At 66.5% G+C, this 57671-nt stretch carries 53 protein-coding genes (1 of these 53 running past the window's edge); 36 read left to right on the top strand and 17 right to left on the bottom strand.

Annotated features, from left to right (window positions below):
- Both corA and AC50YM_RS03860 read right to left on the bottom strand, forming a co-directional pair.
- A protein-coding gene (corA, locus tag AC50YM_RS03865; RefSeq protein WP_494955682.1) for a magnesium/cobalt transporter CorA crosses the window boundary here: on the bottom strand, positions 1-471 show its beginning. The gene continues 525 nt to the left of window position 1, outside the view; only the first 471 of its 996 coding nucleotides appear in the window; the start codon lies at positions 469-471; its stop codon lies off the left edge, out of view.
- A gap of 67 nt (positions 472-538) precedes the next feature.
- Positions 539-1036 carry an Lrp/AsnC family transcriptional regulator gene (locus AC50YM_RS03860; protein WP_494955681.1) on the bottom strand — a complete coding sequence of 166 codons (498 nt, stop codon included), beginning with the start codon at positions 1034-1036 and terminating at the stop codon, positions 539-541.
- Positions 1037-1210: 174 nt separating this feature from the next.
- Between AC50YM_RS03860 and AC50YM_RS03855 the strand changes: the two genes are divergently transcribed.
- Positions 1211-2449, top strand: coding sequence for an MFS transporter (locus AC50YM_RS03855; RefSeq protein ID WP_494955680.1), 1239 nt, complete (start codon positions 1211-1213; stop codon positions 2447-2449).
- 102 nt (positions 2450-2551) lie between these two features.
- Here AC50YM_RS03855 and AC50YM_RS03850 read toward each other — a convergent pair whose 3' ends face one another.
- A complete protein-coding gene (locus AC50YM_RS03850) occupies positions 2552-3058 on the bottom strand; it encodes an Lrp/AsnC family transcriptional regulator (protein WP_494955679.1) in 507 nt (168 codons plus the stop codon).
- A 132-nt stretch (positions 3059-3190) separates the two neighbouring features.
- Here AC50YM_RS03850 and AC50YM_RS03845 point away from each other — a divergent pair, with 132 nt between their 5' ends.
- A complete protein-coding gene (locus AC50YM_RS03845) occupies positions 3191-4354 on the top strand; it encodes a trans-sulfuration enzyme family protein (RefSeq protein WP_494955678.1) in 1164 nt (387 codons plus the stop codon).
- Here the strand turns inward: AC50YM_RS03845 and AC50YM_RS03840 are convergent.
- Entirely contained in the window at positions 4351-5631 is a 1281-nt protein-coding gene (locus tag AC50YM_RS03840) for an MFS transporter (protein WP_494955677.1), read from the bottom strand. The genes AC50YM_RS03845 and AC50YM_RS03840 overlap by 4 nt on opposite strands.
- 110 nt (positions 5632-5741) lie before the next feature.
- Between AC50YM_RS03840 and AC50YM_RS03835 the strand changes: the two genes are divergently transcribed.
- Complete coding sequence (locus AC50YM_RS03835; RefSeq protein WP_494955792.1) at positions 5742-6704, top strand: LysR family transcriptional regulator; 963 nt, start codon at positions 5742-5744, stop codon at positions 6702-6704.
- Positions 6705-6950: 246 nt separating this feature from the next.
- Here the strand turns inward: AC50YM_RS03835 and AC50YM_RS03830 are convergent, their stop codons facing one another.
- Positions 6951-8084 (bottom strand): nitronate monooxygenase, encoded by a 1134-nt coding sequence (locus tag AC50YM_RS03830; RefSeq protein WP_494955676.1) that lies wholly within the window; start codon positions 8082-8084, stop codon positions 6951-6953.
- Between the two features lie 84 nt (positions 8085-8168).
- Between AC50YM_RS03830 and AC50YM_RS03825 the strand changes: the two genes are divergently transcribed.
- The 9 genes from AC50YM_RS03825 (at position 8169) to AC50YM_RS03785 (ending at position 17427) form a co-directional block, all read left to right on the top strand.
- Positions 8169-9059 (top strand): N-acetylglucosamine kinase, encoded by an 891-nt coding sequence (locus AC50YM_RS03825; protein WP_494955791.1) that lies wholly within the window; start codon positions 8169-8171, stop codon positions 9057-9059.
- Between the two features lie 46 nt (positions 9060-9105).
- On the top strand, positions 9106-9558 hold the full coding sequence (locus tag AC50YM_RS03820) for an NUDIX hydrolase (protein WP_494955675.1): 453 nt from the start codon (positions 9106-9108) through the stop codon (positions 9556-9558).
- 466 nt (positions 9559-10024) lie between these two features.
- Positions 10025-11107 carry a ribosome small subunit-dependent GTPase A gene (rsgA, locus tag AC50YM_RS03815; RefSeq protein WP_494955790.1) on the top strand — a complete coding sequence of 361 codons (1083 nt, stop codon included), beginning with the start codon at positions 10025-10027 and terminating at the stop codon, positions 11105-11107.
- 405 nt (positions 11108-11512) lie between these two features.
- A complete protein-coding gene (locus AC50YM_RS03810) occupies positions 11513-12607 on the top strand; it encodes an ABC transporter ATP-binding protein (protein ID WP_494955674.1) in 1095 nt (364 codons plus the stop codon).
- On the top strand, positions 12607-13383 hold the full coding sequence (locus AC50YM_RS03805) for an ABC transporter permease (RefSeq protein WP_494955673.1): 777 nt from the start codon (positions 12607-12609) through the stop codon (positions 13381-13383). Before AC50YM_RS03810 ends, AC50YM_RS03805 begins: the two co-directional genes overlap by 1 nt.
- Positions 13380-14126: an ABC transporter permease gene (locus AC50YM_RS03800; protein ID WP_494955672.1), complete on the top strand. Its 747-nt coding sequence runs from the start codon at positions 13380-13382 to the stop codon at positions 14124-14126. Before AC50YM_RS03805 ends, AC50YM_RS03800 begins: the two co-directional genes overlap by 4 nt.
- Positions 14123-15085 (top strand): ABC transporter substrate-binding protein, encoded by a 963-nt coding sequence (locus AC50YM_RS03795; RefSeq protein ID WP_494955671.1) that lies wholly within the window; start codon positions 14123-14125, stop codon positions 15083-15085. The genes AC50YM_RS03800 and AC50YM_RS03795 overlap by 4 nt, the downstream gene beginning before the upstream one ends.
- 188 nt (positions 15086-15273) lie before the next feature.
- Positions 15274-16494, top strand: a complete 1221-nt coding sequence (locus tag AC50YM_RS03790) for a pyridoxal phosphate-dependent aminotransferase (protein WP_494892463.1) — start codon at positions 15274-15276, stop codon at positions 16492-16494.
- A gap of 78 nt (positions 16495-16572) precedes the next feature.
- Positions 16573-17427, top strand: a complete 855-nt coding sequence (locus tag AC50YM_RS03785) for a polyphosphate kinase 2 family protein (protein WP_494955670.1) — start codon at positions 16573-16575, stop codon at positions 17425-17427.
- A gap of 49 nt (positions 17428-17476) precedes the next feature.
- On the opposite strand, the gene AC50YM_RS03780 is transcribed toward AC50YM_RS03785, so the two are convergent.
- Positions 17477-17716, bottom strand: coding sequence for an exodeoxyribonuclease VII small subunit (locus tag AC50YM_RS03780; RefSeq protein ID WP_494955669.1), 240 nt, complete (start codon positions 17714-17716; stop codon positions 17477-17479).
- Between the two features lie 73 nt (positions 17717-17789).
- Positions 17790-19076 (bottom strand): exodeoxyribonuclease VII large subunit, encoded by a 1287-nt coding sequence (xseA, locus tag AC50YM_RS03775; protein WP_494955668.1) that lies wholly within the window; start codon positions 19074-19076, stop codon positions 17790-17792.
- 234 nt (positions 19077-19310) lie between these two features.
- Between xseA and AC50YM_RS03770 the strand changes: the two genes are divergently transcribed.
- Positions 19311-20171, top strand: a complete 861-nt coding sequence (locus AC50YM_RS03770; RefSeq protein ID WP_494955667.1) for a hypothetical protein — start codon at positions 19311-19313, stop codon at positions 20169-20171.
- A gap of 29 nt (positions 20172-20200) precedes the next feature.
- Positions 20201-21292, top strand: coding sequence for a 4-hydroxy-3-methylbut-2-enyl diphosphate reductase (locus AC50YM_RS03765; protein WP_494955666.1), 1092 nt, complete (start codon positions 20201-20203; stop codon positions 21290-21292).
- A 56-nt stretch (positions 21293-21348) separates the two neighbouring features.
- Here the strand turns inward: AC50YM_RS03765 and AC50YM_RS03760 are convergent, their stop codons facing one another.
- Positions 21349-22611: a DNA recombination protein RmuC gene (locus AC50YM_RS03760; protein ID WP_494955665.1), complete on the bottom strand. Its 1263-nt coding sequence runs from the start codon at positions 22609-22611 to the stop codon at positions 21349-21351.
- 127 nt (positions 22612-22738) lie between these two features.
- On the opposite strand from AC50YM_RS03760, the gene ychF reads away from it, so the two are divergent.
- Complete coding sequence (ychF, locus tag AC50YM_RS03755; protein ID WP_494955664.1) at positions 22739-23824, top strand: redox-regulated ATPase YchF; 1086 nt, start codon at positions 22739-22741, stop codon at positions 23822-23824.
- 86 nt (positions 23825-23910) lie between these two features.
- Here ychF and AC50YM_RS03750 read toward each other — a convergent pair whose 3' ends face one another.
- Entirely contained in the window at positions 23911-24990 is a 1080-nt protein-coding gene (locus AC50YM_RS03750; protein ID WP_494955663.1) for an LLM class flavin-dependent oxidoreductase, read from the bottom strand.
- Positions 24991-25537: 547 nt separating this feature from the next.
- On the opposite strand from AC50YM_RS03750, the gene AC50YM_RS03745 reads away from it, so the two are divergent.
- From AC50YM_RS03745 to AC50YM_RS03735, 3 genes are all read left to right on the top strand, one after another.
- Positions 25538-27319, top strand: a complete 1782-nt coding sequence (locus AC50YM_RS03745) for an ABC transporter family substrate-binding protein (RefSeq protein ID WP_494955662.1) — start codon at positions 25538-25540, stop codon at positions 27317-27319.
- Positions 27320-27500: 181 nt separating this feature from the next.
- Positions 27501-29042 (top strand): ABC transporter permease, encoded by a 1542-nt coding sequence (locus tag AC50YM_RS03740; protein ID WP_494955661.1) that lies wholly within the window; start codon positions 27501-27503, stop codon positions 29040-29042.
- Positions 29039-30136: an ABC transporter permease gene (locus AC50YM_RS03735; RefSeq protein ID WP_494955660.1), complete on the top strand. Its 1098-nt coding sequence runs from the start codon at positions 29039-29041 to the stop codon at positions 30134-30136. The genes AC50YM_RS03740 and AC50YM_RS03735 overlap by 4 nt, the downstream gene beginning before the upstream one ends.
- Before the next feature lie 33 nt (positions 30137-30169).
- Here AC50YM_RS03735 and AC50YM_RS03730 read toward each other — a convergent pair whose 3' ends face one another.
- On the bottom strand, positions 30170-30799 hold the full coding sequence (locus tag AC50YM_RS03730) for a PH domain-containing protein (protein ID WP_494955659.1): 630 nt from the start codon (positions 30797-30799) through the stop codon (positions 30170-30172).
- A 79-nt stretch (positions 30800-30878) separates the two neighbouring features.
- Here AC50YM_RS03730 and AC50YM_RS03725 point away from each other — a divergent pair, with 79 nt between their 5' ends.
- From AC50YM_RS03725 to AC50YM_RS03690, 8 genes are all read left to right on the top strand, one after another.
- A complete protein-coding gene (locus AC50YM_RS03725) occupies positions 30879-32708 on the top strand; it encodes an ABC transporter ATP-binding protein (protein ID WP_494955658.1) in 1830 nt (609 codons plus the stop codon).
- Positions 32709-32958: 250 nt separating this feature from the next.
- Entirely contained in the window at positions 32959-34602 is a 1644-nt protein-coding gene (locus AC50YM_RS03720) for a peptide ABC transporter substrate-binding protein (protein WP_494955657.1), read from the top strand.
- Between the two features lie 217 nt (positions 34603-34819).
- Positions 34820-35749: an ABC transporter permease gene (locus tag AC50YM_RS03715; protein ID WP_494955656.1), complete on the top strand. Its 930-nt coding sequence runs from the start codon at positions 34820-34822 to the stop codon at positions 35747-35749.
- The gene (locus AC50YM_RS03710) at positions 35739-36731 is read left to right on the top strand and encodes an ABC transporter permease (protein WP_494955655.1); all 993 of its coding nucleotides are present in this window, start codon (positions 35739-35741) and stop codon (positions 36729-36731) included. The genes AC50YM_RS03715 and AC50YM_RS03710 overlap by 11 nt, the downstream gene beginning before the upstream one ends.
- The gene (locus AC50YM_RS03705; RefSeq protein WP_494955654.1) at positions 36728-38458 is read left to right on the top strand and encodes a dipeptide ABC transporter ATP-binding protein; all 1731 of its coding nucleotides are present in this window, start codon (positions 36728-36730) and stop codon (positions 38456-38458) included. The genes AC50YM_RS03710 and AC50YM_RS03705 overlap by 4 nt, the downstream gene beginning before the upstream one ends.
- 343 nt (positions 38459-38801) lie before the next feature.
- Positions 38802-40730: a translational GTPase TypA gene (gene typA, locus AC50YM_RS03700; protein ID WP_494955653.1), complete on the top strand. Its 1929-nt coding sequence runs from the start codon at positions 38802-38804 to the stop codon at positions 40728-40730.
- A gap of 35 nt (positions 40731-40765) precedes the next feature.
- Positions 40766-41143 carry a hypothetical protein gene (locus AC50YM_RS03695; protein ID WP_494955652.1) on the top strand — a complete coding sequence of 126 codons (378 nt, stop codon included), beginning with the start codon at positions 40766-40768 and terminating at the stop codon, positions 41141-41143.
- A 345-nt stretch (positions 41144-41488) separates the two neighbouring features.
- Positions 41489-42295, top strand: coding sequence for a type IV toxin-antitoxin system AbiEi family antitoxin domain-containing protein (locus AC50YM_RS03690; protein ID WP_494955651.1), 807 nt, complete (start codon positions 41489-41491; stop codon positions 42293-42295).
- Between the two features lie 254 nt (positions 42296-42549).
- On the opposite strand, the gene AC50YM_RS03685 is transcribed toward AC50YM_RS03690, so the two are convergent.
- Positions 42550-42807 carry a putative acetyltransferase gene (locus tag AC50YM_RS03685; RefSeq protein WP_494955650.1) on the bottom strand — a complete coding sequence of 86 codons (258 nt, stop codon included), beginning with the start codon at positions 42805-42807 and terminating at the stop codon, positions 42550-42552.
- 167 nt (positions 42808-42974) lie between these two features.
- On the opposite strand from AC50YM_RS03685, the gene fdxA reads away from it, so the two are divergent.
- The 5 genes from fdxA to AC50YM_RS03660 all read left to right on the top strand — a co-directional run bounded on the left by fdxA (position 42975) and on the right by AC50YM_RS03660 (position 47498).
- Complete coding sequence (fdxA, locus tag AC50YM_RS03680; protein ID WP_056425597.1) at positions 42975-43301, top strand: ferredoxin; 327 nt, start codon at positions 42975-42977, stop codon at positions 43299-43301.
- Positions 43302-43313: 12 nt separating this feature from the next.
- Positions 43314-44462: a succinyldiaminopimelate transaminase gene (gene dapC, locus AC50YM_RS03675; protein WP_494955649.1), complete on the top strand. Its 1149-nt coding sequence runs from the start codon at positions 43314-43316 to the stop codon at positions 44460-44462.
- A 225-nt stretch (positions 44463-44687) separates the two neighbouring features.
- Positions 44688-45971: a citrate synthase gene (locus AC50YM_RS03670; RefSeq protein WP_494892412.1), complete on the top strand. Its 1284-nt coding sequence runs from the start codon at positions 44688-44690 to the stop codon at positions 45969-45971.
- A gap of 192 nt (positions 45972-46163) precedes the next feature.
- Positions 46164-46829, top strand: a complete 666-nt coding sequence (locus AC50YM_RS03665; protein WP_494955648.1) for a TetR/AcrR family transcriptional regulator — start codon at positions 46164-46166, stop codon at positions 46827-46829.
- A 57-nt stretch (positions 46830-46886) separates the two neighbouring features.
- Positions 46887-47498 carry a hypothetical protein gene (locus AC50YM_RS03660; protein ID WP_494955647.1) on the top strand — a complete coding sequence of 204 codons (612 nt, stop codon included), beginning with the start codon at positions 46887-46889 and terminating at the stop codon, positions 47496-47498.
- Between the two features lie 4 nt (positions 47499-47502).
- Here the strand turns inward: AC50YM_RS03660 and AC50YM_RS03655 are convergent, their stop codons facing one another.
- Together AC50YM_RS03655 and dapD are read right to left on the bottom strand one after the other, a co-directional pair.
- Entirely contained in the window at positions 47503-48348 is an 846-nt protein-coding gene (locus tag AC50YM_RS03655) for a hypothetical protein (RefSeq protein WP_494955646.1), read from the bottom strand.
- Positions 48349-48416: 68 nt separating this feature from the next.
- Positions 48417-49427, bottom strand: coding sequence for a 2,3,4,5-tetrahydropyridine-2,6-dicarboxylate N-succinyltransferase (dapD, locus tag AC50YM_RS03650; RefSeq protein ID WP_494955645.1), 1011 nt, complete (start codon positions 49425-49427; stop codon positions 48417-48419).
- Positions 49428-49508: 81 nt separating this feature from the next.
- Between dapD and dapE the strand changes: the two genes are divergently transcribed.
- Positions 49509-50663, top strand: coding sequence for a succinyl-diaminopimelate desuccinylase (gene dapE / locus AC50YM_RS03645; RefSeq protein WP_494955644.1), 1155 nt, complete (start codon positions 49509-49511; stop codon positions 50661-50663).
- A gap of 137 nt (positions 50664-50800) precedes the next feature.
- On the opposite strand, the gene AC50YM_RS03640 is transcribed toward dapE, so the two are convergent.
- The 4 genes from AC50YM_RS03640 to AC50YM_RS03625 all read right to left on the bottom strand — a co-directional run bounded on the left by AC50YM_RS03640 (position 50801) and on the right by AC50YM_RS03625 (position 54112).
- Entirely contained in the window at positions 50801-51634 is an 834-nt protein-coding gene (locus AC50YM_RS03640) for an amino acid ABC transporter permease (RefSeq protein ID WP_494955643.1), read from the bottom strand.
- Positions 51631-52281, bottom strand: coding sequence for an amino acid ABC transporter permease (locus tag AC50YM_RS03635; protein WP_494955642.1), 651 nt, complete (start codon positions 52279-52281; stop codon positions 51631-51633). The genes AC50YM_RS03640 and AC50YM_RS03635 overlap by 4 nt, the downstream gene beginning before the upstream one ends.
- A gap of 98 nt (positions 52282-52379) precedes the next feature.
- Positions 52380-53261: a glutamate ABC transporter substrate-binding protein gene (locus AC50YM_RS03630; protein WP_494955641.1), complete on the bottom strand. Its 882-nt coding sequence runs from the start codon at positions 53259-53261 to the stop codon at positions 52380-52382.
- Positions 53262-53356: 95 nt separating this feature from the next.
- Positions 53357-54112 carry an amino acid ABC transporter ATP-binding protein gene (locus AC50YM_RS03625; protein WP_479810708.1) on the bottom strand — a complete coding sequence of 252 codons (756 nt, stop codon included), beginning with the start codon at positions 54110-54112 and terminating at the stop codon, positions 53357-53359.
- Between the two features lie 519 nt (positions 54113-54631).
- Here AC50YM_RS03625 and AC50YM_RS03620 point away from each other — a divergent pair.
- The 4 genes from AC50YM_RS03620 to AC50YM_RS03605 all read left to right on the top strand — a co-directional run bounded on the left by AC50YM_RS03620 (position 54632) and on the right by AC50YM_RS03605 (position 57578).
- Positions 54632-55402 (top strand): LOG family protein, encoded by a 771-nt coding sequence (locus AC50YM_RS03620; RefSeq protein WP_494955789.1) that lies wholly within the window; start codon positions 54632-54634, stop codon positions 55400-55402.
- Positions 55403-55445: 43 nt separating this feature from the next.
- Entirely contained in the window at positions 55446-55808 is a 363-nt protein-coding gene (locus AC50YM_RS03615; protein WP_494955640.1) for a DivIVA domain-containing protein, read from the top strand.
- Between the two features lie 134 nt (positions 55809-55942).
- Complete coding sequence (locus tag AC50YM_RS03610; RefSeq protein WP_494955788.1) at positions 55943-57178, top strand: putative hexosyltransferase; 1236 nt, start codon at positions 55943-55945, stop codon at positions 57176-57178.
- 232 nt (positions 57179-57410) lie between these two features.
- Positions 57411-57578, top strand: a complete 168-nt coding sequence (locus AC50YM_RS03605; protein ID WP_069949162.1) for a DUF3117 domain-containing protein — start codon at positions 57411-57413, stop codon at positions 57576-57578.
- Positions 57579-57671 lie beyond the last annotated feature (93 nt).

Here is a 57671-nt window from a genome sequence, read left to right as displayed (position 1 = left end):
GACGGGGAGGTAATCGTCCACGACCTGGTCCATCAGGGCGTAGAGCACAGCCTCCGGCCCGTGGCACAGGAGATCGGGGTGATGCTCCATTTTCCGCCGCACCTGGGCCACCCCGCCGGTTTCGGCGTGCCGGACGGTGACGACGAAGTTCCGGCCGGTGAATACGTGGACTTCACCGAATTCCACGGTTTCGGTTGCGTCCAGATACCGGGCCGGCCGCAGCACCGTGAAGAGGATGTCGTCGTAGCGTTCGAGCTTGGGGCGCTGGTGGGCCGAAATGGCGTCCTCCACGGCCAGGCTGTGCAGGCCGAACTCCGCCGCGACCGCAGCCATTTCGCCCTCCGTCGGCCGGTAGAGCCCGATCCACGCCATCCCGCCGTGCTGGTTCAGGGTCTCAAAGGTCTGCTCAAGGCTCTGCGGCTCGGCGCTGCGGACGCCGTCGACGTAGACGGCGTTATCGATGATAGTCACGGGCTCATTATCCTGTCTGTCGCGGGCGGTGCTGCGCAGCCGGCCCGCCGCGGCGGCCGGCCGGGGATCACCTCGCCCGGACGGGGGCCAGCGAACTGCCCTGGGCCAGCCGGCTGATCAGCGGTTCGGTGCGGTACTGGATGTGGGTGTGCAGGGCGAGCACAGTCTCCGTCCGGATGACGCCCTTGATCCGAAGAATGGAGCGCAGGGCTGCCTGCAGGTTGTGCGTGTCGGTCGCCACCACCCGGCACCACACATCGCCGCGGCCGGAAATCTCATGGACTTCCAGGACCTGTGCGATCAGGCGCAGGGCACCCACCACGCCATCCAGTTCCCGGTGGTTGACTTCGATCGTGACGAAGGCGACGACGTCATATCCCACCGCTTCGAGATCAATTTCGCGGCCGCCGTCGTGCAGCAGCCCGGAACGCTGCATGCGCCGCACCCGGGACTGCGCGGTGTTGCGTGCGATGCCCAGTGACTCACTGAGTTCGCCAATCTGGATCCGCGGATCGCGGATGAGTTCCAGCAGGATCTTGAGGTCGGTGGCGTCCAGGCTGTTCAAATCATCACTCCGGTTCATTCGCGCGTCAGCTGATTGACTATTTTGATCAATCTTGGCATGAAATTCAGCCGGTTAGGTCAGGAATGGCGCATTCTTGATCTATCAAATCTTTCCGGGCTGGCGGTTCCCCCATCACAGGGAGCACGCGGCCCGCTTCCACGCAAGGGCTCGGCCATGACTGTCTTCAGCGAACTCCGGATGCGCCCGGCCACGGCAGACCGCTGGGGCTGGGATGCATCCACCACCGCACGGCTGGTGATGGCCGGCGTCGTGATCTTCACGCTGCTGGTCGGCGCGAATCTCGCCACGCCGCTCTATCCGCTGTTGCAGGCAAAACTGGGCATCACCGCGCTCGACGTGACCGTGGCCTTCTCCGCGTACGTCCTGGCGCTGGTGGCCACCCTGATCCTGGCCGGTCACTGGTCCGACCACATCGGCCGCCGGGCGGCCCTGGTCCTCGCCGTGCTGGTGGGCCTTGCCGGCGGCTCGGTCTTTGCCACGGCGGACAGCCTGTTCGCACTGTGTGCCGGCCGGGCACTGCAGGGGGTTGCGGTGGCTCTCGCCACGGGCGCGAGTTCGGCGGCGCTGCGGGAGTTGCTGCCCAGCCGTCCCGAATGGGCCTCCCGGTTCACCCTGCTGGCTTCCGCCGGCGGGGTGGCTGCCGGTCCGGCGATCGGGGGAGTGCTTTCCCTGCTGCCGGGGCCCACCTCCACGCCGTACTACCTGCATTCCCTGCTCCTGGCCGCGCTGCTGGTACCGCTGTACCTGCTCAAGGCCCGTCCCGCCATCACCTCGGTCTCGGGTCCGCAGCCGCTGAGCGTGCTGGCGCCGCGCCGGCCCTCGGTGTCCGCTGAGGCGCGCGGCGCCTTCTGGCTGGCGTCCGCGGTGGGGTTCCTCAGCTTCGCCGTGTTCGGTTTCTGCCTCTCCCTCGCGCCGGGCTATTTCGCCCAGATTGTCCACGCCGATTCACGCCCGCTGATCGGCCTGCTGGCGGGACTGACCCTGGGGTCCTCCGCCCTCAGCCAGCTGACCGCCGTGCGGGGACGCTTCGTGGTGCCGGTCGGACTGGGGATGCTGGCCGTCTCGGTGCTGCTGATCGCGGCGGCCGCCGCCTGGAGCAGCCCGTGGCTGCTCATCATCGCCAGCATCACCGCCGGGTTTGGCCAGGGGGTGTCCTTCCGGACCGTTTTCAATGACGTGGCCGGCAAGGTCGAGGCCGCCCGCCATGCCCAGATCATCAGCACCGTCTATGTCATCACGTACCTGGGCAGCGCCTTTCCCGTGATCGGCCTGGGGCTCGCCGCGGGGGTGGTCGGCCTGCAGGCTGCGGTCGCCGGCTTCGTTGTGCTGTGTTCGATCACGGCGGTCACCCTGGCCGCGATCACGCTGCGCGGCGCGTTGCGCCGGGCCTGACCGCGCCGGGCCGACGGCGCCGGCGGAAGCCGCCGCAGACGGCCCCGGCGCAAGCCGCCGTGCCGCCGCAGACGGTCGGCGCCCTCGCCGCGCACGCCGCGCCTAGTCCGGCAGCGGACCCTGGTTGCCCTGGATGTGGTCGAACACGAGGGTCGTTTCGGTGTGTCCCACGACCGGATCGGTGGCAAGGTTGTCCAGCACCCAGTCGCGGAGGTCCTCGGTGGTGGCGACGGCGATGTGCAGCAAGTAGTCCACCGAACCAGAGGTGTGGAAGGTCGAGAGCACGGCCGGGAGCTTCGGGACCCGGGCCGTGAAGCGGTCGATCTGCTCGCGGTCGTGGGCGCGGAGCCGGACCGCGATGAGTGCCTGCACGGAGCGGCCGATCGCGGACAGGCTCAGCTTCGCCTCGAATCCCTGGATGATCCCGCGTTCGGAAAGCGCCCGGGTGCGCATCAGGGCGGTGGACGGTGCGATGCCGACCAGCTCGGCCAGCTGTTTGTTCGAGATCCGGGCGTCGGCCACCAGCGCCGCGAGCAGCCTCTTATCGATCGCGTCCAGCGGCTCTCCGGCACCCACGCCCGGCCGAAGATTCTTCGCACTGCTACTCACGGGTCCTCCTTGAAGTGTTGTCAGTTCATCATAAACAGGGCATTCCGGCACTTCCATTCGCCGGCCCTACAAAAGCCCGAATTATTGCCAGATACTTGCGGAATTCAACGGTGAATATTCATAAGGAGCAAGGTGCTTTCTCAAGACTCGCTGGCGGTCCACGCCGGCCGCAACGGCCTCACGGAACTGGGCGTCCACGCCGTTCCGATCGATCTGTCCACCACTGCACCGCTTCCCTCCGTGCACGACGGCGGGCTCGCGTATGAGCATATGGCCACCGGCGGCACCCACCAGGAGGGCCAGAGCACCGTCTACCAGCGGCTCTGGAATCCCACCGTGGCGCGGTTCGAGGAGGGTGTTGCCGTCCTTGAGGAAACTCCGGAGGCCGTGGCGTTCGCCACCGGCATGGCAGCGCTCAGCGCGGTGCTGCTCGCCGTCGTCGCCACCGGGAAGAAGCACGTGGTCGCCGTGCGGCCGCTCTACGGCGGCAGCGACTACCTGCTCGCCTCGGGCGTGCTCGGCAACGACGTCACGTTTACGACGCCGGAGGGCGTGCACGCCGCGCTGCGGCCCGACACCGGCCTGGTGATCCTCGAGACGCCAGCCAATCCCAGCCTTGAGTTGGTCGACATCGCCCGCGTGGCCGCGGCGGCGGACGGCGTCCCGCTGCTGGTCGACAATACGTTCGCCAGCCCGATCCTCCAGCGCCCTTTCCGGCACGGTGCCGCCATGGTCCTGCACAGCGCCACCAAGTTCCTCGGCGGACACGGCGATGCCATGGGCGGCGTGGTGGCCGCGGCGCCCGAGTGGACCACGCGGCTGCGCCAGATCCGGGCCGTCACCGGCGGCATCCTCACGCCCTGGCCCGCCTACCTGCTCCACCGCGGACTGGCCACGCTGCCGGTGCGGGTGCGTGCCCAGCAGGCAAGCGCGCAGAAGGTCGCAGCAGCCCTGGCTGAACACGGTCTGGTCCGGCGGGTCTTCTATCCGGGGCTCCCGGAGTGCGACCCGCAGGGCCTGATCGGGACGCAAATGTCCGGCCCCGGCTCGCTGATCGCCTTCGAGGTGGGCAGCGCGGAGCATGCCGAACGCGTTCCCTCCGCCGTCGGCATGATCACGCATGCGGTCTCGCTGGGCGGCATTGACACCCTGATCCAGCACCCTGCCGGGCTGACCCACCGGCCGGTTGCTGCCGACGCCAAGCCGCATGCCAGCCTGCTGCGCGTGTCCGTGGGCCTGGAGGACGCGTCCGACGTCGTGGCAGACCTCGTGCAGGCGATTGAGGCTACCCGCTAGCGCCGGCCGCCGGCCAGCGCCTCAGCCGCCGGCCGGGCGGGATGCACGACGGCGGTGACCACCGCCGTCGTGCACGCCAGCCCGATCACGCTCAGGGCCAGCGCCGTCCAGCCCAGGGACTGGAAAACCAGCCCGCCGGCCCAGCCCATGACGCTGGAGCCGAGGTAATAGGCGAGGTTGTAGAGTGAGGCAGCCTGTGCCCGGCCCGTCGTTGCGATCACCCCGGTCCAACCTGCGCCGACACTGTGTGCCGCGAAAAAGCCGCCGGTGAACAGCAGCAGGCCCACCAGGATCAGGGCCAGCAGTTGCGTTAGCGTCAGGGCCAGGCCAGCCACCATCAGCACCGTTCCGGTGATCAGCACCGTACGCCGCCCGAACCGCTTCGTCAGTCCGCCGGCCCAGCGGGCGGACACGGTTCCGGAGAGGTAGGCCAGGAAGATCAGGCTGATGATGGTGGCCGGCAGGCTGAAGGGTTCCCCGGACAGCCGGAAGCCGAGGTAGTTGTAGACCGCCACGAACCCACCCATCAGCAGGAACGCCTGGACATAGAGGGCCAGCAGCCGCGGATTCCTGCCGTGGCCCGCCAGCGTCCGGAGCGCCCCGCGGAAGCCGCTGGCTGCCGCGGTGGTGAAGCCCCGTGCCTGCGGGACCAGGACCAGGAACAGGGCGGCGGCCACTGCGGCCATGATCGAAACGGACAGGGCGGCGGCCCGCCAGCCCCAGAGTTCGCCGACAAACCCGGCCAGCAGCCGGCCGGCCAGCCCGCCCAGGGTGGTGCCGGCGACGTAGGTTCCGGCCGCCAGCGCGGCGTGGGCCTTGTTGACCTCCTCATTGAGGTAGGCGATGGCAATGGCGGGAATGCCGCCCAGCGCCATACCTTCAAGCATCCGCAGTCCCAGCAGCATCGGAAAAGTGGGAGCGAGCGGAACCAGCAGACCCAGCAGCGTCGCCGCCGAGATGCCCCACATCATGGCGCGGACCCGGCCGATGCGGTCGGCCAGGAAGGACCACGGCAGCACCGTCACGGCCAGCCCCACGGTGGCCAGCGAGATCGTGAGCGCAGCCTCGGCAGCCGTGACCCGCAGCTCCGCCGCCATCATCGGCAGCACAGCCTGGGTGGAATACAGCTGGGCGAAGGTGGCGACACCGGCGAACGCCAGTCCGGCGAGAATCTTGTTGTACGCCGCGGAGCCCTTCGGATGCCCCGGCCACGCAGCGGCGGCGGCATCAGGGGCGGGCGCGGGGCCACGGCGGCGGAGCGGCGGGAATTGTGGCATCTCCCCAGAATATGCTCTGCCCAGACATGCTTCCAATGCATGATTCGCATAGAATCAATAGCAAATTTGGAACGATGTGGGAGTGGTGAACGGCCGTCGAGCACAAACAGCTGGTCCAACTGCTGCCCCTGCTGCCGCTGCTGGCCGAGCTCGGGCGCACCCAGCACGTCACGGCGACCGCCGAAGTGCTGGGACTGCCTCAGTCAACGGTGAGCCGTGGAATCGCCCGGGCCAGCAGCATCATCGGAACGGAACTGCTGATCCGCGACGGCCGCGGGGTTCGGCTGACTCCCGCAGCCAGGGCACTCCTGCCCCACATCGAGGCCGCACTGGGCCAGTTCCAGACCGGGCTGGATCTGGTCCGGCACGAATCAGAGGTAGTGCGGGGCCGCATAGCGGTTTCCTTCCAGCACACCTTCGGCGAGGCGATGCTGCCGCTGCTGATCAGCGCCTTCCGCAGCCGGCATCCCCAGCCGGCCTTCGACCTCAGCCAGGGAGCGCGGGACGGCTGCCTGGCGGAACTGGCCGCCGGCGACGCGGACCTGGCACTGACCGCCCCGGTCGCGGCGCCGAGCCGGCTGATCTCCTCGGCCGCCCTGTACCGGGAACCGCTGCGGCTCGTCGTCCACCACGGGCATCCCCTCGCGCGCCGCCGTCGGGCACGCCTGGCGGACATCCGGCGGGACCCATTCGTCGCACTGGGCTCCGGTTACGGCATGCGCTCGCTGACGGACGCGCTGTTCCGCGAGGCGGGCTTCCGGCCCCGGATCGCTTTCGAGAGCCAGGACACCCACACGGCCAGGGGGCTCGTTTCGGCGGGACTCGGGGTGAGCATCCTGCCGCCCGGCGGACTGGCCCCCGGCCGCCACACGCCGGGGCAGTCGGGAGACCTCGGCTGGGTCGAGCTCGCCCTGGATTCAGGCCTTGCCTTCCGCGAAATCGGCTTGGCCTGGCGGGAACGACGTGGCGGACCGGACGCCGAGCCGGACCCTGTGCGGCTGTTCCGGGAGCTGGTGCTCAGCGAAGGCCCGGCACTGCTGGCCGGGTTCGTCCGCGACCGCTCCGGCAGCTGAAGCCGGCTCACCGCGCCGCTCACCGCGCGAGATCGCCGGACCACTCACCGCGCGAGATCGCCGGACCACTTCGAAATCGCGGGGAAATCTACAGCGACTCCAGCAGTGCTCCCGCGATTTCGGCGGCGGAGGGCACGGGCACAGGCGGGCGCGGGGCGGGTGCGGGGCGGCGGCCGAGGGCACGGCGGGTGGGGGCTGGTGCGGGGCGGCGGGCGCGGGGCGGGCGGGGGCGGGGCTAGTGGCCTGTCAGCCCAGCAGCTCGGCCATGACCTCCGCCACGGAACCGGTCCGAGCACGCTGCCAGCCCGTCCCGGCCCAGAGGTTCAGCCGTTCGGCATCCCCGGCGGCGGCCGCCGCGGCGCGCAGTGGAGCTGTGAGGTGGTGCACGGCAGGATAGGACTCCGGTGCGTCGGGGTGGTCCCGGACAAACTCATTGACCAGCGCCCGGGCCGGTCGTCCGGTGAATGCCCTCGTCAGCGCGGTCGCCGTGAAACGCGGGCTGGCCAATGCGTCCTTGTGCAGCTGCCGGGCGCCGCTCTCATCCGTCCGGAGGAACGCGGTGCCCAGCTGGGCGGACTGTGCCCCCGCGGCCAGCAGCTCCTCCAGCCCCGACCGGTCCATTACCCCGCCGGCGCCAACCAGCGGGAGCCCGACGGCGGCCCGCACCTGGGCGACCAGTTCCGCCGTCGTGCCCGGCCTACTGCCGCCGGACCCGTCAACGATCCCGCCGCGCCCGTCACTGGCCCAGTCAGAGCGCCCGTCGCCGCGCCCGCCGCCGGCATCCGGCGCGGCGTCCGGGGAGGCCCCGGGCCCTCCGGTCCGCGGCTGGAAGCCCGCGCTGTGGCCCCCGGCGCTCGCATGCTGCACCACCAGCGCATCCACGCCCTGCCCGGCGGCCTCAAGCGCCTCTTCCACCGTGGTGACAGTGGCCAGCACCGCGGAACCTGCCCGCCGGAGCGCGCGAACGACATCGGCACCGGGGAGCCCGAATGTGAAGCTGACCAGTTCCACCGGGTCTGCCAGCAGCGCCTCGATCTTGCCCTGCCAGTGGTCGTCGTCGTCGAGCCGCAGCGGAGGGACCTCCACGCCGTACCGCAGGGCATCCGGTGCCAGCCGGCCGCGGTACTCCTCAAGCCGGGCCCGGACGTCCGCGGACGGTGGCAGCTGGGCCGGGTCGGGGACGAAGAGATTCATGCCGAACCGTGCCCCCGATTCCCGGGCTGCGCCGATCTCTGCCTGCATGGCCTCGACCGTCTTATAGCCCGCGGCAAGAAAGCCCAGGCCCCCGGCCTGATGCACGGCCGTCACGAAGGCAGGTGTGGTGGTCCCGCCGGCCATCGGTGCCGCAAGGATGGGGGAGCCGAAGAGGGCGTGCGGCATGGGTCACTCCTGGGGACGATTCAGTAGTCTGTTCTGGTGACCCATTCTGACATCCCGCCGGCGGCGGACCCCGACCCATCGTCCATGACCCCGGCCGGTGCCGTGATCGGCCTCGACATCGGCGGGACCAAGACCCGCGGAGTCCGCTTCGAAAACGGCCGGGCCGTGGCCGATGAATCGGTGGGCAGCTCGAATGTGCAGAACGTCAGCCGCGAGGCCGCGGCCCGACATCTCGCGGAGCTCTTTGCCCTGATCGGCGGCGGAACGGTCGCCCAGGTCTACGCGGGCGCCGGCGGCATCGACACCGACGACGACGCCGCGGCACTCACCGCGCTGATCGCCCCGCACGTGCCGGGATCCCGGATCACCGTGGTCCACGATTCCAGGCTCCTCCTGGCGGCCGGCGGCGCGGGCACCGGAGTCGCCGTCATCGGTGGGACCGGCTCGGCCGCTTGGGGCAGGAACAGCCACGGCGAGGAAGCCCGCGCCGGCGGCTGGGGATACCTGCTGGGCGACGAAGGCAGCGGCTACTGGCTGGGCCGCGAGGCAGTCCGCCACAGCCTGCGCCGGATGAACCAGGGGCTGGAGGCGGACGAACTGACCACCGCACTGCTGGCCTCCTGCAGCGAGGATGACCCGAACAAGCTGATCGCACTCTTTCATTCACCCGACACCGGGCGCCGCTACTGGGCCGAGCGGGCCCGCCTCGTGGTCGGAGCCGCCGACGCCGGCCACGCCGCCAGCCGGGAACTCGTGGACCGGGCCGGACAAGATCTGGCGGCCCTGGCACTCCAGACGGTCCGGCAGCTCGGCATCGAGGGCCCGGTGATTCTGGGCGGCGGCCTGGGCATGAACGTCCCGCGTCTGCAGGAATCCTTCCGCTCGACCCTGGCTGCCGCAGGGATCACCGACGTCCGCGTCCTGGACCGGGACCCCGTCTTTGGGGTGCTCCAACTCGTCGCCGAGCAAGGCTGACCCGGCCCGGCGGGCGGCGACGCCGGCGGGCTATTACGCTGGAGGGATGAGCCTGAACTTCGACACCCGACCCGCTGCCTACGCGGTTATCATCCGCGACGGTGCCATCCTGCTGGCGTACTGGAAGCAGGGCGGCAAGGAAGGGTGGACCCTGCCGGGTGGCGGTCTGGACCTGGGCGAGCATCCCGTGGACGGCTGCCGTCGGGAGATCCATGAGGAAACCGGGTACCACGCGGAGGTCGGCGCGATGCTGGGGATCGACGTCGGGCACTGGCCCGCGGAGATCCGGATCGATGGCGGCGAACGCGATTTCCAGTCCTTACGGCTCGTCTACGAAGCGACCATCACCGGCGGGGAGCTGCGGCATGAGGTGAACGGCAGCACCACGCACGCGGCCTGGATCCCGCTGGGCGACGTCGCAGGGCTGAACAAGGTCTCTCTGGTCGACGCGGCGCTGCGGCTCTACCGCGAGCGGCCGCTGGACGGCAAACTCTCCTGAGCGGAAACTTCCTGACGGCGCACACCTTGCGGAAAACTTTTCTGACGGGTTCCTAGCCAGGGCCTGCAGGGCCGGTCTATTCTGAAGAAGCCGCCGGGACGTTCCGGCCGACCGGCACCCTGCAACGACCGGGGACAGCCGCCGGTCCAACAAGCGACAAGCAAGCGGAAACGGGGAGGTGGAGACGATGACTGCAGAACTCCTGTGCGCCCAGCGCACCATCAGCCAAGTCATTATTCCTGCCCCGGCCACCCGCACCCACTAGCTTCTCCAGCTGCCGGATTCACCGGCAGAGCGGCACGCGCCCCGGGGCCCCATCAAAGGGTTTTCGTTGACTGCTACTTCTGCACGTATTCCTGCGCACAATTCTGCACATTCGGGCGCGACCGGCGCCCCGCACCCCGGCACCAACACCAACGATCCGGCGGCTCCGGAGGGTCCGGCGGGCTTCGGGTTCACCGCCGCCGTGGCCGAACGCTTCGCGGCCCATCCCGTACCGGTCGGCACCGGCGCGGGCCGGGTCATCCGCGTGGACCGCAACCTCGTCCTGGTTGCCACGCACGACTCGCCCCTGCATCTGCCCTACCCCGCTACCGGGGAGCTGCCCGCGACCGGGGACTGGGTCTGGCTCGGATCCAATGCCGTGGGGGAGCCTGCCATCACGGGGGTCCTGCCGCGGCACTCGGAACTTAGCCGCAAACGGGCCTTCGAAGCCTCATCGGAAGCGCAGGTGCTGGGCGCCAACATGGACGTCGTCGGCGTCGTGGTGCCCGTGGACCGGCCGCTCACCCACAACCGGCTTGAACGCACCCTCGTCGCGGCCTGGGACTCGGGGGCCACCCCGCTCGTCATCATCACCAAGGCGGACCTTGCCGACCTGGCGGACGACGTCGTCGGCAAAGTAATCCGCCAGGCGGCCGGCGTCGCGGTGGTCACCACCTCCGCCGAACACGGCGACGGCCTCGACGAACTGCTCAGCCACCTGCCGGCCGGCGGGACGCTCGTGCTGCTGGGTCCCTCCGGGGCCGGCAAATCCACCCTTATCAATGCCCTGGCCGGCATCGAGGTCCAGGAAACGGGGGCCGTCCGGGCCGGTGACGGAAAGGGAAAACACACCACCACCTCCCGGGAGCTCGTGCCGCTGGCGGGCGGTGCCGTCCTGATGGATACGCCGGGGGTGCGCGGCTTCGGGTTGTTCGACGCCGACGGCGGGATGGCGGAGATGTTCGGCGATCTCGAGGAGCTCTTTGGGCAGTGCCGGTTTTCGGACTGCGCCCACGGCACTGAACCCGGGTGCGCCGTGCAGGCCGCACTCCTGGACGGATCCCTCGATGACCGGCGCTGGGCTAGCTACCTGAAACTCCAGCGTGAACTCGCCGCCCTGGCCCGGCGGCACGACGCCGCCGCCAGCCGCGCCTACGCCCGGGAGTGGCACCAGACGATCTCGGCCGCCGGCAAGAGCCAGCGCGCGGCCGAAAGGGACAGCCACGAGAAGGCTGGCAGACAGGGTGCCAAGGGTCGCGGCAAGGGCCGCGGGCGGGCAGGGTGACCGGGCCCGGCCGGCGGAGGCGCTGACCGGGCGCGGGGTCCCAGGAAGCAACGCGGGGTCACATCGCGTCCATTCCGCCCGAGGGGATGGGCGCGATGTGACCCCGCGTTGCACGTCGCGTTGCACCCCGCGTAGCGGGCCCGCGTTGCATGCCCGTGGCGCCTGGGTGGACCCGAAATGGCTGTGGATGGGCCGCGGCGGAAAACATTTCCGGCGCGGCACCCATCCAAAATCGCCGGCGCTACGAATGGCTAAGTCAGCCCCGGCGCCCTTATTCAGGTCCCTGACTTTGCCAGCGCGCTGGCTAGGCTGTGTTCTACCGTCTTTACAGCCAAAAATCAGCGTGTCTATGATCAGTTGGCTGGACCGTCCGATGTTGCCGCCAACAGTTAGGTAAGCCCGGAAATGGCTGAAGCCATGATCGAGTTCCAGAGCGTCACCAAGCAGTACCAGGGCGGGCAGCCTGCCGTGGATGACCTGACCATGTCCATCGACAAGGGAGCCATCACGGTTTTCGTCGGACCCTCGGGCTGCGGCAAGACCACGTCGCTGCGGATGATCAACCGTATGGTCGAGCCGAGCTCCGGAACGATCACCGTTTCCGGCGAGGATGTCACCTCGGTGCCGGCCGCCAAGCTGCGCCGCTCCATGGGCTACGTGATGCAGTCCTCCGGGCTGATGCCGCACCGTTCCGTACTGGACAACATCGCCACCGTGCCGCGGCTCAACGGCGTGCCGAAGGCCGAGGCGCGCAAGCGTGCGCAGGAGCTGCTCGACGTCGTCGGTCTGGCCTCCGTGCTGGGCAAACGGTACCCCTCCCAGCTCTCCGGCGGGCAGCAGCAGCGGGTCGGCGTGGCCCGGGCGCTCGCCGCCGACCCTCCCGTGCTGCTGATGGACGAGCCCTTCAGCGCCGTGGACCCTGTGGTCCGCGACGAACTGCAACAGGAACTCCTCCGGCTCCAGCGGGACCTGGCCAAGACCATTGTCTTCGTCACCCACGACATCGACGAGGCCACCGTCCTGGGGGACAAGGTGGCGGTGTTCGGCCTCGGCGGCAGGCTGGCGCAGTACGCCACGCCTGAGGAAATCCTGCGTGCCCCCGCCAGCGACTTCGTGGCGGCCTTCGTGGGCCGGGACCGCGGCTTCCGGCACCTGGGCTTCAGCCCGTCCGACGGCGTCACCGTGCACCGGGCCCGGACAATCACCCCCGCTCAACTCGAGCAGGACGGCAATGCTTCGGCCGAATGGCAACTGGTGGTCGACGGCGACCTGCACCCCCTGGGCTGGTCGGGTCCGGGCAAAGGCTCCGCGACGATTCCCGGCGGATCCCTTTTCCGGAAGGGCGACACACTCCGCCGCGCCCTCGACGCCGCTCTCTCGTCGCCCTCCGGCCTCGGCGTCGCCGTGGACACGGACGGCCGGGTGGCCGGGGTCATCACCGCCGAGGAAGTCCTTGCCGTGATCGAGTCGGACCGCCGTACCCGGCAGGGCGCACGCTGATGGACTGGTTCCTGGCCAACAGCACACAGGTCTTCAGCCTCGCTGGCCAGCACCTGGTGCTGGCCATCCTGCCGATGATCTTCGGTGTGCTGATTGCCGTTCCGCTGGCCCAGGTCGCCCGGCAGAACCGTGGGCTCCGGTCGGTGGTGCTGACGGCGTCCTCGCTGCTGTACACGATTCCGTCGCTGGCACTGTTCATCATCCTGCCGACCGTTCTGGGCACCCGGATTCTGGATCCGCTCAACGTTGTCGTGGCCCTGACGATCTACGCCGTCGCCCTGCTGGTCCGCGCCACCCTGGATGCCTTCGACTCGGTCGACGAGGACCTCCGGCAGGCCGCCGTCGCCATGGGGTTCAAGCCGTTCGCCCGCTTCCTGCAGATCGACCTGCCGCTGTCCCTTCCGGTCCTTTTCGCCGGCCTCCGCGTGGTTTCGGTCAGCAACATCTCGCTGGTCAGCGTCGCGGCCCTGCTCGGCATCGGCAACCTCGGGATGCTCTTCACCTCGGGACTGCAGCGTGATTTTGTCACCGAAGTGGTGGTGGGCATCATCGCCATCCTCATCCTCGCCCTGCTGATGGACGCCGTCCTCGTGCTGCTGGAACGGCTGCTGACACCATGGACCCGGGCCGCGGCAGCCACGGGGGCGAGCAGCGAGTCCGGCAACCAGACTGGCAGCGGTTCCGACACCGCCTCCGTCGAGGGACACGCCACGACCGGCACCGCGGCCACGGCACTGCGGTTCGCGCGCCCCAAGACCGGCGGGGGAAACGCATGAGCAACGTCGTCACCGACACCTTCGACTGGCTCGGCAATCCGGAGCACTGGTCCGGCAGTGCCGGAATCCCGGAACGGCTGGCCGAGCACCTGATGTACACGGGCCTGGTCATGCTGATCGCCACCGCCATCGCGGTCCCGATCGGCCTGTACGTGGGGCATACCGGCCGCGGACGGGTCGCCGCGGTGGCCGCCGCCGGCGCCCTCCGGGCCCTGCCGACCCTGGGCCTGCTCACGCTTTTCGTACTCCTCGCCGGGATCGGGCTGATGCCGCCGATCTGGGCCCTCGTGATCCTGACGGTCCCCCCGCTGCTGGCCGGCACCTACGCCGGCATCGCCAGTGTGGACCGGAACGTCGTCGACGCTGCCCGGGCCATGGGCATGACGGAGTTGCAGGTGCTGTTCCGCGCGGAATTCCCCAACGCCCTGCCTGTTATGTTCGGCGGTTTCCGGACCGGCGTGCTCCAGGCCATCGCCACCGTCTCCGTCGTGGCCTACATCAATCTCGGCGGCCTCGGCAGGTACCTGTTTGACGGGCTCGTGCTCTCCGACTTTCCCCAGATGCTGGGCGGGTCCCTGCTGATCGCCGGCCTGGCGATCGCCGTCGACCTCGTCCTGGCCCTCATCCAGAGGCTGTTCCTGTCCCGGGGCGCCTCTACCCAGCCAAACCGGAGCCAGCAGGCTGCGGTTGATCTCACAGACCCCGTAACCGCGGGGACTGCTGTTCAAGGAGGTACGTCATGAAGGAAACCCGCCAACGAGCACTCGGCAGGCGCGCATTCGGCGGCCTGGCCGCCGGCGTCGGCCTGGCCATGGCACTGTCCGCCTGCGGAGGCTCGTCCGATCCGCTCTCCACCGCACCGGCGACGGGCGGAGCCACGTCCGGTGCGGGTACGGCCCTCGTGATCGGTTCCGCCGATTTCCCGGAGAGCCAGATCATCGCCGAGGTCTACGCCGGGGCCCTGAACGGCGCCGGCGTCACGGCTAGCACCAAGCCAAACATCGGCTCACGCGAGGTCTACTTCAAGGCCGTCCAGGACGGATCCGTGGACGTCATCCCCGACTACAGCGGAAACCTGCTGCTGCACGTCAGCAAGGACGCCACCGAGGTCTCGGCCGAGGACATCTACAAGGCCCTGCCCGGCAAGCTGCCGGAAGGACTGGCCGTGCTGGAGCCCTCCAAGGCCGAGGACAAGGACGCGATGGTCGTCACGAAGGCCACCGCGGAGAAGTACCAGTTGAAGTCGATCGAGGACCTCGCCAAGGTCTGCAGCGAACTCGTGGTGGGCGCCCCGGCGACCTTCGCCGAACGCGCCTACGGGCTCCCGGGCCTGGCGAAGAACTACAATTGCGCGCCCAAGAAGCTGGAACCGTTCAGCGACGGCGGCGGTGCCGTGACACTCAAGGCCCTGCTCTCCGACCAGGTCCAGGTGGCCGACATCTACACCACCACCCCCTCCATCGCGGACAATGACCTGGTAGTGCTTGAGGATCCCAAGAACAACTTCATCGCCCAGCAGGTCCTCCCGCTCTACAACAAATCCAAGATGACGGACAAGGCGAAGGAGACCCTGAACGCCGTGTCCAAAATCCTCACCACGGAGGACCTGATCAACCTTAACCGGGCGGTCAGCGGCAGCCAGAAGCAGAACCCCAAGGATGCTGCGGCTGCCTGGCTCAAGGACAAGGGACTGGTCAAGTAAGCGGCGCTTCCGCACCGTATGACGCCCGACGGCGGCTGCCCGCTCCTCTGCTTCACGGGGGAACGCGGCGGCCGCCGTCGGGTGTTTGGTGCCCGTGCCGGGTGGCCGGCGCAGGCCTGTGACGGCCGGGCACCCCCTGTGAGCCAGATCTCAGCAGAAGTACATCCTCCATATGGCATATTTGATGGATGGCAGAATTCAAGCAGTCCACCAAGCTTCATAATGTCCTTTACGACATCCGTGGACCGATTCTTCAGGCCGCCCAGCAGATGGAGGCAGAGGGTCACCGCATCCTCAAACTGAACATCGGTAACCCGGCCCCGTTCGGATTCGAAGCCCCGGACGCGATCCTGGTGGACATGATCCGCCACCTGCCGCACGCCCAGGGCTACAGCGATTCCCGCGGCATCTTCTCCGCCCGGACGGCCGTCTCGCAGTACTACCAGACCCGCGGCATCCAGAACATCCACGTAGACGACATCTACCTGGGCAACGGCGTCAGTGAGCTCATCACGATGTCCCTGATGGCCCTGCTCAACGACGGCGACGAGGTCCTGATCCCCACCCCGGACTACCCGCTCTGGACCGCCTCCGTTGCCCTGGCCAGCGGTCGGCCCGTGCACTACCTCTGCGACGAGGAGTCCGGCTGGCAGCCGGACCTGGAGGACCTGGAGGCCAAGATCACCCCGCGCACCAAGGGCATCGTGGTGATCAACCCGAACAACCCCACCGGCGCCGTCTACCCGGAGGACACCCTCAAAAAAATCGTTGCGCTGGCCGAGAAGCACGGCTTGGTCCTCTTCGCCGACGAGATCTACGAGAAAATCCTCTATGAGGACGCGGTCCACGTGAACATGGCCAGCCTCACCGGCGACGACGTCCTTTGCCTGACGTTCAGCGGCCTCTCAAAGGCCTACCGCGTGTGCGGCTACCGGGCCGGCTGGATGGCTATTTCCGGGCCGAAGAAGGACGCCGCGGACTACCTCGAGGGCATCAGCCTGCTGGCAAACATGCGGCTCTGCGCCAACGTGCCGGCCCAGCACGCCATCCAGACGGCGCTCGGCGGCTACCAAAGCATCAACGACCTGATCCTTCCCGGAGGCCGGCTGCTCGAGCAGCGCAACAAGGCCTACGACATGCTCAATGCCATCCCCGGGGTCAGCACGCAGCAGGCCCGGGGCGCTATGTACCTCTTCCCGAAACTCGATCCCGAGGTATTCCACATCCGCGACGACGAGAAGTTCGTCCTGGACCTGCTGCGCGAGCAGAAGATCCTCGTCTCGCACGGCCGGGCCTTCAACTGGGTCCGCCCGGACCACTTCCGGATGGTCACCCTGCCGCTCGTGAAGGACCTCGAAGAGGCAATCAACCGCATGGCGGACTTCCTGAGCCGGTACAAAGGGAACTAGCCTGAGCTCAGCAGCGCGGCGCGGGCGGTTGTCCCGGCGATCCGGCCGGAGGCTGCCCGAACCGGAAAGAGGCTTGTGATGGCAGACGTCGTGGGATTCAAGGAGCACCCGTCCGACACCCTTCGGGTGGGCAAGGGCTTCAAACTGAAGGACATGGACCCGGACTCCACCCCGGGCTACCCGGGGGACAAGAACGACGGCGAGGTGCTGCTCGACGCCCTGGATGACACCCTCGCCGAGCTCCAGGAGAAGCTTTTCGCCGAATCGCGCTTCGGCGGGACCCGGCGCGTCCTGCTAATCCTGCAGGCCATGGACACGGCCGGCAAAGGCGGGATCGTGACCCACGTGATGGGAGCCATGAACCCGCAAGGCGTGAGCATGACGTCGTTCAAGGCGCCCACGCCGGAAGAGAAGTCCTATGACTTTCTCTGGCGGATCGAAAAGGCAGTGCCGGCCGCCGGCATGGTGGGGGTCTTTGACCGCTCGCACTACGAGGACGTGCTGATCCACCGCGTCCACCGCTGGGCAGATCCGAAGGAACTGGAGCGCCGCTACACGGCGATCAACGAATTCGAGGCCAGGCAGACGGCCGCCGGAACCAAAATCGTCAAGGTCATGCTCCACATCAGCCAGGACGAGCAAAAGGAACGGCTGCTCGCGCGGCTGGATGAACCGGCGAAGGTCTGGAAGTACAGCAGCAACGACCTGAAGGAACGGGCGTTCTGGGGCGACTATATGGACGCGTACCAGAAGGCCTTCGAGAAGACGGCCACCGAGGTCGCCCCGTGGCACGTGGTCCCCGCCAACAAGAAGTGGTACGCCCGGATCGCGGTCCAGCAGCTGCTGCTCGACGCGCTGGAGGGCATGAAGCTGGAGTGGCCGGTCCCCGACCTTGACGTCGCGATGGAACGGGATCTGGTCGAGCGGTCCTGACCCGCCGCCGGTCAGCCGGCCCGGGAGGCCTGTTCGGTCGGCCGAGCGGTCAGCCGGCCTGGGAGGTCTGGGAAGACTGGTCGCGGGCCGCGGCGAGGCGTTTGCGGGCACCTTCGAGCCACTGCTCGCAGCGCTTGGCCAGGGCCTCGCCGCGTTCCCACAGCGCCAGTGACTCCTCCAGGCTCGCCCCGCCGGCTTCGAGCCGGCTGACGATGCCAACGAGCTGCTCGCGGGCTTCCTCGTAGTTCAGGCCCTCGATGTCGGTGTTGGGCTTCGTTTCTGCTGTCATGGTGTGCTTCTCCTTGCTGTGTCCCGCTGGACGATGGTTCGGGTGGGATGGTCTGTTCGGCTGGGATGGATTATCAGTCTTCGGTAGGTTCCTGGCCGCCGGTCGACTCCGCGGTGAACCGGCCCCCGGCCACGCGGACGGTCAGGGCCGTGCCCTCCGGTGCCTGGTCAGGGTGCCGCACAACGTCCCGGTGGCTGCCGGGACCCGCGCCGCCGTCGGCGGTTTGCACCACGGCGTACCCCCGGTCCAGGGTCTTTTGCGGCGAGAGTGCCCGCACCTGGGCCTTGAGATGCACGAGCTGATCGGCGGCCCTGGCAACGGCGGTGGTGACGGCCGCCTGCGACCGGCCCTTGAGGCGTTCGACGTCCTCGTGCCGGATGCTGACCATGACGTCCGGGGAGGCAAGCACCGGGCGGGAGCGCAGCGATGCCATCCGGTCCGTTTCACGTTCCACCAGCCGGGTGACGCCCCGCCGGAGCTGATCCCGGGCATGGCGCACCCGCGTGAGCTCTTCCACAACGTCCGGAACGATCCGCTTCGCCGCATCGGTGGGCGTGGAGGCACGCAGGTCCGCGACGTCGTCAAGGATCGGCCGATCCGCCTCGTGGCCGATCGCGCTCACCACCGGGGTGGACGCGGCGGACACGGCCCGGATAAGTTCCTCGCTGCTGAACGGCAGCAGATCCTCCAGCGCACCGCCGCCGCGGGCGATCACGATCACGTCCACCACAGGGTGCGCATCCAGCTCGCGCAGCGCCGCGATCACCTGCGCGACGGCGGTGTTGCCCTGGACGGCCACCTCCCGGATTTCGAATTCGACGGCAGGCCAGCGCAGGGCGGCGTTGCGCAGCACATCCTTTTTGGCATCCGAGTCGCGCCCGGTGATTAGGCCGATCCGGTGGGGGAGCAGGGGCAGGCGCTTCTTGCGGGCCTCGGAGAACAGGCCTTCCGCAGCCAGGGCATGGCGCAACCGCTCAATCCTGGCGAGCAGATCCCCGAGCCCCACCGGCCGGATGTCCTTTACCGACATGTTCAGCCGGCCTGTCTTGAGCCAGAATTCCGCCTTGATCAGCGCCACAACCCGGGACCCGCGTTCCAGCGGGATTTCCTGCCGGTCGAGCACCTTCGTCCAGACCGAGGCGGGGAGGGAAATCTCGGCGTCGATGTCCCGCAGCGTCAGATAGGCGTTGGTTCCGCGACGGTTCAGTTCGATCACCTGGCCCTCGACCCACGCGGACGGCGCACGGTCGATGTGCATCTTCAGTTTCTGGGACAGCAGCTGAAGCGGCCAGGGGTTATCCGGGCTGGTTTCCGCCGCCGTGCCCGGAACCGTGCTGGCAGCGGCGGTACTCTCAGACATGCCGGTGCCTCCGTGCGGAGATTGCCTTGTGCATGTGGTTGTGTCCTTTGCCGGGGCCGGGGGGCTGTCAGCAGGTACGCCCCCAGCGACTGCTCGTCTGGAGTTACGACCGGCGGACAACCCGAACTTGTCGGTTTCAACTCTATCCATAGCTCTATCACCGGGGACCGACTTTATCGTTCCGTGCGCCACCCCCATATGATGGGAACCACCCACCAACCAGCGAGGAATTTCGTGCGCACTTTTATCTCGGCTGCAGCGGTACTCATCGGGCTCGTCCTGGCGGCCGTCGCGGTTCCGGCCATGTGGGTGGACCGGAACATCGTCCAGGAGGACGGCTTCGTGGCCTTCACCGCGCCGCTGGGCACGGACCCTGTGTTTCAACAGAGGCTCTCAGCGGCCGCCGTCGGCAGCCTGGGCGCCGAGCGGATCCCCGAATCGCTGAGGGGACTGGTCACGCCGATCCTGGACAGCGCGGCCCGTTCCCTGACCAGCATGCCCGGCTACCCTGATGCCTGGACCGACACCCTGCGCAAGAGCCACCGGCTGAATTTTTCCGACGCCGGGACGCTGCCGGCCGAGGCCGGCGGCGGCACCGCGCTGACGCTGGACCTTGCGCCGCTCGTCGGCCTGGTGGCGAAACAAGTGGCTGATGCCACCACCCTGCCCCTGGAAGCCCCCGACCAGCTGCTGATCACCATCGGAGCGCCCGAGCAGCGGCAGATCCTCGACCGGGTGGCCGCCTTCGCGCCGATGGGGTACGCAGCGGCAGCCGGCGCCCTCATCGCCTTCGCGCTTGCCTTCGTTTCCGCCCGGCGGCGCTGGACGGTCGTGGCCGGCATCGGACTTGGGACCCTTGTGCTGGCCGGTGCCTGGACGCTGGCCGTCGACGCCGTCGGGGGTGCCGTGGCGCGAACCCGCAGCGGCAACGAAATGGCGGAGATCTTCAAGAGTGAGTTCGTCTCGGCCGCCAGCGCCAGTTTCGGGCAGTGGACCCTGACGGCCGTTGTGGTTGGCGGCGTCCTGCTGGCAGTCGGCCTCGTGCTGCGCCTCGTCGGCGGGCGCCGGCGAGGGCCCGCTACCGGGCCACGGTAGTGCCCGCCCAACACCGGTAGCATTGGGGCATGACCTCCACCGCTGTTTCCATCCCGATGCCCACCGTTCCGCGAAGGCGGCGTTCGCCGGAAGAAGTGCTGGCGGCGGCAACCGTCTCCGGCGCGAAGAGGGTCCTGCTCGCGGCCCCCCGTGGCTACTGCGCCGGCGTCGACCGTGCGGTCATCGCGGTGGAAAAGGCCCTGGAGCACTACGGGCCGCCGGTGTACGTCCGCAAACAGATCGTCCACAACGTGCACGTGGTCAGTTCCCTGGAGGGAAAGGGCGCGATCTTCGTGGACGAGACCGACGAGGTCCCTGAAGGGGCCCTGGTGATTTTCTCCGCGCACGGTGTCTCACCCGCCGTCGTACAGTCCGCCGAGGACCGGGGGCTGCGGACCATCGACGCCACCTGCCCGCTGGTGACCAAGGTGCACAAAGAGGCGGTCCGCTTCGCGAAGGACGACTTCGACATCCTGCTGATCGGCCACGACGGCCACGAGGAAGTCGAAGGAACGGCCGGTGAGGCCCCGGAACACATCCAGATCATCAACGGCCCCCATGAGGTCGACAAGGTCACGGTCCGGGACCCGGAGAAGGTCATCTGGCTGTCCCAGACCACGCTCAGCGTCGACGAAACAATGGAAACCGTCCGGCTGCTCAAGGAACGGTTCCCGACCCTGCAGGACCCGCCCAGCGACGACATCTGCTACGCGACCACCAACCGCCAAGTGGCCATCAAGAAGATCTCGCCGCAGGCCGACCTGGTGATTGTGGTCGGATCGGCCAACTCCTCGAACTCGGTCCGGCTGGTGGAGGTGGCGCTGGAGTACGGCGCCAAGGCCTCCTACCGGGTGGATTTCGCCAATGAGGTGGACGAAACCTGGTTCGAGGGAGTCGCCACCGTCGGCGTGACCTCGGGCGCCTCGGTCCCCGAAGTCCTGGTCAAGGATGTCCTGCGGCTGCTCGCCGATTACGGCTACGGATCGGTCGAGGAAGTCGTCACGGCCGAGGAGGACCTGCTCTTCTCGCTGCCCAAGGAGCTTCGTGCCACGCTGAAGCAGGCGGGCGACGTCACCCGTGCCCTCGGGGGCCGCGGCACACGCGCTGCCCAGACCTCCTAGTCCACCCGCGCCTGCACCTACCCGGACTTCCGGGGGCGCCTTCGCGGGCCTGTTTCCTACGCCGCGGACTCCTGGTCCGTTACGGCGGACCCGAGCCCGGGCGCGTGCCCGGGCTGGAGTTCCGGGGCGGCAACGGAACGCGGCGTTACCTCCACTGCCGCGGGCGTGGTCAGCCCGGCCGCGTCCAGTGAATTGAGTTTCCGGGCGGTCGGCAGGACGCGGGCCTCCAGCGTGCCGACCATGGAGTTGTAGCGGTCCACCGACGTTTTGAGCGAGGCGCCGAGCTTGCTGACATTCTCCCCGAGCGTTCCCATCCGCTCATAGAGCTGGTGGGCCAGCTCGAAGAGCTCCCGCGCGCTGTCCGTCAGGACGTCCTGGCGCCAGGTGAAGGCGACGGACTTCAGGACCGCGAGCAGGGTCGACGGGGACGCCAGCACCACGTTCCGTGACAGCGCGTAGTCCAGCAGCGCCGGGTCGGCCGACAGCGCGGCCGCCAGAATCGACTCGGCCGGCAGGAAGCAAACCACAAGTTCCGGGGAGTTGCCCGGAATGTCCCAGTACTTCTTGTTGCTCAGCGCGTCCACATGCGCCTTCAGGGCCTTGGCATGCGCCAGCAGATGGGTCTGCTGGCTGCCCGGTCCCTGCGCATGCAGTTGACCGACGCCGGACGCCCCGAGCTCTTGCGCCGCCAGGTAGGCGGCGAGCGGCACCTTGGCGTCCACGACCAACTGCTTCTGGCCCGGAAGCTGCACGACGAGGTCCGGCCGGAGGCTCGAGTCGGTCGCGGCGCCCTGCTGCTGGGCACTGTGCACCTGTTCGTGGAAATCGACGTGGCGCAACATGCCGGCCGCTTCGACCACGCGGCGCAACTGGACTTCGCCCCACTGGCCACGGGCACTGTTGGACCGCAGCGCGGACTCCAGCGCATGTGTTGAGCGCAGCAGCTGTTCGTCGGACAGCCGGGCCTCCTGCAACTGCTGGGCCAACTGTCCATACTGCTCCAGCCGGTCGCGCTCCAGCAGCGACACCTGCTGTTGGACTGCCGTGAGCTTCTCCGCCACCGGCGCCAGGGCACGCAGCACGCTGCCGTCCTGGTTCCGGGACTCGCCGAGTTCCCGGTTTTGGACGGCCAGCAGCCGCCTCTCGGCGTCGGCGGCGGCGAACTGCGCGCTGACCTCGGACAACCGGCCGGAGACGGCGTCGAAGTCCTGCTCAACCGCGAGCGTGCGCCGGCGGACCAGCAGGTAGACCACGGCTGCGCCGGCGACTGCGCCGACAAGCAGCATGAGGAGGGAAAGAATCAGTGCGAAAGCGTCCATGTCTTCACTCTGGCACGCCCCTGCGACAGTTTCCGGCCGACGCCCTGCGGGCATCCGTCCGACGATGGCTGGACGGGCGCGGGGAGGGCGTGGGGGAGAACTGGAAGAGCAGGTAGAATTAGGCCTCGTGGCACTTACTATTGGCATCGTCGGACTGCCCAACGTCGGCAAATCAACCCTTTTCAACGCACTGACCCGCAATCAGGTGCTCGCTGCGAACTATCCGTTCGCAACCATCGAGCCGAATGTGGGCGTCGTCAGCCTGCCGGACCCGCGGCTTGCCAAGCTGGCCGCCGTCTTCGGATCCCAGCGCCTGCTGCCCGCTCCGGTATCCTTCGTCGACATCGCCGGCATCGTGAAGGGTGCCTCGGAAGGCGAAGGCCTGGGCAACAAATTCCTCGCAAACATCCGTGAGGCCGAGGCCATCGTCCAGGTGGTGCGCGTGTTTGATGACCCCGACGTCATCCACGTCGACGGCAAAGTGGACCCCCGCTCGGACATGGAGATCATCAACACCGAGTTGATCCTGGCTGACCTGCAGACCATCGAAAACGCCATCCCGCGGATCGAAAAAGAAGTCAAGATCAAGAAGCGGGACGCCGCCGAGCTCACGGCCATCAAGGCAGCCCAGGCCGTGCTGGAACGTGGTGACACCATCTTCTCCTCGGTCAAGAAGGACAAGCTGGAGATGGAGCACCTCAGGGAGCTCAGCCTCCTGACCGCCAAGCCGGTCATCTACGTCTTCAACGCGGACGAAGGCATCCTGGGCAGCCCGGAGAAGCAGGCGGAACTGCGCGCCATGGTGGCCCCCGCGGACGCCATTTTCCTGGACGCGAAGCTTGAATCCGACCTCGTTGAGCTGGACGAGGAAGAAGCCCGCGAAATGCTCGAAATGAACGGCCAGGACGAATCCGGCCTTGACCAGCTGGCCCGCGTCGGCTTCCACACCCTCGGGCTGCAGACCTACCTGACCGCTGGCCCCAAGGAAACGAGGGCCTGGACCATCCACCAGGGCGACACGGCCCCGCAGGCGGCCGGTGTGATCCACTCCGATTTCCAGCGCGGTTTCATCAAGGCCGAAGTCGTCTCCTTCGACGATCTCATCGAAGCCGGGTCCATGGCGGAGGCGAAGTCCCGCGGCAAGGTCCGGATTGAAGGCAAGGAATATGTTATGGCCGACGGCGACGTGGTGGAGTTCCGCTTCAACGTTTAGCCCAAGCCACGAAAATCGCGTCCCGGCAAGGCCGGGGCGCGATTTTCGTGTGTGGACACTTCATATTTTGCCGATTTAAGGCCGATTTAACTAGGCCGCTGGGTGCGTTTTGATTCCTCAACCGCCGCCGGGGCCGGAGCCCATCCCAGCGCGGGACCCAGTTTGGTGGCCATGTCGGTGAGGATCTGGACGTAGTCCTCATGGGCGAAGCTGAAGGGCAGCGCGAACGCCACCTCGTCGACCTCCCGGAACCCCGCGTGAGCGTGCAGCTGTTCGGCAATCTGATCGCTGGTGCCGATCAGATCGGGGGCGAACAGCACCCCTTTTGGCCCCTGTGGTGACCGAGTCCGGGGAGTGCGTTCATCGACGTATCGTTGGTACTTTTCCCGCTGTGTCGCTGACGCCGAATCGGTTGGGATCACGACCAGGCCTTGCGAGACCCGGGCCGGCCCGTGCGGGTGGGCTGATGTTGCGGCAGCTTCCCGGTAGGCACGGATTTGTGATTGCTGGATTTGGGCAAACGCCGGTTCCTGATTCTTTTCGGCGAACATCACACTGCTGGTGAGCAGATTGAATCCGTTGGCCCCGGCCCAGATAGCCGACTTCCTGCTTGCCGCCCCATACCAAAGGCGTTCGCGTAGCCCGGAAGAGTGCGGCTCGACGCGGTTGGAGAATTCCTCGACGACACCCTGCCTGCCGGAAAAATCCCGGAGCGGTTCCCCTGCAATCAAGCGGGCAAGCCGATCCAAGCGTGCGTAGCTGAAGTCCTCCAGCTCGGCGGAATCCGGGTACAACTCGTGCTTCACCGTGTCGTAGTGCATTGGTTCACCAACACTCAGGCCCGGATTGATTCGTCCGCCGGCGAGCAGATCCACCGTGGCCAGGTCCTCCGCCAGGCGCAACGGGTTTTCCCAGCCCATCGGGGTCACGGCGGTTCCTAGCCCGATCCGGGAGGTGCGCTGGCTGGCCGCGGCCATGACCGCAATGGGCGAGGAGATTCCGAACTGCAGATGGCGGTGGCGAAGCCAGGCGCTGTCGAATCCCAGCCGCTCGCCCAGTTCGATGATCTGCAACGTCGATTCGTGCCCCGCGGCTGGATCCGCCGGATCGAACAGGCCGATGGTGAGGAATCCGAGTTTGCGTAGCGGTCGTGAGGAGTCGGGCATGGGCTTCCTTCCGTGATCGGGGTGCGGCTGATGCCCATGATAGGTGGGGGATCAGAGGTTGGTTCCGACAATGGTGGGACGTTTACCCGCCAAGACATTGACGCTGGAAGTGAGCCGTTCGTCCGCAGTGCTTCCGGGGAATCCCACGCCGAGCAGCGACGGGGCGGGCGCGGCGGGGAACCCATGGAATTGCAGGCCCCGTGGGGTTCCGCTTTAGCGTGTGATGGCGTGATGATTTCATCAAGTAATTAAGGATTAACTCGAGGAGCCCCGATTTTCTAATTGGGGCTTTTCTGTGCCCGGAGCCCATTAGCGCCGAGCATGCGGCGCGTCAAGACTGTTGGCGGAATTCGACCGGGGACTTTCCGGCGAATGTTGCAGCTCGGTAACGAACTTTACAGTGGGTCAACTTTGCGTGCCGATCGCCGGATTTGGGTTTACGCTTCATCCCATGTGAGACGGCCCACACTGCCGATGGGGGAGTGTGGACGTCTGCCCGGTGCCTCAGGCCTCGGTCTCAACCACACCACAGAAACAAGGAGGCGGAATGCGCTTCGGTCGTATTTCCAAAGCAGTGGGTGTGGCAGCAGCAGCTGCCCTCGCCCTCAGCGCCTGTGCAGGCAACAGCGGCGGGTCAACCCCGTCCACTGCTGCGGCAGCAAGCAAATCAGGCGGATCAGCAACAGTCGTGGAGGTGAACGCCTTCAACACGTTCAACCCCAACACGGCTGACGGCAACACGGACATCAACTCCAAGGTCAGCTACGCCACCCACTCGGGTTTCTTTTACATCGACAACAAGCTCAATGTCGTCCGGAACGAGAAGTTCGGCAAGATGGAGAAGACCTCCGACGATCCGCTGACGGTGAAGTACACCATCAACGACGGCGTTAAATGGTCGGACGGAACCCCCGTAACCACTGCTGATCTTCTGCTGCAGTGGGCCGCCTTCTCCGGGTACTACAACGATGCCGACGCAGAGGCAAAGACTGGAACCGCCTACTTCTCCTACGCCGGTGATCCGACCGGGATCGCGCTGTCTGACTTCCCGGAGCTCAGCGACGACGGCAAGTCCATGACGGTCAAGTACTCCAAGCCGTTCTCCGACTGGGAAATCGCGCTCGGCGGCCCCGGCATCGACATCCCGGCCCACGTGCTCGCCAAAAAGGCCGGCCTGACGGATGCCAAGGCGTTCGTTGACCTGCTGAAGGGCATGCCGCGCGGCGATGCCAAGGCGCCCGCGCCGGCCAACGCGAAGCTCCAGGCCATGGCCGAGCTGTGGAACACCGGCTTCGACTCCAAGACCCTACCGGCGGACCCCAGCCTCTACCTCTCCAACGGCCCCTACATTGTCAAGGGTGTCAACCAGGACCAGTCCCTGACCATGGTCAAGAACAAGGACTACAACTGGGGGCCGGAAGCCAAGCTGGACGAAATCACCGTCCGCTACATCGGTTCCGCGCCGGCCCAGGTACAGGCGCTCAAGAACGGCGAAGCCGACATCATCGCACCGCAGGCTTCGGCTGACACGGTGGAGCAGCTGAAGGCCCTGGAAAGCCAGGGCGTCACGGTCGAGATCGGAAACCAGCTCTCCTACGACCACATCGACCTCAACTACAGCGGCGTCTTTGCTGAGCAGAGCGTCCGCGAAGCGTTCATGAAGAGCGTCCCGCGCAAGGACATCGTCGACAAGATCGTCAAGAAGCTCGACCCGAAGGCTGCACCGCTGGACTCTCAGCTGTTCGTGCCGGACCAGGCCCTGTACACCGAGTCCGTCAAGGACAACGGATCCTCGGCCTACGCGGATGTCGACATCGAGGGCGCCAAGAAGCTCCTCAACGGTGCCACGCCTGAAGTCCGCATCATGTACAACAAGGACAACCCAAACCGTGCCGACATGTTCGCACTGATCAGCGAGTCCGCCGCCAAGTCAGGCTTCAAGATCGTCGACGGCGGACTGGGCAAGTCTGACTGGGGCAAGGCCCTGGGCGACGGCAGCTACGATGCCACCATCTTCGGCTGGATCAACTCGGGTGTTGGCGTTTCCGGTGTTCCGCAGATCTTCAAGACCGGCAACGACTCCAACTTCAACCAGTTCAGCGATCCGGAAGCCGACAAGCTCATGGATGAACTGATTGTCACCACCGACAAGGGCAAGCAGGACGCCCTGATCAAGCAGATCGACAAGAAGATCTGGGCTTCCGCCTACGGCCTTCCGCTGTTCCAGGCAGTCGGCGTGGACGCTTACAGCGACCGCATTACCGGCGTGAAGTACATGCCGAACCAGACCGGTGTCTGGTGGAACTTCTGGGAGTGGGCACAGAAGTAGCCGACGACCGCAAGTGACACTTGCTAGCTAAAGGCGTCGGGACCGGGCATTCTGGTTCCGGCGCCTTTCTAGCGATACCCCCTCATGATGGCGGGCCCTGCCACACCATCCGCGGGGAAACGGCCAAACTCTGCGACCGGTCCGGGCAACCCCTGGGCCCCAATTCCGAGGTTCTATTCCCATGGTGACCTACATAGTCCGGCGGCTTATTACCGCCGCCCTCATACTCCTTGGCGCATCCTTCCTGGTGTATCTCCTGACAGCGGCGTCAGGCGATCCCCTCGAGGAATTCCGTGCCAGCAGCGCCCCCAACAAACAGCAGCTGATGGACGCACGCACCGAGCTGCTGCAACTGGACACCCCCGCCCCGCTCCGGTACTTTCAGTGGCTCGGCGGGGCGGCCAAGTGCCTTATCCCGTTCGCCGACTCCTGCGACCTGGGCAAGAACATCGCCGGCCAGCCCATCACCGATGCCCTGGGGCACGCGCTGATCCAGACCCTGACCCTTGTCACGGGCGCCACCGTGCTGGCGATCCTGATCGGCATCACGCTCGGCATCATCACGGCCCTGCGCCAGTACAGCACGCTGGACTACGGCGTGACCTTTATGGCCTTCCTGTTCTTCTCCCTGCCGATCTTCTGGGTCGCGGTCCTGCTGAAGGAGTTCGGCGCCATCGGGTTCAACAACTTCCTCAGGGATCCTGAGGTGCCGATGCCGGTAGCCCTGCTCATCGGTGCTGTCGTCGGCGTGCTGACAGCAGTGGCACTCGGTGGCGAGCTGAAGCGCAGGGTGCTCGTCGGCGGCGTCGTTTTTCTGTTCGTCGCCGCTGTGCTCGTGTATTTTTCTGCCACGGAGTGGTTCAAGACCCCGGGGCTGGGACCGGTCGTCATTGCGATCGCCGGCGTCGGCATTGCGTTCGCCGTGACCCTGCTGTCGGCCGGACTCAAAAACCGCAAGGCGCTGCAGTCGGCGCTGATCGCAGTCGGCGTCGGTCTGGTGGTCTACTTCGTCATCCAGCCACTGCTCAATGAGGCGACCTTCCTGATGATCGTGCTCCTCGCGGGGGCCGCCGTGCTCGTCGGCCTGGGCATCGGCTACCTGATGGGCGGCTACGACCGCGGACAGTCCATGCGGGCCGCTGCGCTCACCTCGTTCCTGGTCGGCTTCCTGATCCTGCTGGACCGTTACATGCAGGCGTGGCCGACGTACTTCAACAACAGCCGGGTCCGGGGCCGTCCCATTGCCACCATCGGCGCCGGCACCCCGAACATCGAGGGCGATTTCTGGATCCTGAGCCTGGATTCCTTCACGCACCTGATCCTGCCGACCATGGCGCTGATCCTGATTTCGCTGGCCGGCTACACCCGGTTCACCCGGGCCTCAATGCTGGAAATCATGAACATGGACTACATCCGGACCGCCCGCGCCAAAGGCCTGTCGGAGCGGACCGTCGTGATGCGCCACGCCTTCCGCAACGCACTGATCCCGATCGCCACCATTGTGGCCTTCGACATCGGCGGGCTGATCGGCGGCGCCGTCATCACCGAAACGGTCTTTTCGGTCCGGGGGATGGGCTTCCTGTTCCTGGACGGCATCCAGCACATCGATCCCAACCCGGTGATGGGCGTCTTCATCTGTGTGGCCATCACAGCCATGGGCTTCAACCTCATTGCGGACCTCGCGTACTCCGCACTTGATCCACGCGTAAGGGTAAAAGCATGAGCCAGCCAAGTCAGCAGGACGAAATCATGGCCGAGGACGCCGGGCTGCCGGCGGCCGGCGTCGAGCCGATCCTCGAAGCCAAAGGCCTGAGCCAGGGCCAAATCGTCCGGAAACGGTTCCTGGGCCACTCCGGCGCCATCATCGGGCTTGTCGTCTTCGCCATCATCTTCCTCACCGCCTTCACCTCCGTCGGCTACTGGGGCATCCCCGGCTGGTGGAAATACAGCCACGACCAGGTCACGCCCCTGGTCAACGACGGGGTGCCCACCGCCTCGCTGTGGCCACTGGCCTGGGGCGAGCACCCGTTCGGCCAGGACCGGATCGGCCGGGACCTTTTCGCCATGACGATGCGCGGCGCCCAGCAATCCATTACCGTTATGGTCGTGATCGGCCTTATTGCCGGCCTGGTCGGCGTCGTGATCGGTGCACTGTCCGGCTACTTCCGCGGCTGGACGGAAGCGGTGCTGATGCGCCTCACCGACGTCATCATCATCATTCCCGGGCTGCTGCTCGCCGCGGTGATGGCACAGATGGCCGGCCGGCGGGACTCCGGCAGCTGGTTCGCCTCCTTCGCCAGCAACAACGGCATCCTGGCGCTGGGCATCTTCCTCGGCCTGATCACCTGGGTCGGACTCGCGCGGCTGATGCGCGGGGAGTTCCTCTCGTTGCGCGAACGCGAATTCGTCGATGCGGCGCGGATTTCCGGGGCCAGCAATGCCCGCATCATCTTCAAGCACATCCTGCCCAACGCCGTCGGCGTGCTGATCGTCAATGTCACGCTGACGATGTCCGCCGCGATCCTCACCGAGACGGCCCTGAGCTACCTCGGCGTCGGGGTCAAAGCCCCGGATACCTCGCTCGGGCTGCTGATTTCGCAGAACCAGGAGGCCTTTGCCACCCGGCCGTGGCTGTTCTGGTTCCCCGGCCTGTTTATTGTGCTGATCTGCCTGAGCATCAACTTCATCGGCGACGGACTGCGGGACGCCTTCGATCCGCGGCAGAAGAAATTCAACGCCAAGAAGGCCAAAGACACCGGAAAGCACCCCGTCGAAGCGACCCCGGTTACCGCGTTCGACGGAACCAAGGGCGACTAGATGGCTGCCCCCCGCAGTGCCGGCACGGCCAAGCTACTGGGCCGCGATAGCCCAGTAGCTGGCCGCCGTCAACAGTACGACGGCGGCGGACGCCGCCCAGCGGTAGCGCACCGTGACCTTCGTGGTGGCGGCATCGCCGGCCGCCAGTGCGCCGCTCTCCGCCAGCTCCTGCCAGCGCGTCCGCACCAGGCGGGCCGCCTGGCCAGAGTCCGTGGTCTTGAGATCCCCGGGACGGACAGACTGGCCGGGACCGTAGGTGGTTGCCGGCAGGCCCCGGAGGTCCTCCGGGTGGGCATTGCGCCCGCCCCAGATGCCGGGCGCCGGCGCTGCCCAGGCCCCGTAGCTTTTGTGGGCTGTGACCAGGGTGAGGGCAAAACGGGTGTCGACGTGGACCAGGGCTTCCCAGGGCACCAGGATCGACCGGAACGGATTCTCCAGGGTGATCCCGCCGTCATGCACGATGACGGCCGGCAACCAGAACAGCTGCCAGCCCAGGAACGCGACCAGCAGCAGCGGCGCCGTTCCGGCCAGGGCCGCCGGGCCGGCCACGATCATCGTAACGGCGATTCCGAGGGCAGCGACCGACCACGACAGCCATGCGAACCAGGTGTTCGTGCGGGCTTTAAAGATTTCGACGTTACCGGCGTGCGGCGCAGAGCTCATGCCCCCAATAATTCAGTATTCCGAGCCGCAGCACTAATCCCCGGTGGACCGGCGGCCCGGATGGAAGGAAGACCCCCTCATGACTGACTTCATCACCCTCGATCCGGCCATCACCCCGGCTCCGGGCAAGAGCGCACCCGTCCTGGAAGTCCGCGGCCTGAGCGTCGACTTTGGTGTGGACAAGAAATGGGTGCCGGCTGCGATCGGGCTGAACTACGAGGTGCGGGCCGGCGAAGTGCTCGCCATCGTGGGGGAGTCGGGCTCGGGCAAGAGTGCCAGCTCAATGGCCCTGCTGGGTCTGCTGCCGAGCAACAGCCGCGTGAGCGGCAGTGTCAAACTCGCCGGCAAGGAGCTGCTGGGCGCAGATGAGGCCAACATCCGGGCCGTCCGCGGCAAGGAGGTGGCGGTGATCTTCCAGGAGCCGATGACCGCCCTGAACCCGGTCTACACGGTAGGCGCCCAGATCGTTGAGACCGTCCGGCTGCACAGCGAGGTCTCACCCGCCGATGCGCGGCTGCGCGCCCTGCGGATGCTCGAGCTCGTGGAGCTGCCGGATCCGGAGAAGGCCTTCCGCTCCTACCCGCACCAGCTCTCCGGCGGCCAGCGACAGCGCGCGATGATTGCCCAGTCCCTGTCCTGCGACCCCAAACTGCTGATCGCCGACGAGCCCACGACCGCCCTCGACGTGACCGTCCAAGCGGAAATCCTGGACCTCATGCGCAACCTGCGGAACAAGCTGGACAGCGCCATCGTCCTGATCACCCATGACATGGGCGTCGTGGCCGACCTGGCTGACCGGATCGCCGTGATGCGCCGCGGGGTGATCGTGGAAACCGGCACGGCGGCGGAGATCTTCCACAACCCGCAGCACGAGTACACCAAGGCACTGCTCGCGGCCGTTCCGCACCTCGGACAGGGCGGCACGGACACCGCCGCGGAAGTGGATGTCACCGCAGCCCTCGCCGCAGCCACCCACGTCGAACTCAGCACGATCCCGGAGGAACAGCTGCTCCAGCGCGAGCGGGAAAACGCCGCGGCCCTGGCCGCCGCGGAAGCCGCCAGGCCACAGGGGACGCCGGTGCTGGAGCTCACCGACGTCGCGATCGAATACCCCAAGCAGGGCCGAGTGCCGGCGTTCCGGGCCGTTGAAGGCGCCAACCTGGTGATCTTTCCGGGCCAGGTGGTCGGTCTCGTGGGGGAATCCGGTTCCGGTAAGACCACCATCGGCCGCGCCGCCGTCGGGCTGCTGCCGGTGGCGGCCGGCACCATGAGGGTCGTCGGCCAGGACATTTCCGCTGCAAAGCGGAACGGCCGGCAGCTCCACGAAATGCGCCGGCACGTTGGCATGGTGTTCCAGGACCCGTCGTCGTCGCTGAACCCAAGGCTTCCGATCGGGGAAAGCATCGGCGAACCGATGTATCTCTCCGGGGTGGCGAAAGGTGGTGAGCTGCAGAAGCGGATCGAGGCGCTGCTGGACCAGGTGGAGCTCCCGCGGAACTACCGCAACCGCTACCCGCACGAGCTCTCCGGCGGCCAAAAGCAGCGGGTTGGCATTGCGCGGGCGCTTTCGCTGAAGCCGAAGCTGATGGTCGCCGACGAGCCCACGTCGGCCCTGGATGTTTCCGTGCAGGCCAAGGTACTCGACCTGTTCCAGAACCTGCAGAAGGAGCTCGGGTTTGCCTGCCTCTTCGTCACCCATGACCTTGCCGTGGTGGATGTGCTGGCGGACCGGATTTGCGTGATGCAGCGCGGCCGGATCGTCGAGCAGGGCACCCGTGACCAAATTCTGCGCAATCCGCAGGAGCCCTACACCCAACGGCTCCTGGCCGCGGTGCCGCTGCCGGATCCTGAAAAACAACGGGAACGCCGCGAATTGCGCGCCCGGCTGATGCAGGCCGGAAAGAGTTAACCCCGCTTAACCCTGCTGATGGGGAAACGGAATATTACCAGCCGGTAGGTGTGACCTAAAATACGTCGCGCTTGACGAACCAGTCACGCTTTTGTCGGGTCACGGTTTGGCAACAGAGTTCCACCATCTGGACACTGTGGGGCTAAGCTACTCGGGTATGTAGGCCACGTCACAGGGGATATCTCTGTGCCTGCCTGCGGGGAAGCATAAGTTTTTCCCTCACGAACTCCCACAACTCATAGGAGGCGGAATGCGTTTTTCGCGCACTTCCAAAGCACTGGGCATGGCGGCCATCGCCGCTCTCGCCCTGACCGGATGCGGCGCCGGAGGCGGCACCACTTCCGGTAGCGGCAGCACCGGTGGCGACACCAGCAAAGTAATCCTGGTTGACGGCTCTGAGCCCCAGCGTCCCCTGATGCCGGCAGACACCAACGAGGTTGGTGGCGGCAAGATCATGCAGATGATGTTCTCGGGCCTCGTCAGCTACGACCCGAGCGGCAAGCCCGTCAATGAACTCGCTGAGTCCATCGAGGGCAAGGACGGCCAGAACTTCACCATCAAGATCAAGAAGGACCAGAAGTTCACCAACGGCGAGGTCATCACGGCCAAGACGTTCGTCGACTCCTGGAACTTCGGTGCGGCGGCTAAGAACGCCCAGCTCAGCGGCAGCTTCTTCGAGAGCATCAAGGGCTACGACGAAGCCAGCGCCGAAGGCTCCACCGTCGAGACCATGTCCGGCCTGAAGGTCGTTGACGACCAGACGTTCACCGTGGAACTCAAGCAGCCCGAGTCCGACTGGCCGCTGCGCCTTGGCTACACGGCCTTTGTCCCGGTTCCTTCCGGTGCACTCGCGGACCCCAAGGGCTTTGGCGAGAAGCCCGTTGGCAATGGCCCGTACAAGATGGCCGAAGGCGGCTGGCAGCACAACGTGCAGATCCAGCTCGTACCGAACACGGAGTACAACGGCGCCCGCAAGGCCAAGAACGCCGGCGTGACCTTCAAGATCTTCCAGAACGACGACGCCGCGTACCAGGATCTGTTGGGCAACAACCTGGACGTACTCCAGACGATCCCGACCAGCGCCCTGAAAAACTTCAAGTCTGACCTTGGCGACCGCACCATCAACAAGCCGTATGCCGGCAACCAGACGATTGCCATCCCGGAATACCTGCCGGAATGGTCCGGTGAGGCTGGCAAGCTTCGCCGCCAGGCCATCTCCATGGCCATCAACCGCGAAGAAATCACCAAGGTAATCTTCAGCGGCGCACGCCAGCCGGCCAAGGATTTCACGGCCCCCGTGCTTGACGGCTACAGCGATTCGATCCCGGGCTCGGAGAACCTGAAGTTCGATGCCACCAAGGCCAAGGAAGCCTGGGCCAAGGCAGACGGCATCCAGAAGTGGGATGCCGAGAAGACCTTCACCATTGCCTACAACGCCGACAAGGGCGGACACAAGGCCTGGGTCGAGGCTGTAGTCAACCAGCTCAAGAACACCCTCGGTATCAAGGTTGAGGGCAAGCCGTACGCGACCTTCAAGGAAGCCCGCAACGACGCAACCGCCAAGACCCTCACCGGTTCCATCCGCTCCGGCTGGCAGGCGGACTACCCGTCGCTGTACAACTTCCTGGGACCGATCTACAAGACCGGTGCCGGTTCCAACGACGCCGCGTACGCCAACCCGGCGTTCGACAAGGCCATCTCCGATGGCCTGAACGCCTCGTCCGTCGCTGACGGCAACAAGGCCATGAACAAGGCCCAGGAAATCCTGCTGCAGGATCTCCCGGCCATCCCGCTGTGGTACCAGGTTGCCCAGGGCGGCTGGAGCGACAAGGTCACCAACGTTGACTACGGCTGGGACGGCGTCCCGCTGTACTACAACATCACCGGCAAGTAACACCACAACGACGGCGGGGGCTGCCCAGACTGGGGTCTCCGCCGTCGTCGTGTTTTCCGGCAATTCTTGATGGCCCGGCTCTTCGGGCGAACTTTTAGCGGACCGCCCGCCGTGAATGAAACCGGCGCCGGTCCGCACCATAGTGAAAAGGTTCTTTGATGAACAACTCCACCGCATCCCTGGATACGATGCATGCCCGCGGGGGTGTCGAGCGCTGATGGCGACATACATCCTCAAGCGTTTCCTGCAACTGATCCCCGTGTTCCTGGGCGCGACGCTGCTGGTCTACTTCCTGGTCTTCAGCCTCCCCGGCGACCCCATCGTGGCACTCTTCGGCGACAAGCCGGTCAATGAGGCCGTGGCGTCGCAGCTCCGGGCCCAGTACCACCTGGACCAGCCGTTCTGGATCCAATACCTGCTCTACCTAAAGAGCATCTTCACCTTCGACCTCGGCCTGGACTTCTCCGGCCGCCCCATTGCCGCTGTGCTCGCCGAGGTCTTCCCGGTCACGGCGCGGCTGGCCGTCATGGCCCTCATCTTTGAAGCCTTCTTCGGCATCCTCTTCGGTCTCATCGCCGGCCTGCGAAAAGGCAAGTTGTTCGACGCTACGGTTCTCGTGGCATCGCTGATTGTCATCGGCATCCCGATCTTTGTGCTCGGCTTCCTGCTGCAGTACTTCATCGGTGTCCAGCTCGCCTGGGCGAAACCCACCGTCAGCTCGGCCGCGACCGTCCAGGACCTGATCCTGCCGGCAATCGTCCTGGGCCTGGGCTCCTTTGCCTATGTGCTCCGGCTCACCCGGACCAGCGTGGTTGAGAACATGAACGCCGACTACGTGCGCACGGCCTCGGCAAAGGGCCTGTCCCGTTTCAAGGTCGTCCGCGTGCACATTCTGCGCAACTCCCTGATTCCCGTCATTACGTTCCTAGGTGCCGACCTGGGTGCCCTGATGGGCGGCGCGATCGTCACTGAAGGCATCTTCAACATCCCCGGTGTCGGAAACCGGCTCTACCGTGCCGTTTTGTCAGGGGAAGGCCCGACGGTGGTCTCGATTGTCACCGTCCTGGTGCTGATCTACTGCCTTTCCAACTTGCTCGTTGACCTGCTGTACGCCTGGCTTGACCCGAGGATCCGCTATGACTCCTGACGTGAACAACACAAAGCATGGCGCCCCCGCTACTGCGGAGCGCCACAATGAGCATTTTGTCGCAGACCTCGCCGAGACGCCCCTTGAGGCGACCGACCGGCTCAAGGAGGACAAGGCACCCCTGAGCCTCTGGGGCGAGGCCTGGAAGAACCTGCGCCGGCAGCCGCTGTTCCTGATCTCCGCGGTCCTGATCCTCGTCGTGGTGGCCGTGTCGCTGTTCCCCGGGCTGTTTTCCGGGATTGACCCGACTTCCGAGGCTTGCCAGCTGGCGAATTCGGACGCGGGCCCCGCCGACGGCCATCCGCTGGGCTTCACCCAGCAGGGCTGTGACGTCTATGCGCGCGTTATCTTCGGGACACGCTCATCGGTGACGGTGGGACTGTTCACCACCCTCGGCGTCCTCCTCATCGGCGGCGTCATGGGTGCCGTGGCCGGCTACTACGGCGGCTGGGTCGACGCCGTCCTGGCTCGCATCAACGACATCTTCTTCGCCCTGCCGCTCATCCTTGGCGCGATCGTGCTGATGCAGCTGCCGATGTTCCGGGCCAACCGGACGGTGTGGACCCTGGTGCTGATCCTGGTCACCTTCGGCTGGCCGCAGATCGCCCGTATCACCCGGGGTGCCGTGATCGAGGTCCGCAACGCCGATTTCGTGACGGCCGCCCGGTCGCTCGGCGTCTCCAAGTTCGGCGCCCTGATGCGTCACGTCATGCCGAACTCGCTGGCGCCGATCATCGTCGTCGCCACCATTTCGCTGGGCACGTTTATCGTGGCCGAATCCACGCTGTCCTTCCTCGGCATCGGGCTGCCGCCCAGCGTCATGTCGTGGGGCAATGACATCCAGTCGGCCCAGGCCTCGCTGCGGTCCAACCCGATGCCCCTGCTCTACCCGGCAATCGCGCTGTCCATCACTGTCCTGAGTTTCATCATGCTGGGCGACGCCCTGCGTGATGCCCTCGATCCCAAAGCGCGCAAGCGATGAAAGGGGACTCATTGAACACCTCGGTAGAAATCCAGGAAGCGGGCTTTGCCGCTAAGCGCCCGCTGCTTGAAATCAAGGACCTGGCGATCACCTTCGCCACCGCCAACGACGACGTCCAGGCGGTGCGGAACGCACACCTGACCATCATGCCGGGCGAGACGGTGGCCATCGTGGGCGAGTCCGGTTCGGGCAAGTCAACGACGGCGCTGGCCGCTATCGGGCTGCTTCCCGGCAACGGCCGCGTCTCGGCCGGGCAGATCTTGTTTGACGGCGAAGACATCGCCAACGCCGGTGAGCAACGGATGATCGAACTCCGCGGAAACAGCATCGGCATGGTCCCGCAGGACCCGATGTCCAACCTGAACCCGGTGTGGAAGATCGGCCAACAGGTCCGCGAGACGTTGAAGGCCAACGGACTCCCCAGCGGCCAGGACGACGTCGCAACGGTCCTCTCGCAGGCAGGGCTGCCCGACGCCGCGCGTCGGGCCAAACAGTACCCGCACGAGTTCTCCGGCGGGATGCGCCAGCGTGCGTTGATCGCCATCGGACTGTCCTGCCAGCCGCGCCTGCTGATCGCCGACGAGCCGACGTCCGCCCTGGACGTCACCGTACAGCGGCAGATCCTGGACCATCTGGACACGATGACAAGCGAACTCGGCACCGCCGTGCTGCTCATCACACACGACCTCGGCCTGGCCGCCGAGCGCGCGGACAAAGTGGTGGTTATGTACCGCGGCCAGGTGGTGGAATCCGGGCCGTCCCTGGAGCTCCTGCAGAACCCGCAGCACCCCTACACCCGGCGGCTGGTGGCTTCGGCGCCGTCGCTGGCATCCCGGCGGATCCAGGTCGCCAAGGAACTGGGCGTCGAGACCGACGATCTGCTGGCCCCCGCCGAGGCCGTTGTGGTGGAACCGACCATGACGGAAGACGTGCTGCAAATCCAGAACCTGCGCAAGGTCTTCAAACTGCGCTCGGGTTTTGGCAAATCGACGGACTTCACCGCTGTTGACGACGTCTCGTTCAGCGTCAAAAGGGGGACGACGACGGCAATCGTGGGCGAGTCGGGCTCCGGAAAGTCCACCGTGGCGCAGATGGTGCTGAACCTCCTCAAGCCCACCGCCGGCAAGATAATCTTCGACGGCGTGGACACCTCCACGCTGAACAGCAAGGAGATCTTCGCCTTCCGGCGCCGGGTACAGCCCATCTTCCAGGACCCTTACGGCTCCCTGGACCCGATGTACAACATCTTCCGGACCATCGAGGAACCGCTGCGTACGCACAAGATCGGGGACAAGGCCAGCCGCGAAAAAAAGGTCCGCGAACTGCTGGACCAGGTGTCGCTGCCGCAGTCCACGATGCAGCGGTACCCGAACGAACTCTCGGGCGGGCAGCGCCAGCGTGTCGCAATTGCGCGGGCACTGGCACTGGACCCCGAGGTGATCATCTGCGACGAGGCCGTGTCCGCGCTGGACGTCCTGGTGCAGGCGCAGGTGCTGAACCTGCTCGCGGAGCTGCAGTCCCGGCTGGGCCTGACCTACCTCTTTATCACCCATGACCTCGCGGTGGTCCGGCAGATCGCCGACCACGTGTGCGTGATGGAGCAGGGCAGGCTGGTCGAGACCGGGTCAACGGATGACGTGTTCGACGCGCCGCAGCAGGTCTACACCCGGGCGCTGCTCAACGCGATCCCGGGTGCACGGCTGATGCTGCCGCCGGAAGTTGCCTGAACAGGTTGAGGTGAGCTTGTCAGCAGTACCCTGACCGATGTCAGGTGCAGTGCGCCGGAGCCGGTTCCCGCCCCATTGGGGTGGGCGCCGGCTCCGCCGCTTTAACGAACGTGGCCAGCTGCCGGTGGCCGGGGAATGCGTGATGTTGCTCACGCCTGCGGCTCGATTTCCCGTCCTGACTACCCCGGCCGGGCCGCGGGATTGAGCGAATTTAGGCCAATAAAACCCCTAGCGTTTAGAATGGATGAAGGTGCCCTGTGCCAAAGGGGCGAACCGTCGTGCGTTCCGGTTGGAAATGTCGCGATACAACAGCTGACTTCACCACTGAATCGAGCAATAACGCATGTCTGAAACCACCACCAACACTGCGGTAGCCACTGCATCGCGCAGTGACCTGCGCAACGTCGCGATCGTGGCCCACGTTGACCACGGCAAGACCACCCTGGTCGACGCCATGCTCAAGCAGACCAACTCCTTTGCCGCACACAACCACCTCGAAGACCGGGTCATGGACTCCGGCGACCTCGAGCGCGAAAAGGGCATCACCATCCTGGCCAAGAACACCACCGTGGCCTACAATGGACCGTCCTCCAAGGGCGAGACCATCACCATCAACGTCATTGACACCCCCGGTCACGCCGACTTCGGTGGCGAGGTCGAGCGCGGCCTGTCGATGGTCGACGGCGTTGTCCTCCTCGTTGACGCCTCTGAGGGCCCGCTGCCCCAGACCCGTTTCGTTCTGCGTAAGGCCCTCGCCGCGCACCTGCCGGTGATCCTCCTGGTCAACAAGACCGACCGTCCCGACGCGCGGATCGAAGAAGTTGTGCACGAGTCCATGGACCTGCTCCTGGGCCTGGCCTCCGACCTCGCCGACGAAGTTCCGGACCTGGACCTGGACAAGATCCTCAACGTTCCGGTTGTCTACGCCGCCGCCAAGGTCGGCCGCGCGTCCCTCGAGCAGCCCGCCAACGGTTCCGCTCCGGAGAACGAGGACCTCGAGCCGCTCTTCCAGGCCATCATGGAGCACATCCCGGCCCCGACCTACAACCCGAACGGTGTCCTCCAGGCGCACGTCACCAACCTGGACGCCTCCCCGTTCCTCGGCCGCCTGGCGCTGCTGCGTATCTATAACGGCACCCTGCGCAAGGGCCAGACCGTTGCCTGGGCCCGCGCGAACGGTGAACTGAAGAACGTCAAGATCACCGAACTGCTGGCCACCAAGGCACTGGACCGTGTTCCGACCGAGTCCGCCGGCCCCGGCGAGATCGTCGCCGTCGCCGGTATCGAGGAAATCACCATCGGTGAGACCCTGACCGACGTCGACAACCCGCAGCCGCTGCCGCTGATCACCGTCGACGACCCGGCCATCTCGATGACCATCGGTATCAACACCTCGCCGCTCGCCGGCCGGGTCAAGGGCGCCAAGGTCACGGCCCGCCAGGTCAAGGACCGCCTGGACAAGGAACTGATCGGTAACGTTTCCCTCAAGGTGCTCCCGACCGAGCGCCCGGACGCCTGGGAAGTCCAGGGACGTGGCGAGCTCGCGCTGGCCATCCTGGTCGAGCAGATGCGTCGCGAAGGCTTCGAGCTGACCGTCGGCAAGCCGCAGGTTGTCACCAAGACCGTCGACGGCAAGATCCACGAGCCGATGGAACACATGACCATCGACGTGCCGGAAGAGTACCTCGGCGCCGTCACGCAGCTCATGGCCGCCCGCAAGGGCCGCATGACCAACATGGCGAACCACGGTACCGGCTGGTGCCGGATGGAGTTCATCGTTCCGGCCCGTGGCCTGATCGGGTTCCGTACCAAGTTCCTGACGGACACCCGCGGCGCCGGCATCGCAGCCTCCATCTCCGAGGGCTACGAGCCCTGGGCCGGCCCGATCGAGTACCGCACCAACGGTTCGATGATCGCCGACCGCGCGGGTGTTGTGACGCCGTTCGCCATGATCAACCTGCAGGAGCGCGGCTCCTTCTTCGTGCGCCCCACCTCCGAGGTCTACGAGGGCCAGATCGTCGGCGAGAACTCCCGCGCCGACGACATGGACGTCAACATCACCAAGGAAAAGAAGCTCACCAACATGCGTGCCGCTTCCTCCGACACCTTCGAGAACCTGACGCCCCCGCGCGACCTGACCCTCGAAGAGTCACTCGAATTCGCCCGCGAAGACGAGTGCGTTGAGGTCACCCCGGATTCCATCCGCATCCGGAAGCTCATCCTGGACGTCAACCAGCGCGCCAAGTCCAACCGCGCCCGCGCGAAGGTCTAGTCTCCGCGTCCTGCGCTGAAAACAACGGATCATTTGTGAATAAGAGAGCTGCCGGTACGGCAGGCGGTCTTGCCGCCGCCGTGCCGGCAGCTCTTTGTGCTGCCCTCGCGGGCACCGCCCTGCATGGCCAGGACTGGCTGGTGGCCGGGGTCGAGGTGCCGTGGGGTGCCGCGGCTGCGCTGGTGCTGCTGGGCGCCGTCCAGCTCTGGCTCGGCGCCGCCTTCCGTTCGGTGCTCCCGACGGCGGTCTGCGGTGCCCTCTGTTACGCGCTGGCAGGTTGGTGGTCCACTCTGGAGAACGGCAAGCGCCTGATCATTGGTGACCTGGCCGGGAATCTCTGGATCTACGGCATCGCGGTGGTCACGGTCGGCATGCTGGCCTGGTGCCGGCGCTACCGGCCGGCCAGAGCCTAGGCGCCCCACCCGCGGGACATGCCCATTCCTTAGGGCTCCGAGTGGACATAACGCCACTGTGTCCACCGCCCGCGCCCGCCACGGGACATGCCCCGCGTTCGCCCTCCGCCCCACTCGCGGGACATGCCCATTCCTTAGGGCTCCGAGTGGGCATAACGCCACTATGTCCACCGCCCGCGCCCGCCACAGGACATGCCCCCTCCTTCACTCTCCGCCACACCGGGGGGACATGCCCAGTGCTGACCGCGGAAAATGTTCCGTTCGTGCCGACACCGGACATGCCCTTTTGCACATAGCGGTGCTGTGCCCTGTTCGGGGTGCCGGTGCCGGCGCCACGATGGCAGCATGGTCAATATCACCGATGTGCTTGCAAACTACGACGGCGTCGCCCGCGCCAAACATCTGGCTGCCGCGGGAGTCTCGGACTTCGAGCTGAAGTCAGCCCTCGCCCGAGGCACGGTGTCCAGGGTGGCACGAGGCGTTTATGCGGTCCCGGACGCCGACGCCGGACTCGTCGCCATCCGTTCGCTGCCTGCGGAGCCCGCGTGTGTCACCGCAGCGCAGTTCCAGGGCCTTTGGGTTCTTGAACCGCCCTCGCTCCCGCATATCTCGGTCCCTCACAGCCGCAGCTATCCAGGGTTCGTCTGCCACCGGTCCGCCGCACCGCCAACCCTGCTCGACACCGTGGTGCAAAGCCTGCGTTGCCTTCCCGAGCTCGACGGCCTCGTCATTGCAGAGTCCGCAGTCGTCAAAGGCTTGCCGCTCTCCGGGCTCCGACAACGCTTGGCAGGCCGCAACGATCTGGGGCCGCGTCGGATGGTGGCCAGGATTGTCCCGCAGTCACAGTCGATCATCGAGTGCATGGCCCGCTACTGGCTGCGGAGGGCAGGCTTTCATGTGGAGTCCCAAGTCAACATCCCCGGCATGGGCCACATCGATCTCATGGTCGACGGCAGGCTCGGTATCGAGACCGATGGGGCAAAATTCCACATGGACCGCGCGAGCTTTGAGGAAGACCGACGCCGGTGGAACGTCACGACCCGGCGCGGAATCCCCACCCTTGTTGTCAGCTATCCAATGCTCCGGTACCGGCCCGAAGAGTTCATTGCCATGGTCCGCGACACGCTGAACCAGCTCACCGCCGCCGCCTAACACCAGTCTTTTCCGCCGAAACACGGTCCGGTCCCGCCGGTGATTCCCTGCTGTCACAGCAGCCGCTGGACATGTCCAACGTTGCGTGCCGAATCGCCGGGACTTGTCCATCGATCGCCGCCCGGAATACCGGGCATGTCCACCGGTCCCGGGCAGGGATGGACATAGCGGCAACATGTCCATCGGCCGGGGTCAGGGGAGGGCATGTCCCGTGGGTGAGGGGCTGAAGAGAGGGCATGTCCCTTGGGCCGGGGTCAGGGGAGGGCATGTCCCCTGGGCCGGGTGGAGCGCCGGGGCGGGGCGGGCGGGACCTGCTTGGCGGCCACCACCAGGGCGAGCGGGACCACCACCTCGGAGCGGCGGGTACGGATCGTGCAGTCGCTGTCGGTGCGACCCACGAGGTCGCCCAGGGCGTCCGTCAGGCCGCCCTCGATCCGGTACCTGACAACGACCCGGGTTCCCAGCTCAGCGGCGGAGAGGAACGCCTGGGGCAACGGCATCGGGGAATCCATCCCTTCATCCTAGGTCCGCGAGATCCGACAGTCCCGCCCCGTGTGACGCCCGGCTAGGTTCGCGGTAATAGGCTGGGAGATAATAGGCTCAGTAGTCAGCAGCCCGGCGCTCAGGCCGGGAGCAGTGATCCGGCCGTCGCCGGAACCAACGTGGAGAGGCCAGGGACGTGACGTACGTAATCGCGCAGCCGTGTGTAGATGTCAAGGACAAGGCATGTATTGAAGAGTGCCCCGTCGATTGCATCTACGAGGGTGAGCGTTCCCTGTACATCCACCCCGACGAGTGCGTTGACTGCGGTGCCTGCGAGCCGGTATGCCCCGTCGAAGCCATCTACTACGAGGATGACACCCCCGAGGAATGGGCCGACTACTACAAGGCCAACGTGGAGTTCTTCGATGTTCTGGGGTCACCGGGCGGGGCAGCCAAGGTCGGCAACACGCACACGGACCACCCGATGATCGCCGCCCTGCCGCCGCAGAACCAAGAGAGCTAAGGCGGGGCGTCGGTGACATCTGCGCTGCGCAGCTTCGGCCTCAGCCTGCCCGATTACCCGTGGGAAGCCATGGGGCCGTACATCGCCAGGGCAGCCAAGCACCCCGGGGGAGCCGCTAACCTGTCCATCGGCACCCCGGTGGACGACACCCCCGAAGTGGTCCAGGAGGCCTTCCGCGCGGCGGCCAACGCCCCCGGCTACCCTACGGTCCACGGCACGGCCGGGCTCCGCGACGCGATTGCTGCCTGGTTTGAACGCCGCCGCGGCGTGCCCGGGCTGGATCCGCGGGACATCATGCCCACGGTGGGCTCCAAGGAGCTGGTGGCCTGGCTGCCGTTCCTGCTCGGCCTCAAGCCGGGCGACGTCGTCGTCCGTCCCACCGTCGCCTACCCCACCTACGACATCGGCGCCACGTTCGCCGGTGCGGAGCACATCGCCGCGGACGATCTGGATGAGCTCGACGCCGCCACCCGGGCCCGGGTGCGCCTCGTCTGGGTGAACTCCCCGGCGAATCCCACCGGCAGCGTCCGGGACGCCGCGTCGCTCCGCCGGATCGTGCGGCAGGCCCGCGAGCTCGGCGCCGTCGTGGCCTCGGACGAGTGCTACGCCGAACTGGGGTGGGGCGAATGGGACGTCCAGCGCGGCGGTGCCCCGGTGCCCAGCATCCTGGATCCCCAGGTCGCCGAGGGCTCGCACGAGGGCCTGCTGGCCGTGTACTCGCTGAGCAAGCAGTCCAACCTTGCCGGCTACCGTGCCGCCTTTGTCGCCGGAGACCCCGCCATCATGGCGAACCTGGTCAACAGCCGGAAGCACGCGGGCATGATCGTCCCGTACCCGGTCCAGGAAGCCATGCGGGTTGCGCTCGGCGACGACGGCCACGTCCAGGCCCAGAAGGACCGGTACCGCGGGCGCCGGGAACGGATCGTGCCGGCACTGGAGGGCTTCGGACTGACCATCCACGAATCCCGGGCCGGACTGTACCTTTGGGCCACCGCGGGCGAACCCACCTGGGACACGGTCGGCCGGCTCGCGAACCGCGGGATCGTCGTCGGCCCCGGGGTGTTCTACGGCGAGGCGGGCAACGGATTCATCCGCGTGGCCCTGACCGCCAACGACGAGCGGATCGACGCCGCGGCATCACGTCTGGCCGCCGGCCCGTAACAAAGCTGTGACACGCGCCACAACCGGCGCGTTTTGGGTAGTGACGGACCGCCTCGGATTAGTTCCACCCGGTAACTGGCGGTAGTTTTTAACTGACTATCAATGGTGGCTTTCCACAAGAAGGCAGCGCAGCCGTTGGAATCCGTGTCTAAACAGGTTCCGTGGGCGGCTTCACCAAGTTGGACCAGCTTTCTACAGAGGCCCCGAGGCCTCAGAGGAGACTCCATGACTGAGACCACCAGCGCAACCCTGCGCCATGCCGGCGGCGAGCTCGTACTCCCGCGCATCCAGGTTGTAGAAGGAAACGAAGGCTACGACGTTTCCAAGCTGCTCAAGCAGACCGGCGCCGTGGCTTTTGACCCCGGCTTCATGAACACCGCGGCGACCACCTCCGCGATCACCTACATCGACGGCGACGCCGGTATCCTCCGGTACCGCGGCTACCCGATCGAGCAGCTCGCCAAGCACTCAAGCTTCCTGGAAGTTTCCTACCTGCTGATCTACGGCAACCTGCCGAGCGCCACCGAGCTGGAAGCATTTGACCAGCGGATCCGCCACCACACCCTGCTGCACGAAGAGCTGAAGGGCTTCTTCAGCGGCTTCCCGCGTGACGCCCACCCGATGCCGGTGCTGTCCTCGGCCGTGTCCGCGCTGTCCACGTTCTACCAGGACTCACTGGACCCCTTCAACGCCGAGCAGGTGGAGGTCTCCACCTACCGGCTGCTGGCCAAGATGCCGGTCATCGCCGCCTACGCCCTGAAGAAGAGCATCGGCCAGCCCATGCTCTACCCGGACAATTCCCACAACCTCGTGGAGAACTTCCTGCGGCTCAGCTTCGGCCTGCCGGCCGAGCAGTACGAGGTGGACCCGGTCGTCGCCAAGGCGCTGGACCTGCTCCTGATCCTGCACGCAGACCACGAGCAGAACTGCTCGACCTCCACGGTCCGGCTGGTCGGCTCGTCCAACGCCAACCTCTTCGCGTCCGTGTCCGCAGGGATCAATGCGCTGTTCGGGCCCGCCCACGGCGGCGCCAACGAGGCCGTGCTGAAAATGCTCCGCCAGATCCAGGCCGACGGCACCAAGCCCGAGGACTACATGGAGAAGGTCAAGAACAAGGAAGACGGCGTCCGCCTCATGGGCTTCGGACACCGTGTCTACAAGAACTACGACCCGCGCGCCAAGATCGTCAAGGCCACGGCCCACGAGATCCTCTCCAAACTCGGCGGCAACGACGAACTCCTGGAGATCGCCCTGCGCCTCGAAGAGAAGGCCCTGAATGATGACTACTTCATCCAGCGCAAGCTCTACCCGAACGTGGACTTTTACACCGGCCTGATCTACAAGGCCATGGGCTTCCCGGAGAAAATGTTCACAGTGCTCTTCGCGATCGGCCGGCTGCCCGGTTGGATCGCCCAGTGGCGCGAAATGATCAGCGACCCGAACACCAAGATCGGCCGCCCGCGGCAGCTCTACATCGGTGAGCCGGAGCGCAACTACCCATCGGTTTAAATGCTTTAACAGCAACAGCAGTACGACGTCGGCCACGCACCTCACGGGGTGCGTGGCCGGCGTCGTTTGCGTCCGGGGACAGGCCCCGGGGACGGTGCCCCGGGGATGCTGAAGTGCCCATCGGCCGAGGTGGGAGGCCGATTGCCGGTGTGGCCCGCAGCCGTTCAGGCACATCCGTGCTAAAAAGGACGAATGCCCAAATTTGTCGACGCCGCACTGCGGCGCCAGGAAGTCGTCGAAGCGGTCTTCCGGATCGTCGCAGCGGACGGACTGGAACGGGCATCATTGCGCGAAGTCGCGGACGAGGCCGAACTCGCGGTCGGGTCGGTCCGGCACTATTTCGCCAGCAGCGACGAACTCCTTTCGCATTCCTTCGGGGTCGTCGTTGACCGGATCCTGACCCGGCTGGCGGCAGCCGATGAGCGGCTCGCGGAGGAACTGCCGGGCACCCCGGAACACCGGCAGGGCGTATTAACCCTGCTGGGTGAGTTTCTTCCGCTGGATGACGAACGCGCCGTGGACGCCTGTGTCTGGATGGCGTTCAAGAACGCCGCCCGGACCAAGCCTTTCCTGGTTCCGGCAGCGGACCGGAGCCACCGGGCCGTGGCAGCGATCGTGGGGCGGATCGTTATGGACCTGGCGGGCGCGGACGAGGCCGACCCCGACAACGACAACGACATTGACAACGCCAGCAACGACCAGCAGCGGCTGGTCACGGAGGCGGAGCGGCTGCTGGCGACCCTGGACGGGCTCACCATGCACGCCCTGCTGCAGCCTGAATGGATGACCGCGCAGATGTGCAGCGACGTGCTGGAGGCCCACCTGGCCGGACTCAGCGCTGCGCCTGCGGGCCATTAACCTGCGTTAACTTGAGGAATACACTGGAGACGTACGTCTTGCCAAGGAGGCAATCGGATGCACCACACAGGCGGGCCGGGCTGGCGGATCACCATGGACACTTCGGGTCCGATGCTTATTGCACTTTACGTTCGCGACGCCGTCGGCCTGGACAGTGCGGGGCATCCGGCTCTGAGCCATGCGGCACCCAAGATCCGGCCGGTCGACCACACCCACCTCATCGCGGAGGTCGGCGGGCTCAGCGCCCTCAAGACCGAATGGGAAGCGTGGTGGGAGCAAATCCTGAAAGCGCACCCCGAGATGTCGCCGGAACTGGGACCGCCCGGGTTCCGCGACTTCAGTAATTCCCCTGCGCTGCGGCGGGTGCTGCAGGCGCACTTCGGTGCGGCACTGAGCTGGGCCCGGGAACGCCGCTCCGAGTACCTCGCCGCGGAGGCGGAACGTGAAGCCGCCGGCGGTGTGCAGCTGCTGCAGGACATGGTCGACGACAGGCTGCTCGAGGTGGGCCGCGCCGCCAATGACTTCACCCTGACCATCATCGAGCTGCCCCTTGCCGAGCCGCGGGCCTGGTACCTGGAGCCCGACAAGATCATCATGAGCGCCGACCTGCTGTCCCAGCCGGAACTGTTCCGCAGCTACGTGCAGCCGGTCGTGGACCTGCTGGTCTGAGAAGCTACGGTGCCTGGGCGACCGTGATCCTGACCTGACCGGCAGGTGTCTCGGCGGCCTGCCAGCCGTTGCGGGCCTCCCGGGTCCAGCTCCGCCCCTCCGCCTCCACTTCCGTGATGGCGAGCGCCTTGGCATTGGCCACGGCCCACTGCGCGGCTGCCCAGGCCCGGGGTCCCTCTGCTTCCAGCACGAGGGTGCTGCTCTCCGTGGAGGCCGGCAGGCCGCCAAAATCAGCGGTCAGCCGTTCCTGCACGACAGCCGGATCGCCGGCCGCCTCCGGGTCCCGCAAGGTGCAGTCGAGGCCCGCAGCGGTCTGCCCGGTGAGCGATGAGGCGAAAGCGCGGGCCATCACCTCGTGCTGGGCATAGGCATCAGGATAGGCGGAGCGCTGGACGCGCTGCGCGGCGACGGTTATTTCCAGCGTCTCGTAGCCGGGGACCTTCACGAGCGCATCGTAGAACGCGTTGCTGGCATGGTACGGATCCATCACCTGCTCCGAGGTGCCCCAGCCCTGTGAGGGCCGCTGCTGAAAGAGCCCGCGGGAATCCGGGCCGGCCTGGTCGCCGTGGCCGATATTGCGGATCTTGGACTCCTGCATGGCCGTGGCCAGCGCAATGCTCGCCGCCCTGGCCGGTAATCCCCGGCGGACGGCCACCGCGCTGATCAGGCCGGCATTGGCGGCCTGGTCCGTGGCCAGCTCGAAGCTGCCCGCGCCGACCGCCGTGCAGCGTTCGGTGATGAGAACTTCCGAGCGCTGCACGAACGCCACCGCAGTGTAGATCCCGCCCCCCACCAGGGCCAGGGTCAGCAGCAGCACGATCCAACGCCGCCACTTTCCTCTGCGTGCCACGTAACTACTCCCTCGGGCCCAATGCGGGCCGGTATCTTCCGCCAAAACCTGGCTTTGCGAAGCCAAGCTTAGTTGGCGTGCAGGGCCTCGTTGAGTTCGACGGTCTGGCCCTTGCGGGGGAGGACCTCAACTTCACCGGTGGAGGAGTTGCGGCGGAAGAGCAGGTTGGGGACACCGGAAAGCTCCACGGCCTTGACGATCTGGGAGGTGTCCTCGCCGTCGGCGTCCTTGGCGCCGACCACGCGGATGCGGGTACCCGCCGTGACGTAGAGCCCGGCCTCGACGACGCAGTCGTCGCCGATGCTGATACCCACGCCCGAGTTGGCGCCCAGCAGCACCCGCTTGCCCAGGGAGATCTTTTCCTTGCCGCCACCCGACAGTGTCCCCATGATCGAGGCGCCACCGCCGACGTCGGACCCGTCGCCGGTGACGACACCGGCCGAAATCCGGCCTTCCACCATCGAAGTGCCAAGGGTGCCGGCGTTGAAATTGACGAAGCCCTCGTGCATGACCGTGGTGCCCTCGGCCAGGTGCGCGCCGAGGCGGACCCGGTCGGCGTCGGCTATGCGCACGCCGGAGGGGATGACGTAGTCGACCATCCGGGGGAACTTGTCCACGCCGTAGACGGTGACGGCGCCGCGCTTACGCAGCCGTGCCCGGGTCAGCTCGAAGCCGTCGACGGCGGCCGGGCCGAAGTTGGTCCACACCACGTTGGGGAGATTGCCGAAGATGCCGTCGAGATTGATGCTGTTCGGCAGCACCAGGCGGTGCGAGAGCAGGTGCAGGCGCAGGTACGCGTCGGCGGTGTCGGCCGGCGCTTCGTCGAGGTGGATCTGGACGAACACGACTTTCTGTTCGGTTCCGCGGTCCGCGTCGGCTCCGGTCTCGGCGATGTCGATCAGGGTCTGGTCCGCGTTGGCCACATCGCGGAGGAGCTCCGTCGCGGTGCCGAGGGCAGGGGCCGGGAACCAGACGTCCAGGACGGTGGCTTCACCGTTGCCGGTGGCGATCGTGGCGACGCCGTAACCATAGGCGGAGCGGGCGTCTGCGGGCACAGCGGAAGAAGCGGTTTCAGTCATGCCCCAAGTCTATAGACGGCGCCCGCGCTCCCCGAAACCCGTGACAGCGCGACAGCGGAGTGCAGCGGATAAAGTGGGACCGTGACTGCACCGGACCTGAACGCCCAAACGACCGCCCGCCCGCATACGGCACCCCGCCTGGATCTGCACCAGGACGTGGCGCTGCTGACCGCGGAGCTCATCGACATCTACAGCGTCTCCGGCGCGGAGGGGGAACTGGCCGACGCCGTGGAGCATGCCCTCCGGTCCGTCCCGCAGCTGGAGCTGGTCCGCGACGGCGACTCGATCATCGCCCGCACGAACCTGGGCCGCGCCGAGCGGGTCATCCTGGCCGGGCATTTGGATACGGTGCCCCTGCCCACCACGGACGGCTCGCTCGGGACCGTCCCGTCCTACTGGCCCTCGGGGGCGCCCGGCGAGGGGGTCCTCTACGGCCGCGGTTCCACCGACATGAAGGGCGGCGTCGCGGTGCAGCTGGCGCTGGCCGCAGGGCTGTTCGACGGCGGCGCGGAACCGGACAAAGATGTCACCTTCGTGTTCTACGACCATGAGGAAGTCGAGGCCGTCAAGAGCGGGCTGGGCCGGCTCGTCCGGAACCATGGCAGCCTGCTGGGCGGGGACTTCGCGATCCTGCTGGAACCCACGGACGGGACGGTGGAGGGCGGGTGCAACGGCACCATCCGCTTCGAAGCCACCACGGTTGGCGAAGCCGCGCATTCCGCCAGGGCCTGGATGGGCAGCAACGCGATCCACGCGGCGGCCCCGATCCTCGCCCGGCTCGCCGCGTACGAGCCCCGGACCATCGCCGTGGACGGCTTGGACTACCGGGAGAGCCTCAACGCGGTGAAGGTTAACGGGGGGACCGCCGGCAACGTCATCCCGGACCGGTGTGTGGTGGAAATCAATTACCGGTTCGCCCCGGACAAGACCCCGGACCAGGCCGAGCAGCACGTGCGGGAGCTGCTGGACGGGTTCGACGTCGTCCGCACCGACGCGGCCGCCGGCGCGCGGCCGGGACTCAACCACCCGGCGGCGGCGTCCTTCGTCGCCGCGGTAGGTGCCGCTCCCAAGCCGAAATACGGTTGGACCGACGTTGCACGCTTCAGCGAACTGGGCATCCCCGCGGTGAACTTCGGGCCCGGCGACGCCCTGCTGGCGCACAAGGACAACGAACACGTCGAGGCCGACGCGATCCGCGAATGCCTCCGGGTGCTGCGCACCTGGCTCACAGCGTAAGGCCGGAGGCTACACCAGAGGCAACGCAAAAGGTCCGGAACCCGATCGGGGTTCCGGACCTTTTGCGTTACGGGCGGCCCCGCCGGGGGCCGGCACGGGAGCAGGCCGACCGGCGGGGACCGTTCGTGGAGGGGCCCCTATTTGGCGGGGATCCCGGCGACCGGCACGTGCGCCACGCCACCGGCGGCCTTCTTGGAGCCGCGCTTCTCGATCCAGATCGCGAGGCGCGAGACGGAGAAGTTGATGGCGATGTAGATCGCCGCGGCCACGAAGAACACCGGGAACAGGTAGTCCGGGCCGAGGAAGTCGGCCATGATCTGCACTTTGCGCAGCAGTTCCTCGTAGGACACGATGTAGCCCAGGGAGGTGTCCTTCAGCAATACCACCAGCTGCGCCACGAGGGACGGCAGCATGCGCCGGATGGCCTGCGGCAGTTCGATGCTGCGCCGGGAGGCGAAGCTGGTGAGGCCGATCGCGAGGCCCGCCTCGCGCTGGCCCTTGGGCAGGGACTGGATGCCGGCGCGGATGATCTCCGCGAAGATCGCGGAGTTGTAGAGCACCAGGCCGGCCACGACGGCGACGAACGATCCGGTCGCGAACACCAGGAGCACAAAGAACATCATCAGGACGACGGGCATGCCGCGCAGGAATTCCAGCACGATGCGGGTCGGGACCCGGATCCAGGCGATATCGGAGATGCGCATGAGGCACAGCAGCAGGCCCAGCGGGAAGGCGATGACCGCGGCAAGGGCCGCCGCTGAGAGTGTGGCGAGGATACCGTTGCCGATCAGGGCCCACACGTCGGGAATCTGGAAGACGGCCCAGCGGTCGGCCTCGAAGATGCCCTGCCGGGCGAGGATGGTGATGGCCCACCAGAGCAGCCCGGCAATCACAACGGCACCGACGATCGAACCGATCAGTGACACACGGCGGGCCTTGGGGCCGGGGACGTCGTAGAGAACTGAACTCATCGGGCGATCGCCACCTTTCGTTCAACCAGGTTGGCCACATAGCCAAGCGGGACGGTTATCAGCAGGTAGAAGAAGGCGACACCGACGAGGACCCACAGCACGGCGTCGCCGTTGGAGTTCGCGAGCTGGCGGCCGTAGCCGAAGAGTTCCAGCACGTAGAAGGCGCCGGCCACCGAGGAGTTCTTCACGAGGGCGATAAGGATATTGATCATCGGCGGGATCACTGTGCGCAGGGCCTGCGGGAGGATGATCAGGTTCAGGACCTGGCTGAACTTCATGCCGATGCTGCGCGCAGCCTCGGCCTGGCCGACCGGGACGCTGTTGACGCCGGAGCGCACGGCCTCGGCGATGAAGGCCGAGGTGTAGGCGCTCAGGGCGATGATCGCGGCGACTTCGAACTGTTGGAACGTCACCCCGAGGCGGGGCAGAACCACGGCCGCGAAGAAGAAAGCGATGGTCAGCGGCGTGTTCCGGACAATCTCCACGTACGTCATGCTGAAGCCGCGCAGCGCGGCGATCGGCGAGACGCGGGCGGCTGCCAGCAGGGTGCCGAAGATCAGTGCGAAGATCCCCGAAACCACGGACAGGAAAAGGGTTCTGAGAAAGCCGTCCCAATACTGCGGGAGGCTTTCAATGATGACGTCCATAGGTTCCTTCGGCTGCCTTGAGAGGGGTGGGACGGGAGACGGGAGTGGCGGCTGCCGGGGCCGCGTCGGGCGCGTGCCCCGGCAACCGCCATACCGGGCTAGTAGCGGTTGATCGCGGGAAGCGCGGGCGCGGTCTTGATGACCGTACCGGCGGTGGCCCCCCAGGCCTTCTTGTAGGAACCGTCCTTATCGAAGGCTTCCAGCTGGTCATTGATCCAGGTGCGGAAGGCGGTGTCGTCCTTCTTCAGGCCGATGCCGTAGGGCTCCTTGGTGAAGGTCTCGTCCGAGGCCAGCTTGAAGGCCTCCGGCTCCTTGGCCACGAAACCGGCCAGGATGACGTTGTCGGTGGTGATCGCTTCAACCTGCTTGTTGCGCAGCGGCTCGAGGCAGGCGGAGTAGGTCGCAGCCGGAACCAGCACTGCTCCGTACTTCTCGACGATCGTGGCGGCCGGGGTGGAACCGGTCACGGAGCAGACGTTCTTGCCCTTGACGTCTTCTGGCTTGGTGATGGTCGTGTTGTCCTTGTTCACCATCAGCGCCTGGCCGGCCTCGTAGTACGGTCCGGCGAAGTCGACTTCAGTCTTGCGCTTGTCGTTGATCGTGTAGGTGGCGACAATGATGTCGACCCTGCCCTGCTTGATGAACTGTTCGCGGTTGGCGGAGACCGTCTCGACCCACTCGATTTTGTCGGCGGGGATGCCCAGCTTGCCGGCGATCAGTTTGCCAATTTCGACGTCGAACCCGACCGGCTTGCCGTCGAGGCCCTTCTGCCCGAACAGCGGCTGGTCGAACTTGGTGCCGATGACGATCTTGCCGGCGGATGAAAGCTTGGCCATGGTGGTGTCGGCAGCGAAGCTGGGCTTCTCGGCGACAGGCGGGTTGGAACTCGTGGTGCCGCCGCCACAGGCGCTCAGGCTGAGGGCCAGAGCCGCTGATGCGGCTACCAGAAGGGATTTCCTTCGGGTCAAAAATGCCTTCATGACATTCCTTTCATTGGACGGCCGCCATACGGCGGCCAGGGTGCGAAATCGGGGGAACTCCCGGAGGGAAAATCAAAGGGAAAATCAGGGGGAAATCAGTGCGTCAGCAGCTTGGAGAGAAAGTCTTTGGCGCGGCTGCTCTTGGGGTTGGTGAAGAACTCCTCCGGCGTGGCGTCCTCGACGATCTGCCCGTCGGCCATGAAGACCACACGGTCCGCGGCCTTGCGGGCGAAGCCCATCTCGTGCGTGACCACAATCATGGTCATGCCTTCCTTGGCCAGCTGGATCATCACGTCGAGGACTTCGTTGATCATTTCCGGGTCCAGGGCGGAGGTGGGCTCATCGAAGAGCATGACCTTCGGCTTCATTGCCAGGGCGCGGGCGATCGCCACGCGCTGCTGCTGTCCCCCGGACAGCTGGGCCGGAAGCTTGGGCGCCTGGTGCCCGACGCCGACACGCTCCAGGAGCGCCATGGCGTCCTTGTCCGCTTCGGTCTTGGAGATGCCCTTGACCTTGATCGGGCCCAGCGTGACGTTCTCGAGGATCGTCTTGTGGGCGAAGAGATTAAAGGACTGGAAGACCATGCCGACGTCGGCGCGGAGTTTAGCGAGTTCCTTGCCCTCTTCGGGCAGGACCTTGCCGTCGATCTTGATCACGCCGTCGTCGATGGTCTCGAGACGGTTGATGGCCCGGCAAAGAGTCGACTTGCCGGAACCCGACGGTCCGATGACGACAACAACCTCGCCCTTGCGGACATTCAGGTTGATGTCCTTCAGGACGTGCAACTGGCCGTAATGCTTATTGACGGCGTTCAGGGAGACGAGCGCGTCGCCGGGCACTTGAGTAGTCATAAGTAGAATCTAGCGAACATTGCCGCGATATGACTGCAATCACTCACACTTCATGGAGATCGTGATTCAAGAGATACCTGCAGGTCAGCTTGCCTGAGGGGCCTTCAGGTAACCTGACCGGCCGGTCGGGGTAGCCGTTGCCGCCGGGAACTTGCCCGGGGCTGCCCCGCCGGCGCGGACCAACATCCGCGCTACCCTGTGGGCATGAGTACCGATCCACAGCAACAGGGAGACCCGGCGCCAGCCGGAAAGACAGCTGGCACGTCGGCCGACATGACGTCCGGAAAGCCAGCCGGAAAGACAGCTGGCACGTCGGCCGACATGACGTCCGGAAAGCCAGCCGGAAAGACAGCTGGCACGTCGGCCGACGTGACGTCCGGAAAGCCAGCCGGAAAGACAGCTGGCACGTCGGCCGACGTGACGTCCGGAAAGCCAGCCGGAAAGACAGCTGGCACGACTGCCGAAAGGCCCGCCGCCGCGACGGCAGGCGAACCCCGCGGCACGCCACCCCCTGCCGGGATCCGGCACAAGGGGCCGCTGGAGCTTCGGCGCAAGGCTGCCAAGGTCACGATGTCGGACCGGACCCTGCTGGACACGAAGGGGCCGGGCCAGTTTGTCCACACCGACCCGTGGCGCGTCCTGCGGATCCAGAGCGAGTTTGTCGAAGGATTTGGCGCGCTGGCAGATCTCGGGCCGGCAGTCAGCGTCTTCGGCTCGGCACGGACCGTGCCCGGCAGCATGAACTACGAACTCGCCGTCGAGGTGGGGCGCCAGCTGGCCGAAGCCGGGCTGGCGGTGATCACCGGCGGTGGCCCCGGCTCGATGGAGGCAGCCAACAAGGGGGCGGTGCAGGGCAACGGCGTATCGGTGGGACTCGGTATCGAACTGCCCTTCGAGCAGGGGATGAACCAGTGGGTGGACCTGGGGATCAACTTCCGTTATTTCTTCGCCCGCAAGACCATGTTCGTGAAGTACGCCCAGGGGTTCATCGTGCTGCCGGGCGGCCTAGGGACCCTGGACGAACTCTTCGAAGCGATGGTCCTCGTCCAGACCCGGAAGGTCACCTCTTTCCCGATCGTCCTGATCGGAACGGCCTTCTGGAGCCCGATGGTGGAATGGATCCAGTCCACCCTGGTGTCCGAGGGCATGATGTCCGAGGAGGACCTGGACCTGATCCAGATGGTCGATGATCCGGCGCTCGCCGTGGAGCTGGTGGTGGAAGGCTCCGCCCGGCACCGGAACCCCAACGGCGGCACCGGCAACGGAGGTCCCGGGGGCTCGCGGAGCTGACGGGCCACCAGCCTGGCACGCCGCCGTCTGGCACGATGGGGGTGTGAGCTTCTTCCTGGTCTTCCTTGCGATTGCGCTGGCCGGCGCCGCTTTCCTGCTCGGCACGGGCAGGGCGTCGAGCGTCTTCCGCGGCCTGCGCGGAGCCGACGACGGCGTACCGCGGGCCCTGGATGACGGCTTCGACGCTCCGGTGGCGAACCTCCCGCCGGTGCTGCTGCCGGCCGAGGCGGAACCGTCCGACGTCGACCGTCTCCGCTTCGCCGTGGGGTTGCGGGGATACCGGATGGACCAGGTCGACCAGGTGCTGGACGACTTGCGGGACCAGCTGGCAGCCAGGGACCGGAAGATCGCGGAACTCGGCGCCGAACTGGGACGCCGGCGCGTGGACACAGAGCAGGCTCCGTGAGCACGGAGCACCTCCCTCCCGGGGCGCCGGACACCGCGCAGCGGGACCGCCGCCCGGGCGGCGATGACGGCGGGACCGGGAACGCCGGACACCCCGGGCAGCCGGGGCTCACCGGCGCCGCCTGGAACGTAGTCGTGGCAGCTGCCATCAGTGCGGCGCGCTGGCCGTGGTGGGTCCAGGTGGGCGGGCTCTATCTCGGCGCACGGCTGATCAGTGCCTGCATCTTTATGGCCGCGGCCCTGCACCAGGGCGTCAACCCCTGGTTTCCCGCTAAACCGGACTACTGGTCGTTCGTCAATATCTGGGATGCCCGCTGGTACGGCGAGGTCCTGAAGAGCGGCTACCCGGAAGTCCTGCCGACCGACGGAACCGGCGCCGTGCAGGAAAATGCCTGGGCCTTTTATGCGCTTTTTCCGCTGCTGGGCCGCGTCCTCTCGGGCCTGACCGGCATGCATCCGGGGCTTGCCCTGACGCTCATCGCCATGGTCTGCGGCCTGGGTGCGGCACTGGTCATCTACCGCCTGTTCCGGCGCCGGGCATCGCACGCCACCGCTTTGTGGGGAACGGTGTTCGTCTCCACCTTTCCGGTTTCGCCGGTGCTCCAGGTGCCGTACGCCGAGTCGCTGAACCTGCTCCTGCTGGCCTCCGCCCTGCTGCTGGTGCTGGAACGCAGGTACCTGTGGGCCATGCCGGTCGTTGTGCTGATGTGCCTGTCCCGGCCGACCGGTGTGCCGTTCGCGGCGATGATCGGGCTGCTGTTCCTCTACCGGGTCTGGCACTACTTCCTGGCAACCCGCGGCACTCCGCCCGGGGCAGCGACGGCCGGCGCCGGGCCGCACGGCTCGATACCGCACGGCCGCAGCCAGCTCTGGTCGCTCGCGGGGTTGACGGTGGTCAGCGGAGCCGGGGCACTGCTGTGGCCGGCCATCGCCTGGGCCGTCACGGGGGATATCCAGGCCTATACCAAGACCGAAACCGTCTGGCGAGGCCACGACCTGGTGCCGTTCAAGCCCTGGTTCGACACCGGGGTCCTGCTGTTCGGGCCGGTCCTGGGACTGCTGGCCCCCTTCGTCTTCGTTGCGCTGTCCGCCCTGTTGATGATGTCCCGCCCGGTGCGGGCCCTGGGCACCGAACTGCGGCTGTGGTGTGCCTGCTACCTGGGCTACCTGCTGCTGTTCCTGCATCCCCAGACGAGTACTTTCCGGATGCTGCTGCCGCTCTTTCCGCTGGCCCTCGGCGCGGCCCTGCTCTCCCGTTCCCGTGCCTACCGCGGCGCGGTGCTGGTGATGTTCCTGCTGCTGCAGATCGTTTGGATTGTCTGGCTGTGGGCCTGGGCGCCCTTGCCCGGCGGCGGGGACTATCCGCCGTGACGGGCGGCACGTTTCGCGGCTCCCGGACCGGTGTGACACGGCGCGGCGGAAAGTCCAACGATTAGCTACCGCCGCGTTGTTACGCGATAATAGATGGTAAGCAAGGACAAGAAGCAAACTGACTTTATGGCCCTGATGGCTACTATCAGGGCCGCCGGGCAGCTTGATTGACTAAGCGGACGCAGCCCGGCCGGGCTGGTATGTCACTGGACTAATGAAGGGGATATTCCTTATGGCGGCTATGAAACCACGAACCGGCGACGGCCCGATGGAAGTAACCAAAGAAGGCCGGAGCTTGATCATGCGCGTCCCGCTCGAAGGCGGCGGACGGCTAGTGGTCGAACTCAATTCTGCCGAAGCTACCAACTTGAAGGAATGCCTCGTCGGCGTTACCGAATAGCTTCACTCAACTTTTGACAGAGGGCGGGGGCCCGCAACAGAGGGGAGCGAGTCACACACTCCCTTTTTTCTCGGGCAGCGTTAGAACCCCTTC

Source organism: Pseudarthrobacter sp. RHLT1-30-1 (assembly GCF_059383415.1).
This window is presented reverse-complemented; position numbering and strand designations above follow the sequence as displayed.

Bases quoted from the DNA above. Each gene is read 5' to 3' on its own strand.
- AC50YM_RS03855 (WP_494955680.1), top strand. From the start codon at position 1,211: ATGACTGTCTTCAGCGAACTCCGGATGCGCCCGGCCACGGCAGACCGC.
- AC50YM_RS03840 (WP_494955677.1), bottom strand. From the start codon at position 5,631: ATGCCACAATTCCCGCCGCTCCGCCGCCGTGGCCCCGCGCCCGCCCCT.
- AC50YM_RS03830 (WP_494955676.1), bottom strand. From the start codon at position 8,084: ATGCCGCACGCCCTCTTCGGCTCCCCCATCCTTGCGGCACCGATGGCC.
- AC50YM_RS03825 (WP_494955791.1), top strand. From the start codon at position 8,169: ATGACCCCGGCCGGTGCCGTGATCGGCCTCGACATCGGCGGGACCAAG.
- AC50YM_RS03820 (WP_494955675.1), top strand. From the start codon at position 9,106: ATGAGCCTGAACTTCGACACCCGACCCGCTGCCTACGCGGTTATCATC.
- AC50YM_RS03810 (WP_494955674.1), top strand. From the start codon at position 11,513: ATGGCTGAAGCCATGATCGAGTTCCAGAGCGTCACCAAGCAGTACCAG.
- AC50YM_RS03805 (WP_494955673.1), top strand. From the start codon at position 12,607: ATGGACTGGTTCCTGGCCAACAGCACACAGGTCTTCAGCCTCGCTGGC.
- AC50YM_RS03800 (WP_494955672.1), top strand. From the start codon at position 13,380: ATGAGCAACGTCGTCACCGACACCTTCGACTGGCTCGGCAATCCGGAG.
- AC50YM_RS03795 (WP_494955671.1), top strand. From the start codon at position 14,123: ATGAAGGAAACCCGCCAACGAGCACTCGGCAGGCGCGCATTCGGCGGC.
- AC50YM_RS03790 (WP_494892463.1), top strand. From the start codon at position 15,274: ATGGCAGAATTCAAGCAGTCCACCAAGCTTCATAATGTCCTTTACGAC.
- AC50YM_RS03785 (WP_494955670.1), top strand. From the start codon at position 16,573: ATGGCAGACGTCGTGGGATTCAAGGAGCACCCGTCCGACACCCTTCGG.
- AC50YM_RS03780 (WP_494955669.1), bottom strand. From the start codon at position 17,716: ATGACAGCAGAAACGAAGCCCAACACCGACATCGAGGGCCTGAACTAC.
- xseA (WP_494955668.1), bottom strand. From the start codon at position 19,076: ATGTCTGAGAGTACCGCCGCTGCCAGCACGGTTCCGGGCACGGCGGCG.
- AC50YM_RS03765 (WP_494955666.1), top strand. From the start codon at position 20,201: ATGACCTCCACCGCTGTTTCCATCCCGATGCCCACCGTTCCGCGAAGG.
- AC50YM_RS03760 (WP_494955665.1), bottom strand. From the start codon at position 22,611: ATGGACGCTTTCGCACTGATTCTTTCCCTCCTCATGCTGCTTGTCGGC.
- AC50YM_RS03750 (WP_494955663.1), bottom strand. From the start codon at position 24,990: ATGCCCGACTCCTCACGACCGCTACGCAAACTCGGATTCCTCACCATC.
- AC50YM_RS03745 (WP_494955662.1), top strand. From the start codon at position 25,538: ATGCGCTTCGGTCGTATTTCCAAAGCAGTGGGTGTGGCAGCAGCAGCT.
- AC50YM_RS03740 (WP_494955661.1), top strand. From the start codon at position 27,501: ATGGTGACCTACATAGTCCGGCGGCTTATTACCGCCGCCCTCATACTC.
- AC50YM_RS03735 (WP_494955660.1), top strand. From the start codon at position 29,039: ATGAGCCAGCCAAGTCAGCAGGACGAAATCATGGCCGAGGACGCCGGG.
- AC50YM_RS03730 (WP_494955659.1), bottom strand. From the start codon at position 30,799: ATGAGCTCTGCGCCGCACGCCGGTAACGTCGAAATCTTTAAAGCCCGC.
- AC50YM_RS03725 (WP_494955658.1), top strand. From the start codon at position 30,879: ATGACTGACTTCATCACCCTCGATCCGGCCATCACCCCGGCTCCGGGC.
- AC50YM_RS03720 (WP_494955657.1), top strand. From the start codon at position 32,959: ATGCGTTTTTCGCGCACTTCCAAAGCACTGGGCATGGCGGCCATCGCC.
- AC50YM_RS03715 (WP_494955656.1), top strand. From the start codon at position 34,820: ATGGCGACATACATCCTCAAGCGTTTCCTGCAACTGATCCCCGTGTTC.
- AC50YM_RS03710 (WP_494955655.1), top strand. From the start codon at position 35,739: ATGACTCCTGACGTGAACAACACAAAGCATGGCGCCCCCGCTACTGCG.
- AC50YM_RS03705 (WP_494955654.1), top strand. From the start codon at position 36,728: ATGAAAGGGGACTCATTGAACACCTCGGTAGAAATCCAGGAAGCGGGC.
- typA (WP_494955653.1), top strand. From the start codon at position 38,802: ATGTCTGAAACCACCACCAACACTGCGGTAGCCACTGCATCGCGCAGT.
- AC50YM_RS03690 (WP_494955651.1), top strand. From the start codon at position 41,489: ATGGTCAATATCACCGATGTGCTTGCAAACTACGACGGCGTCGCCCGC.
- AC50YM_RS03685 (WP_494955650.1), bottom strand. From the start codon at position 42,807: ATGGATTCCCCGATGCCGTTGCCCCAGGCGTTCCTCTCCGCCGCTGAG.
- AC50YM_RS03670 (WP_494892412.1), top strand. From the start codon at position 44,688: ATGACTGAGACCACCAGCGCAACCCTGCGCCATGCCGGCGGCGAGCTC.
- AC50YM_RS03665 (WP_494955648.1), top strand. From the start codon at position 46,164: ATGCCCAAATTTGTCGACGCCGCACTGCGGCGCCAGGAAGTCGTCGAA.
- AC50YM_RS03660 (WP_494955647.1), top strand. From the start codon at position 46,887: ATGCACCACACAGGCGGGCCGGGCTGGCGGATCACCATGGACACTTCG.
- dapD (WP_494955645.1), bottom strand. From the start codon at position 49,427: ATGACTGAAACCGCTTCTTCCGCTGTGCCCGCAGACGCCCGCTCCGCC.
- AC50YM_RS03640 (WP_494955643.1), bottom strand. From the start codon at position 51,634: ATGAGTTCAGTTCTCTACGACGTCCCCGGCCCCAAGGCCCGCCGTGTG.
- AC50YM_RS03635 (WP_494955642.1), bottom strand. From the start codon at position 52,281: ATGGACGTCATCATTGAAAGCCTCCCGCAGTATTGGGACGGCTTTCTC.
- AC50YM_RS03630 (WP_494955641.1), bottom strand. From the start codon at position 53,261: ATGAAGGCATTTTTGACCCGAAGGAAATCCCTTCTGGTAGCCGCATCA.
- AC50YM_RS03625 (WP_479810708.1), bottom strand. From the start codon at position 54,112: ATGACTACTCAAGTGCCCGGCGACGCGCTCGTCTCCCTGAACGCCGTC.
- AC50YM_RS03605 (WP_069949162.1), top strand. From the start codon at position 57,411: ATGGCGGCTATGAAACCACGAACCGGCGACGGCCCGATGGAAGTAACC.